The 57,671-nt window shown below is 59.1% G+C and carries 52 protein-coding genes and 1 pseudogene (2 of these 53 running past the window's edge); 37 read left to right on the top strand and 16 right to left on the bottom strand.

Going from position 1 to position 57,671, the window contains the following annotated elements; translation table 11 throughout:
- Together ACFVHU_RS04590 and rplQ are read left to right on the top strand one after the other, a co-directional pair.
- Positions 1–6, top strand: partial view of a DNA-directed RNA polymerase subunit alpha gene (locus ACFVHU_RS04590; protein ID WP_105657647.1) — the 3' portion only. 996 nt of this gene lie to the left of the window's left edge; only the last 6 of its 1,002 coding nucleotides appear in the window; the start codon falls outside the window, past its left edge; the stop codon is at positions 4–6.
- An 82-nt stretch (positions 7–88) separates the two neighbouring features.
- Positions 89–529: pseudogene (rplQ, locus tag ACFVHU_RS04585) on the top strand (50S ribosomal protein L17); the annotation flags it as partial.
- Positions 530–695: 166 nt separating this feature from the next.
- Here the strand turns inward: rplQ and ACFVHU_RS04580 are convergent.
- Together ACFVHU_RS04580 and ACFVHU_RS04575 are read right to left on the bottom strand one after the other, a co-directional pair.
- A complete protein-coding gene (locus ACFVHU_RS04580) occupies positions 696–1,136 on the bottom strand; it encodes a hypothetical protein (RefSeq protein ID WP_133833631.1) in 441 nt (146 codons plus the stop codon).
- Between the two features lie 127 nt (positions 1,137–1,263).
- Positions 1,264–1,716: a hypothetical protein gene (locus ACFVHU_RS04575; protein ID WP_388022714.1), complete on the bottom strand. Its 453-nt coding sequence runs from the start codon at positions 1,714–1,716 to the stop codon at positions 1,264–1,266.
- A gap of 168 nt (positions 1,717–1,884) precedes the next feature.
- Here ACFVHU_RS04575 and truA point away from each other — a divergent pair, with 168 nt between their 5' ends.
- The 6 genes from truA (at position 1,885) to ACFVHU_RS04545 (ending at position 7,932) form a co-directional block, all read left to right on the top strand.
- Positions 1,885–2,820 (top strand): tRNA pseudouridine(38-40) synthase TruA, encoded by a 936-nt coding sequence (gene truA / locus ACFVHU_RS04570; protein WP_286172137.1) that lies wholly within the window; start codon positions 1,885–1,887, stop codon positions 2,818–2,820.
- Between the two features lie 325 nt (positions 2,821–3,145).
- Positions 3,146–3,589, top strand: coding sequence for a 50S ribosomal protein L13 (gene rplM / locus ACFVHU_RS04565; protein ID WP_105657642.1), 444 nt, complete (start codon positions 3,146–3,148; stop codon positions 3,587–3,589).
- Positions 3,590–3,627: 38 nt separating this feature from the next.
- The gene (rpsI, locus tag ACFVHU_RS04560) at positions 3,628–4,128 is read left to right on the top strand and encodes a 30S ribosomal protein S9 (RefSeq protein ID WP_060702200.1); all 501 of its coding nucleotides are present in this window, start codon (positions 3,628–3,630) and stop codon (positions 4,126–4,128) included.
- Between the two features lie 169 nt (positions 4,129–4,297).
- A complete protein-coding gene (gene glmM / locus ACFVHU_RS04555) occupies positions 4,298–5,644 on the top strand; it encodes a phosphoglucosamine mutase (RefSeq protein ID WP_105657641.1) in 1,347 nt (448 codons plus the stop codon).
- 148 nt (positions 5,645–5,792) lie between these two features.
- A complete protein-coding gene (locus ACFVHU_RS04550; RefSeq protein ID WP_388022708.1) occupies positions 5,793–7,166 on the top strand; it encodes a UDP-glucose dehydrogenase family protein in 1,374 nt (457 codons plus the stop codon).
- A gap of 46 nt (positions 7,167–7,212) precedes the next feature.
- On the top strand, positions 7,213–7,932 hold the full coding sequence (locus tag ACFVHU_RS04545) for an SDR family NAD(P)-dependent oxidoreductase (RefSeq protein WP_133833634.1): 720 nt from the start codon (positions 7,213–7,215) through the stop codon (positions 7,930–7,932).
- Positions 7,933–7,945: 13 nt separating this feature from the next.
- Here ACFVHU_RS04545 and ACFVHU_RS04540 read toward each other — a convergent pair whose 3' ends face one another.
- From ACFVHU_RS04540 to glmS, 3 genes are all read right to left on the bottom strand, one after another.
- Entirely contained in the window at positions 7,946–9,394 is a 1,449-nt protein-coding gene (locus tag ACFVHU_RS04540; protein WP_166650718.1) for an NAD(P)H-hydrate dehydratase, read from the bottom strand.
- A 161-nt stretch (positions 9,395–9,555) separates the two neighbouring features.
- Complete coding sequence (locus tag ACFVHU_RS04535) at positions 9,556–9,906, bottom strand: holo-ACP synthase (RefSeq protein WP_105657637.1); 351 nt, start codon at positions 9,904–9,906, stop codon at positions 9,556–9,558.
- Between the two features lie 87 nt (positions 9,907–9,993).
- Positions 9,994–11,865, bottom strand: a complete 1,872-nt coding sequence (gene glmS / locus ACFVHU_RS04530) for a glutamine--fructose-6-phosphate transaminase (isomerizing) (RefSeq protein WP_388022703.1) — start codon at positions 11,863–11,865, stop codon at positions 9,994–9,996.
- A gap of 167 nt (positions 11,866–12,032) precedes the next feature.
- Here glmS and coaA point away from each other — a divergent pair, with 167 nt between their 5' ends.
- The 7 genes from coaA (at position 12,033) to tsaD (ending at position 17,651) form a co-directional block, all read left to right on the top strand.
- On the top strand, positions 12,033–12,992 hold the full coding sequence (gene coaA / locus ACFVHU_RS04525) for a type I pantothenate kinase (protein WP_105657688.1): 960 nt from the start codon (positions 12,033–12,035) through the stop codon (positions 12,990–12,992).
- 110 nt (positions 12,993–13,102) lie between these two features.
- A complete protein-coding gene (mscL, locus tag ACFVHU_RS04520; protein WP_105657635.1) occupies positions 13,103–13,501 on the top strand; it encodes a large conductance mechanosensitive channel protein MscL in 399 nt (132 codons plus the stop codon).
- 145 nt (positions 13,502–13,646) lie between these two features.
- Positions 13,647–14,846 (top strand): alanine racemase, encoded by a 1,200-nt coding sequence (gene alr / locus ACFVHU_RS04515; RefSeq protein WP_332503136.1) that lies wholly within the window; start codon positions 13,647–13,649, stop codon positions 14,844–14,846.
- Positions 14,839–15,417 (top strand): tRNA (adenosine(37)-N6)-threonylcarbamoyltransferase complex ATPase subunit type 1 TsaE, encoded by a 579-nt coding sequence (tsaE, locus tag ACFVHU_RS04510; RefSeq protein ID WP_133833637.1) that lies wholly within the window; start codon positions 14,839–14,841, stop codon positions 15,415–15,417. The genes alr and tsaE overlap by 8 nt, the downstream gene beginning before the upstream one ends.
- Positions 15,410–16,087 carry a tRNA (adenosine(37)-N6)-threonylcarbamoyltransferase complex dimerization subunit type 1 TsaB gene (gene tsaB, locus ACFVHU_RS04505; protein WP_133833638.1) on the top strand — a complete coding sequence of 226 codons (678 nt, stop codon included), beginning with the start codon at positions 15,410–15,412 and terminating at the stop codon, positions 16,085–16,087. Before tsaE ends, tsaB begins: the two co-directional genes overlap by 8 nt.
- Positions 16,084–16,575, top strand: coding sequence for a ribosomal protein S18-alanine N-acetyltransferase (gene rimI, locus ACFVHU_RS04500; protein WP_133833639.1), 492 nt, complete (start codon positions 16,084–16,086; stop codon positions 16,573–16,575). Before tsaB ends, rimI begins: the two co-directional genes overlap by 4 nt.
- Entirely contained in the window at positions 16,572–17,651 is a 1,080-nt protein-coding gene (gene tsaD, locus ACFVHU_RS04495; RefSeq protein ID WP_133833640.1) for a tRNA (adenosine(37)-N6)-threonylcarbamoyltransferase complex transferase subunit TsaD, read from the top strand. Before rimI ends, tsaD begins: the two co-directional genes overlap by 4 nt.
- 397 nt (positions 17,652–18,048) lie before the next feature.
- Here the strand turns inward: tsaD and ACFVHU_RS04490 are convergent, their stop codons facing one another.
- The 6 genes from ACFVHU_RS04490 to ACFVHU_RS04465 form a co-directional block, all read right to left on the bottom strand.
- Positions 18,049–18,243: a hypothetical protein gene (locus ACFVHU_RS04490; protein WP_133833641.1), complete on the bottom strand. Its 195-nt coding sequence runs from the start codon at positions 18,241–18,243 to the stop codon at positions 18,049–18,051.
- Between the two features lie 28 nt (positions 18,244–18,271).
- Positions 18,272–18,676, bottom strand: coding sequence for a hypothetical protein (locus tag ACFVHU_RS04485; protein ID WP_388022694.1), 405 nt, complete (start codon positions 18,674–18,676; stop codon positions 18,272–18,274).
- A gap of 200 nt (positions 18,677–18,876) precedes the next feature.
- Positions 18,877–20,049 (bottom strand): metallophosphoesterase family protein, encoded by a 1,173-nt coding sequence (locus ACFVHU_RS04480; RefSeq protein ID WP_133833643.1) that lies wholly within the window; start codon positions 20,047–20,049, stop codon positions 18,877–18,879.
- Positions 20,050–20,283: 234 nt separating this feature from the next.
- On the bottom strand, positions 20,284–21,582 hold the full coding sequence (locus ACFVHU_RS04475; protein ID WP_332487194.1) for an MFS transporter: 1,299 nt from the start codon (positions 21,580–21,582) through the stop codon (positions 20,284–20,286).
- A gap of 39 nt (positions 21,583–21,621) precedes the next feature.
- The gene (locus tag ACFVHU_RS04470) at positions 21,622–22,527 is read right to left on the bottom strand and encodes a carbohydrate kinase (protein WP_388022690.1); all 906 of its coding nucleotides are present in this window, start codon (positions 22,525–22,527) and stop codon (positions 21,622–21,624) included.
- A complete protein-coding gene (locus ACFVHU_RS04465; RefSeq protein WP_388022687.1) occupies positions 22,524–23,996 on the bottom strand; it encodes a GH32 C-terminal domain-containing protein in 1,473 nt (490 codons plus the stop codon). The genes ACFVHU_RS04470 and ACFVHU_RS04465 overlap by 4 nt, the downstream gene beginning before the upstream one ends.
- 122 nt (positions 23,997–24,118) lie before the next feature.
- Here ACFVHU_RS04465 and ACFVHU_RS04460 point away from each other — a divergent pair, with 122 nt between their 5' ends.
- The 10 genes from ACFVHU_RS04460 to ACFVHU_RS04415 all read left to right on the top strand — a co-directional run bounded on the left by ACFVHU_RS04460 (position 24,119) and on the right by ACFVHU_RS04415 (position 35,899).
- Positions 24,119–25,147: a LacI family DNA-binding transcriptional regulator gene (locus tag ACFVHU_RS04460; RefSeq protein WP_286134199.1), complete on the top strand. Its 1,029-nt coding sequence runs from the start codon at positions 24,119–24,121 to the stop codon at positions 25,145–25,147.
- A gap of 370 nt (positions 25,148–25,517) precedes the next feature.
- Positions 25,518–26,543 (top strand): LacI family DNA-binding transcriptional regulator, encoded by a 1,026-nt coding sequence (locus ACFVHU_RS04455; protein WP_105657624.1) that lies wholly within the window; start codon positions 25,518–25,520, stop codon positions 26,541–26,543.
- A gap of 44 nt (positions 26,544–26,587) precedes the next feature.
- On the top strand, positions 26,588–28,264 hold the full coding sequence (locus ACFVHU_RS04450; RefSeq protein WP_332487202.1) for an ABC transporter substrate-binding protein: 1,677 nt from the start codon (positions 26,588–26,590) through the stop codon (positions 28,262–28,264).
- Between the two features lie 73 nt (positions 28,265–28,337).
- Positions 28,338–29,315: an ABC transporter permease gene (locus ACFVHU_RS04445; protein ID WP_134779750.1), complete on the top strand. Its 978-nt coding sequence runs from the start codon at positions 28,338–28,340 to the stop codon at positions 29,313–29,315.
- A gap of 5 nt (positions 29,316–29,320) precedes the next feature.
- On the top strand, positions 29,321–30,295 hold the full coding sequence (locus tag ACFVHU_RS04440) for an ABC transporter permease (RefSeq protein WP_388022682.1): 975 nt from the start codon (positions 29,321–29,323) through the stop codon (positions 30,293–30,295).
- The gene (locus ACFVHU_RS04435; protein ID WP_105657620.1) at positions 30,292–31,209 is read left to right on the top strand and encodes an ABC transporter ATP-binding protein; all 918 of its coding nucleotides are present in this window, start codon (positions 30,292–30,294) and stop codon (positions 31,207–31,209) included. The genes ACFVHU_RS04440 and ACFVHU_RS04435 overlap by 4 nt, the downstream gene beginning before the upstream one ends.
- Positions 31,206–32,153 carry an ATP-binding cassette domain-containing protein gene (locus ACFVHU_RS04430; protein WP_332487209.1) on the top strand — a complete coding sequence of 316 codons (948 nt, stop codon included), beginning with the start codon at positions 31,206–31,208 and terminating at the stop codon, positions 32,151–32,153. Before ACFVHU_RS04435 ends, ACFVHU_RS04430 begins: the two co-directional genes overlap by 4 nt.
- Before the next feature lie 8 nt (positions 32,154–32,161).
- Positions 32,162–33,742: a glycoside hydrolase family 32 protein gene (locus tag ACFVHU_RS04425; protein ID WP_332487211.1), complete on the top strand. Its 1,581-nt coding sequence runs from the start codon at positions 32,162–32,164 to the stop codon at positions 33,740–33,742.
- Positions 33,743–33,956: 214 nt separating this feature from the next.
- Positions 33,957–35,228, top strand: coding sequence for a CynX/NimT family MFS transporter (locus ACFVHU_RS04420; RefSeq protein WP_105657618.1), 1,272 nt, complete (start codon positions 33,957–33,959; stop codon positions 35,226–35,228).
- On the top strand, positions 35,225–35,899 hold the full coding sequence (locus tag ACFVHU_RS04415) for a FadR/GntR family transcriptional regulator (protein WP_133833645.1): 675 nt from the start codon (positions 35,225–35,227) through the stop codon (positions 35,897–35,899). Before ACFVHU_RS04420 ends, ACFVHU_RS04415 begins: the two co-directional genes overlap by 4 nt.
- Positions 35,900–35,926: 27 nt before the next feature.
- Here ACFVHU_RS04415 and ACFVHU_RS04410 read toward each other — a convergent pair whose 3' ends face one another.
- Both ACFVHU_RS04410 and ACFVHU_RS04405 read right to left on the bottom strand, forming a co-directional pair.
- On the bottom strand, positions 35,927–37,069 hold the full coding sequence (locus ACFVHU_RS04410; RefSeq protein ID WP_388022677.1) for a glutamate--cysteine ligase: 1,143 nt from the start codon (positions 37,067–37,069) through the stop codon (positions 35,927–35,929).
- 155 nt (positions 37,070–37,224) lie between these two features.
- Complete coding sequence (locus ACFVHU_RS04405) at positions 37,225–38,466, bottom strand: class I SAM-dependent methyltransferase (protein WP_133833646.1); 1,242 nt, start codon at positions 38,464–38,466, stop codon at positions 37,225–37,227.
- Positions 38,467–38,921: 455 nt separating this feature from the next.
- Between ACFVHU_RS04405 and ACFVHU_RS04400 the strand changes: the two genes are divergently transcribed.
- From ACFVHU_RS04400 to ACFVHU_RS04385, 4 genes are all read left to right on the top strand, one after another.
- Positions 38,922–40,463, top strand: coding sequence for an amino acid permease (locus ACFVHU_RS04400; protein WP_388022673.1), 1,542 nt, complete (start codon positions 38,922–38,924; stop codon positions 40,461–40,463).
- A gap of 204 nt (positions 40,464–40,667) precedes the next feature.
- Positions 40,668–40,964 carry a co-chaperone GroES gene (gene groES / locus ACFVHU_RS04395; protein WP_133833647.1) on the top strand — a complete coding sequence of 99 codons (297 nt, stop codon included), beginning with the start codon at positions 40,668–40,670 and terminating at the stop codon, positions 40,962–40,964.
- A 33-nt stretch (positions 40,965–40,997) separates the two neighbouring features.
- A complete protein-coding gene (groL, locus tag ACFVHU_RS04390; RefSeq protein WP_105657612.1) occupies positions 40,998–42,599 on the top strand; it encodes a chaperonin GroEL in 1,602 nt (533 codons plus the stop codon).
- A gap of 207 nt (positions 42,600–42,806) precedes the next feature.
- The gene (locus ACFVHU_RS04385; RefSeq protein WP_388022670.1) at positions 42,807–43,808 is read left to right on the top strand and encodes an NADP-dependent oxidoreductase; all 1,002 of its coding nucleotides are present in this window, start codon (positions 42,807–42,809) and stop codon (positions 43,806–43,808) included.
- Positions 43,809–43,848: 40 nt separating this feature from the next.
- On the opposite strand, the gene ACFVHU_RS04380 is transcribed toward ACFVHU_RS04385, so the two are convergent.
- The gene (locus ACFVHU_RS04380; RefSeq protein ID WP_388022667.1) at positions 43,849–44,451 is read right to left on the bottom strand and encodes a TetR/AcrR family transcriptional regulator; all 603 of its coding nucleotides are present in this window, start codon (positions 44,449–44,451) and stop codon (positions 43,849–43,851) included.
- Positions 44,452–44,749: 298 nt separating this feature from the next.
- On the opposite strand from ACFVHU_RS04380, the gene ACFVHU_RS04375 reads away from it, so the two are divergent.
- Together ACFVHU_RS04375 and guaB are read left to right on the top strand one after the other, a co-directional pair.
- The gene (locus ACFVHU_RS04375) at positions 44,750–46,903 is read left to right on the top strand and encodes an acyltransferase family protein (RefSeq protein WP_332499449.1); all 2,154 of its coding nucleotides are present in this window, start codon (positions 44,750–44,752) and stop codon (positions 46,901–46,903) included.
- A 121-nt stretch (positions 46,904–47,024) separates the two neighbouring features.
- Positions 47,025–48,530: an IMP dehydrogenase gene (gene guaB / locus ACFVHU_RS04370; protein WP_105657608.1), complete on the top strand. Its 1,506-nt coding sequence runs from the start codon at positions 47,025–47,027 to the stop codon at positions 48,528–48,530.
- Between the two features lie 81 nt (positions 48,531–48,611).
- On the opposite strand, the gene ACFVHU_RS04365 is transcribed toward guaB, so the two are convergent.
- Complete coding sequence (locus ACFVHU_RS04365) at positions 48,612–49,379, bottom strand: SDR family NAD(P)-dependent oxidoreductase (protein WP_105657607.1); 768 nt, start codon at positions 49,377–49,379, stop codon at positions 48,612–48,614.
- A 24-nt stretch (positions 49,380–49,403) separates the two neighbouring features.
- Positions 49,404–50,738: a short-chain fatty acid transporter gene (locus tag ACFVHU_RS04360; RefSeq protein ID WP_388022969.1), complete on the bottom strand. Its 1,335-nt coding sequence runs from the start codon at positions 50,736–50,738 to the stop codon at positions 49,404–49,406.
- A 292-nt stretch (positions 50,739–51,030) separates the two neighbouring features.
- Here ACFVHU_RS04360 and ACFVHU_RS04355 point away from each other — a divergent pair, with 292 nt between their 5' ends.
- From ACFVHU_RS04355 to ACFVHU_RS04330, 6 genes are all read left to right on the top strand, one after another.
- On the top strand, positions 51,031–52,092 hold the full coding sequence (locus tag ACFVHU_RS04355) for a LacI family DNA-binding transcriptional regulator (protein ID WP_286134196.1): 1,062 nt from the start codon (positions 51,031–51,033) through the stop codon (positions 52,090–52,092).
- Positions 52,093–52,168: 76 nt separating this feature from the next.
- Complete coding sequence (locus ACFVHU_RS04350) at positions 52,169–53,491, top strand: MFS transporter (protein WP_332731638.1); 1,323 nt, start codon at positions 52,169–52,171, stop codon at positions 53,489–53,491.
- 28 nt (positions 53,492–53,519) lie between these two features.
- Complete coding sequence (locus ACFVHU_RS04345; RefSeq protein WP_286134194.1) at positions 53,520–54,305, top strand: SDR family oxidoreductase; 786 nt, start codon at positions 53,520–53,522, stop codon at positions 54,303–54,305.
- 11 nt (positions 54,306–54,316) lie between these two features.
- On the top strand, positions 54,317–55,249 hold the full coding sequence (locus ACFVHU_RS04340; RefSeq protein ID WP_332594894.1) for a 3-keto-5-aminohexanoate cleavage protein: 933 nt from the start codon (positions 54,317–54,319) through the stop codon (positions 55,247–55,249).
- A gap of 271 nt (positions 55,250–55,520) precedes the next feature.
- Entirely contained in the window at positions 55,521–56,837 is a 1,317-nt protein-coding gene (locus ACFVHU_RS04335) for a BtrH N-terminal domain-containing protein (RefSeq protein ID WP_388022661.1), read from the top strand.
- 174 nt (positions 56,838–57,011) lie between these two features.
- On the top strand, positions 57,012–57,671 hold the 5' portion of the coding sequence (locus ACFVHU_RS04330; RefSeq protein ID WP_105657602.1) for a GuaB3 family IMP dehydrogenase-related protein. 492 nt of this gene lie beyond the right edge of the window; the window shows 660 of its 1,152 coding nt (coding positions 1–660); the start codon lies at positions 57,012–57,014; its stop codon lies beyond the right edge, outside the window.

Genomic DNA, 57,671 nt, shown 5'->3' with positions numbered 1-57,671 from the left:
CTGTAAGACCCGCGTCTAGCGACACACTACTTCATCCGACTGAACGAAATATTCGTCCAGTACGGGTTATTCATCTAGGAGAACCACAATGCCTACCCCTACCAAGGGTCCGCGTCTCGGCGGCAGTGCAGCACATGAGCGATTGATTTTCGCTAACATGTCGGCACAGCTCTTCGAGAACAAGAAGATCACCACCACCCTGACCCGTGCCAAGCGTCTGCGTCCACACGCAGAGCGCCTGATCACCTTCGCTAAGCGCGGAGACCTGGCTTCGCGTCGCCGCGTCCAGGCCGTCATCGCTTCGCGTTCGCGCACCAACAAGTCGATCGTTCACGAACTGTTCGAGAACATCGCACCAGCAATGGCAAACCGCGAGGGTGGCTACACCCGCATCACCAAGATCGGTAACCGCAAGGGCGACAACGCTCCTATGGCTGTTATCGAGCTCGTGATGGAGCCAGTTTCGCCAAAGCAGGCTGTCGTCAAGGAAGCCACCAAGGCTACCGAGAAGGCTGCTGAGACCGAAGAGGCCTAAGCCCCTTCGAGCTAATGCTCTCTCGCCTGCAAAGGCGAAAAAGATTCCCGTTGGATCCGCAAGGAACCAACGGGAATCTTTTTTTATGCCTGTTTGCGTGAAGACGCGGGTGATCTTGCCCGTCAGTTGGAGGGCAGGGGCATCCGCATCTTGGAATTGCCTAGCTGAACGAATCCATGTCCGGGCAAGCCGTATTCAGGTATTCGGTAGCCTCGGAAGCCTCAGCCGTATCCAGTTCGGCGATCTTCTGCGAAATTTCCATCATGTTGCTGCTGTTGCCCTCAGCCATCAGGCCAGCCATTTTCTTGGTCTGCTCCGATGCCGCATTCAAGGACGTGGCAAGCTTGTTGTCCTTCGTGTTCTCAGCGGCTTCGCCCAGGATGGAATCAAACTCGTTCATGATCTCGGCATAAGCCGATGTATCGCCAGCCAAGAGCTCAGCGCTGGAGTCCTCCGCCTTCTTCTGCAGTCCGCGTTCAGCCACCTGGTCGTTGATGTAAACGCAGGTTTCCTCGGTGGACAGTTTGCCTGCACTGCAACCAGTGAGCATGACAGATGCAAGGGTGAGCGCAGCGGCAGATGCCGCGAACTTTTTCAACATGGAGATCCTTAGACGATGATGATCCGATGGCCCAGCACGTGAGGCACCGATAAGTACCTGTTTATTCTATAATCAGGAGTTATTGCAGGCAGTGTATGACATGAGCGGATCGGCAAGCAGCGGTTTCCTAAGAAGCGGACGGATCAGGTTCAGAAGCGGAAGCTGGGCACGTTTCACGCACATAGTCGGTGTATCGATCTTGCAGTCCGCCCTCGGCTGCCTCAACGTCTGACGCGAGCGTTGGATCGTCAAAGGAGCGATTGGCAATGAGGTCAATGAAGTCTTGGTAGTTTTCGATTTCGGACCGCAATGCAGTGCGCAAGTGCCTATTGCCAGTTTGCTCGGAGACTTCCCGGTAGATGCCGATGGCTGTTTCCAAAGCCTCAATCGCAGGTTGTGAATTCTGCGCAAGAATTCCCATATATGCCAGCGCCCACTTTTCCTCGATGAAATGCTCTACGGCCAGTTCATTAATGAGGGCGCATGATTGCTTTGTGCTCAGCTGTCCCGAACTGCAACCACTTAAGCAGAGCGGGACAGCAGCGGATATCGCGATAAAGCTAACTGCATTCCTGAACATGGCGAGACCTTAGAACGTTGCTAGTGAACCAGCCGCCTGCGCGGCAGGTCCGTGGAATGCACATAGGCTACTCCCGGCAGCAGCTCTCGTTTTGGCGCCTGTGGATAACGGCGTGAAGGCGGGCACTTGATTCGACGGTTGCACGTCTGCTTACGCATAATTGAATACATGAGTACTCAGCCAGAAAGCATCGATCCAATGGGCACCACCGCATTGGGGGCCACTGCAGCACCAGCATGGATCCGCATGCGCATGGTGCTCGGATACGACGGTGCCGCCTATAGCGGTTGGGCTCGCCAGCCCAATGTCTTGGGCGTGCAGCAGCTGGTTGAAGAGGCCCTGGAAATGATGATCCGGCGCCGCGTGCGCGTGGTTGTTGCCGGACGCACCGATGCAGGTGTGCATGCCCGCCACCAGGTGGTGCACTTCGATTTGACCGAGGAAGAATACGCGGGACTGCCACGCAAGGCGCCCTTGGCTCCCGGTCCTGCGCTCGTACGCCGCATCAACGGCATCCTTGGCCGTCAAGATGGTGCCGTTTGGGTGCATGAAGCCGAACGCGCACCAGAAGGCTTCGATGCCCGCTTCTCCGCGCTGGCCCGCCGCTACTCCTACCGGATTGCCGATGGGCAGCAGCGCTGGGATCCACTGACCCGGCACCTGACCACGTGGCACCGTGAAGAGCTGGATGTCGAGGCGATGAATCGCGAGGCGCAAAGCGTGCTGGGCCGCCACGACTTCTTGACCTACTGCAAGCCCCGTCCGCATGCCACGACCATTCGTACCCTGCAGGAATTCACCTTCACCCGTGGAGCCGACGGCTTGGTACTGGCCCATTTGAAGGCCGATGCCTTCTGCCACAACATGGTCCGTGCGCTAATCGGTGCCGCGATGATGGTGGGGGACGGGCGTGAGCAACCGGGGTTCCTGGCCCAGCGGCTGGAACAGATGGTCCGCGACTCCAAGACCAAGCTTTCGCACCCGCGGGCCCTGGTCCTCGAAGAGGTCTACTACCCAGAGGTTGAAGAACTGGCGGAACGAGCACTCCTGACCCGCGCACGGCGAACCGAAGCTGAGGTTGACGAAGCCTGCATGGAAAGCTGATTAGCCGATAATCCCCGGGATCTTAAGGGTGTTGTTGCTCACGACGTACATGCTTTTTTGGCCGGAAACACTTTAATCCGCTAAACTTTTATGAGTTGTGTATGTCCACGTTCGACACTACACGCCCAAGCGTGACGGCTTAGTTGCATAGTCGCTGGTCTGCTGGGTGTGCGAACAATATATGGACGGCCGGTTATCATCAGTCCTCACCTGGCGTACTGGTCTAAACACAAGAACAACACGACAGTGCCTGTCACTGGGGGATCTCACCGCCTTCAGCCAAGCGACTGTTTGACCAGAAACGAATCAACGTAAGGCAATTACTGTGCGTACGTACACCCCAAAGCCGGCTGACCAGACTCGTCAGTGGTTTGTCATTGACGCCACCGACGTAGTACTCGGCCGTCTCGCCGTCCAGGCCGCAACCCTGCTGCGCGGCAAGCACAAGCCAACCTATGCTGCACACATGGACATGGGCGACCATGTCATCATCATCAATGCAGACAAGGTTGCACTGACCGGTAAGAAGCTGCTGAACAAGCGCGCTTACCGCCACTCCGGTTTCCCAGGTGGCCTGAAGAGCATCAACTACGCAGACCTGCTGGAAAAGAACCCAGTACTGGCTGTTGAGAAGGCCATCAAGGGCATGCTGCCTAAGAACAAGCTTTCCGATGCCCAGCTGTCGAAGCTGAAGGTCTACCGCGGCGCCGAGCACCCACACGCTGCTCAGTCGCCAAAGGCACTGGAAATCACCCAGGTCGCTCAGTAGTCCTGGCCCCGAGAAGAAATACTTAATAGGAGATTATCGTGGCTCAGAACGCTGAAGAAACCACTGAATTCGAAGGCGAGACCCCTTCGACTTACACCACCGAGACCTCTGCTTCGGCTGTAGTTGCCGAAACCGAGCGCGCTCCGCTTACCGTTCCAGGTGCAGCAGTTGGCCGTCGCAAGCAGGCTATCGCCCGCGTTCGCCTGGTACCAGGCACCGGCAAGTGGACCGTTAACGGTCGCACCCTGGAGAACTTCTTCCCTAACAAGCTGCACCAGCAGGACGTCAACGAGCCTTTCAAGATCCTTGGTCTTGAGGGTGCTTACGACGTTATCGCTCGTATCAACGGTGGCGGCATTTCCGGCCAGGCCGGTGCACTGCGTTTGGGTATCGCTCGCTCGCTGAACGAGATCGATCGCGATGCAAACCGCGCCACCCTGAAGAAGGCTGGCTACTTGACTCGTGACGCACGCGTCATCGAGCGCAAGAAGGCTGGTCTGAAGAAGGCACGTAAGGCTTCGCAGTTCTCGAAGCGCTAAACCTTGCTTCAAGGTCTTTCCAAAGGCCCTGGCATCCTGCAAAGGACGCCGGGGCCTTTGGCCTTTTAACGCCGAAGACTGCAAGATCCCAGTAATCTTTTCTCATCTCACTGCCAATGCGGGACTTTAAGCCGTATAAATCAATGCAGAGGGCATATGATTGAAGGCGATGGCAAGGTTATTTGGGACCGATGGGGTCCGAGGAAAAGCAAACGAACTGTTAACTCCCGAGCTCGCGCTGGAACTGGCGCAGGCGGCATCGGTGGTGCTGGGCTTGAGCCAGCCAGAGGACGGCTACAAGCCGGTCGCTGTGGTTGCCAAGGACCCGCGCATCAGTGGTGACTTCCTGTCTGCCGCAATTGAGGCCGGCCTGGCCGCCTCCGGCGTAGACGTCATGGATGCCGGCACGCTGCCGACTCCTGCGGCGGCATTCCTGGTAGGGGACCTGAACGCCGATTTCGGTGTCATGATCTCCGCCTCGCACAACGCGGCTCCGGATAACGGTATTAAGTTCTTAGCCCGTGGCGGCAAGAAGCTGGACGATGCGCTGGAAGATGCCATCGAAGCCTGCTTGAAGATGCCAAAGCCACGCCCAACCGGCGGTGAGGTAGGTCGAGTCTCGCGTTTCGCCGACGCTGAGGACCGCTACATCATGCACCTGCTGCAGGCCCTGCCCAACCGGCTGGATGGCATGAAGGTAGTTCTGGACTGCGCCCACGGCGCTGCTTCGGGCTGCTCCCCAGAGGTGTTCAAGGCTGCCGGCGCCGAGATCGTCGTGATTGGCGCAGATCCAGACGGCATCAACATCAATGACGGCTACGGCTCCACCCACCTGGAGAAGCTGCAGGCCGCTGTGCTGGAGCACGGCGCGGACCTGGGCATCGCGCACGACGGCGACGCTGACCGCTGTCTTGCAGTAGACCATGAAGGCACCGTCGTCGACGGTGACCAGATCATGGCCGTCATGGCACTGGACATGAAGGACCGCGGCGAACTCAAGGACAACACCCTGGTTGCCACCGTGATGAGCAACCTCGGCCTGACCCTGGCCATGGAAGCAGCAGGCATCACTGTTAAGCAGACCGGCGTGGGTGACCGCTACGTGCTCGAAGGCATGCGCGAAGGCGATTACTCCCTGGGTGGCGAGCAATCCGGCCACGTGATCTTCTCCAAGCACGCCACCACCGGCGACGGCGTGCTGACCGGCCTGATGATTGCGGCCCGCGTGAAGGCTACCGGCAAGACCCTGAAGGAACTTGCTGCCGTGCTGACCGTCCTGCCACAGGTCCTGATCAACGTACGCGGCGTAGACAAGGCCAGCGTTCCAGAATGCGAACCGCTGCAGCGGGCAATTGCCGCTGCTGAGGCACGCTTGGGCACCACCGGCCGTGTGCTGCTGCGTCCATCGGGGACCGAGCCAGTAGTTCGCGTCATGGTCGAGGCAGCTACCCACGAGCAGGCCCAGGCCGAAGCCGAAGCCCTGGCAGGATCGGTCAAGGAGCATCTGGCCCTCTAGGCCCAGTGGCTTCCCAGCAACCAACACGTAAATATCAAGAAAAATCACACCCCCGCAGCGCGTTCCACGCCGGAACACGCTGCGGGGGTGTGGCATGCTAACTAATAGAAACTGATATCGGTTCGCGTTCTCGGAGAGAAGGACTTTCGTGACTTTACGCATCAGCGTGATCGGCACCGGCTACCTCGGTGCAACCCATGCCGCCTGCATGGCTGAACTGGGCTATGAAGTCATTGGACTGGACGTAGACAAAGCCAAGCTGGAAGCACTGGCCGCTGGCGTTCTGCCCTTCCACGAGCCAGGCCTGCCAGAACTGCTGCGCAAGCATGTGGCCTCCGGACGCCTGCGCTTCACCGACAGCTACGCAGAAGTCGCTGCCGGCGCGGATATCCACTTCATCACCGTGGGCACCCCGCAGCGCGCCGACTCGCAATCCGCAGACATGTCCTACGTAGACGGTGCCGTGGATTCGCTGCTGGAGCACATCACCGGCGAAGCGCTGATTGTCGGCAAGTCCACCGTGCCGGTAGGCACCGCACGCCGGCTGAGCGAGACAATTGCCCAAGACGCCAAGAACGGAAGCAGCATCGCGCTGGCATGGAATCCGGAGTTCCTTCGAGAAGGCTTCGCCGTCCAGGATACCCTGCGCCCCGATCGCCTGGTCTACGGCCTGGAGCATGAACGCGGACTGGAACTGCTGCGCAAAGTCTATGCACCGATCCTTGCCTTGGATACTCCGGAGATCGCCACGGACCTGGAGACTGCAGAACTGGTCAAGGTTGCAGCCAACGCCTTCCTGGCTACCAAGATTTCTTTCATCAACGCCTTTGCCGAGGTGACTGAAACCGTAGGCGGCGACATCAAGGTCCTTGCCGACGCCATTGGCCACGATAAGCGCATTGGACGCCGCTTCCTGAACGCTGGAGTGGGCTTCGGCGGCGGTTGCCTGCCCAAGGACATTCGAGCCCTCCAAGCACGCGTCAGCGAACTTGGCCTGAGCCAGACCATGGGCTTCTTGGCTGAAGTCGACCAGATCAATTTGCGCCGCCGTGACCGCGTGGTCTCGCTGGCCTCGCACATGCTGGGCAATGAGCTGGCAGGCAAGCATGTTTGCGTACTTGGCGTGACCTTCAAGCCGAACAGCGATGATGTGCGGGACTCGCCAGCACTGGATATCGCCGTCCGCCTGTACAACGAGGGCGCTGAAGTCTCGGTCTACGACCCAGAAGGCAACGCCAACGCTGCCGGCCGCTTCCCGCGCTTGAACTACGTTGATTCCTTCAAGGAAGCGGCGAAGGATGCGGACCTGACCTTGGTGCTGACCGAATGGAATGAATTCCGCGAACTGAATCCGTCGGATCTGGAAGACGTAGTGGCCAACAAGCAGCTGATTGACGGGCGCAACGTCCTGGACCGCCCTGAATGGCGGAATCAGGGCTGGACTGTTACCGGTCCGGGTGAATACTTCGAGCTGGGCAACATGGCTCCGGCAACTACCTCGATTCCGGTACAGGCTTCCTGAAGCTAGCTGCGGTACGCGACCGCAACTGCAAGAGAGGGGGAGCCGCATGGCATACACTGTGGTCACCGGCGGTGGTCGTGGCTTAGGAGCCGCGATTGCGGTGCGTCTAGCCACCGACCGCAACTTGATCATCGGCTACAGGCAGGATGAGAAATCGGCGCAGGCAGTGGCAGATAAAGTCCGTGAGCTCGGCGCTATTTGCCATGTCCTGCAGATCGACTGCGCCAATGAAGAATCAGTGGCAAGGTTCTTCGCCCGAGTGAAGGACATTGGTGAACTTGAAGGACTGGTAAACAACGCGGGATCAGCGACGGCCATCGGAAATCTGGCAGACAACGAGTTGACCGATATCGCCGCGGATCTGAACGTGAATCTTCTGGGCCCAATTACCTGCATTAAATATGCGCTGCCCCTGCTCCAGTCACATGGCGGTGGTGCAATCGTGAACATTTCATCGGTGGCGGCTGAATCCGGAAGCCCCTTCACGTACGTGCATTACGCTGCAGCCAAGGCCGGAGTAGAAGCCTTGACAGTGGGACTGTCCAAGGAACTGGCTAAGGACGGCATCCGAGTGAATGCGGTTAGCCCGGGAACGCTTTGGACTGAATTCCATAAGGATCCACAGCGCCCTGCGCAAATCGCCGAGACGATCCCGATGGGACGCGCAGGCAAGCCGACAGAAGTAGCCGGTGCGGTGGCTTGGCTATTGTCTAGCGAAGCCGCCTACACCACCGGCAGCGTTCTCAAAGTTTCTGGCGGCCTCTAGAGGGACCCAGAGCCTAGAAGCCGAACTGCTTCATGACCTTAGGCAGGTTCTCGATCAGGCGCGAAGCATTGACAGTTCCCTCTGAAGCGGTCACCCGGCCCAGGTGGCCATGAATGTAAGCGGCACACGCGGTCAGTTCCATCATGCGGCGGTTAGGCACGGTTCGCAGGCCTTCGGTGCCCGTGAGCGAGCTGTCGGAGAGCATGTAGCCCAGGATGCCGGTCAGGACATCGCCGCTGCCTGCAGTGGCCAATTCTGGTGCCGAGTGGCTCACCATCAGGCTGTCGCCATTGGGGGCCACAATGTAGCTGGTTGGTCCCTTGAGCAGGACCACGGCGTTGTATGCCAGGGCGGCCCACCGGGTCCAGCGAATCGGGTCTTGGGAAATCTCATCGGGAGTGATCTTCACTCCAGCGCGGCTGAGCAGCATGCGCAGTTCCTTGGCATGAGGCGTCAGCACGCGAGGCTGCTCGCTTGGGCCGGCAGGAACGACTTCCAATCCGGACGCGTCAATTACGGCCGGCTGCGGGCTGGCAAAGACATCAGCGATGGCGCCAGTCGGGGGAGTGCGTCCATCCAAGCCCGGGCCAATGGCCCAAGCCTTGATCTTGGCGCCCTTGCCGTGAATCTGACGGCGGGAGGAAGACAGCGCTTCCTTGATCTGCTCATCATCCAGTGGCACGGACTCCGGCACGGCGACGGCCATGAGCGGCTGAATGGATTCTGGCACGTGGGTGCGAAGCAATCCGACGCCGCAGGCTACAGCGGCCTTGGCGGTCAGCTGAGCAGCTCCGGGATAAAGGCCGGAACCGGCGATGAGTCCCAGGACTCCACGCTGGTACTTGTGCCGTCCGGCATCCCGCCAAGAGCGGTGCTGGTCCAGCAGCTCGCGAGTGGCCACCTCGTCCACAAGCTGCGTTCCAGCTTGGACGGAAGAAAAGTCGAATTCGAGATCTGCCACGGTAATGTCACCGGTAACCAGCGGTCCGTCTACAGACAGAAGACCGGATTTCATGGCACCGAAAGTTACCGTGCGTTCTGCGCGAAGAACAGAGTCCTGCGCAACGCCCGTTTCAGGATCCAGGCCTGAAGGAATATCGCATGCCAGCACCCGTGCGCCAGCAGGAAGCTTCGGCAAATCAGAGCCGGCACGGTATCCAAGGCCGTAGATGGCGTCAATAATGAGCGAGGCATTAGCTAATTCGCCTTGACCGTCGGAGAGGTCCAGCACGGTACCGCCGGCAGCTTGATATGCTGCAGCACCTTCGGCATGGATCTGTTCGTGGCACTGCAGAGCCAGAGTGGAAATCTTCTGCAGTTGGAGCTCTGCCAGTGCATACAAGCCATCTCCACCGTTGTTGCCCGGGCCGATAAGCGCCACCACGAAAGCCGGATCGGCGCTGGAATTCTCGGTCAGCATGGCGACTGCCGTTGAAGCCAAATGGGCGGCTGCTTGCTTCATTAAGCTGGTCTCGCCCCGCTTGGAGTTCTCCTGGGCTTCAACCGCACGAATTTGCGCAACACTGTAGACAGGAATCATAAGACAAACAATACTCAAGGCACCTGTGCGATGCCCTATTTAATGAGATGCGTGTCGTTATTCTTTCGTCGTGGCGTTGGTGCCTAGCGTTCTGCAACCACCATTGCGATAGCCATATCTCCATCGTGGGACATGGTCAGATGCCATGATTTGATGCCACGCAGCTCGCTGGCAGCGGCCACTGAACCAGTGTTGTGAACCTGGGGATCACCGGCTTCATCTTTGCGGATAGTGCAGTCCTGCCAGTTCATGCCCGCAGGAGCTCCCAGTGCCTTGGCGATGGCTTCCTTGGCCGCGAAGCGGGCCGCCAGGGATCGCAGGGGCAGGCCCCGCTCTTCTTCGGTGAAGAGCCGTTCACGCAAGCGTGGAGTCTTCTCGAGCTGGCGGCCAAAACGCGGCACATCAACGATGTCCACTCCAATTCCTGCAATCATGCCTATCAGTTTATCCAGTGCTTGCAGGGCATAAAAATTGCGGGCATTCTCGGAAAGGGAATGCCCGCAATTCTGGTGCTCGGTGGATTACTCCACGGTCACCGACTTGGCCAAGTTGCGTGGCTGGTCGACATCGAAGCCCTTGGCGGATGCCAGTTCGCAAGCGAAGATTTGCAGTGGCACGGTGGCCAGCAGAGGCATCAGCAGGGTTGGGGTTTCTGGCACGTAGAAGACCCACTCGGAGAAGTCCTTGACCGCAGCATCGCCATCTTCGGCAATAACCAGGGTCTTAGCGCCACGGGCGCGCACTTCCTGGATATTGGAGACAACCTTGGAGTGCAGCGAGTCGCGACCACGAGGGGAAGGAACTACGACGAACACTGGCTGGCCATCGTCGATCAGGGCGATAGGGCCGTGCTTCAGCTCGCCAGCGGCGAAGCCTTCAGCATGGATGTAGGCGATTTCCTTGAGCTTCAAGGCGCCTTCCATTGCTACCGGGTAGCCTACGTGGCGGCCCAGGAACAGCACGGAGTTGGCATCTGACATGTTGCGTGCCAGATCCTTGATCTCTTCCGCGCGGTCCAGGACGTCCTGGATCTTGGAAGGGATCTTGCCCAGGTCGGCAAGGATGTCCTTGATCTGGCCCTGGAACAGGTTGCCGCGCAGCTGCGCCAGGTACAGGCCCAGCAGGTAGGTTGCGGTGATCTGTGCCAGGAATGCCTTGGTGGAAGCCACAGCAATTTCCGGACCAGCGTGGGTGTACAGCACCGCATCCGATTCGCGTGGGATGGTCGATCCGTTGGTGTTGCAGATCGACATGGTCTTGGCGCCCTGCTCCTTGGCGTAACGCACAGCCATCAAGGTGTCCATGGTTTCGCCGGACTGGGAGATCGAAACGATCAGGGTCTTTTCGTCCACGATTGGCTCGCGGTAGCGGAACTCGTGGGAGAGCTCAACTTCTACCGGGATACGGCACCACGACTCGATAGCGTACTTGGCCACGGAGCCGGCATATGCCGAGGTGCCGCAAGCAAGAACAACAATCTTGGAGATTTCGGCCAGTTCCTCTGGAGCGATACGCAGTTCGTCCAGGGTCAGTCGGCCATCAGCGTCCGAGCGGCCCAGCAGGGTGTCGGCAACAGCTGCAGGCTGGTCGAAGATTTCCTTCTCCATGAAGGATGGGAAGCCGCCCTTTTCAGCGCTGGCTGCATCCCAGTCAACGGTGAATTCCTTGCCTTCGGCCGGGTTGCCGTCGAAGTCGGTGATGGAATGGTTATCCGGGGTGATGGTTACGATCTGGTCCTGGCCCAGTTCTACGGCGCGACGGGTGAAGTCGATGAAGCCGGAGACATCCGAACCCAGGAATTTTTCGCCATCGCCCAGACCGAGAACCAGAGGGGAGTTGCGGCGAGCCGCAACGACAACACCTGGGTGGTCCTGGTGAACTGCCAAGAGGGTGAAAGCACCTTCGAGCTGCTGAACAGCAAGCTGCATGGCGCGGGTCAAATCGCCTTCGGCCTCGGAGCTGTAGAGCTTGCCCAGCAGAGCTGCGGCAACCTCGGTATCGGTATCCGAAAGGAATTCAACGCCCTCGGCTGCCAAGCCGGCCTTGATGCCGGCGAAGTTTTCAATAATTCCGTTGTGGATCATGGCAAGTTTGCCACCATCGGCCAGGTGTGGGTGAGCGTTCTGATCGCTCGGACCACCGTGGGTTGCCCAACGAGTATGCCCAATGCCGGTCATCGACTTAGGCAATGGGGACTCGGCAATTTCATTTTCCAGATTGACCAGCTTGCCGGCCTTCTTACGAGAATGAATGGCGCCATCGGCAACAACAGCGACACCAGCCGAGTCGTAGCCGCGGTATTCCAACCGACGCAAACCTTCAATTAGAACGTCGAGGGCGCCATGATCGGCGACCTGGCTCGAGGTTCCTGCATATCCAACAATTCCGCACATGGGAAAAATCCTACCGGTTCAATGCCCATCGATGGGAATAATCGTGTCGGAGCACTCAAAATTACCTATGTCTTAGATCACCAGTCGGCCGTTTTTTGACTAATCCAAATGCCTTGTTGATGTTGTTAATTGGGATGTGGAGCATATTCTTGGCAGAATTTACCCTCGTGGAACCACACGGAACACTTGAAACGCCTATCTCGCCTTTCGTTGAACTGGAGCGCGAGACATGGGCGCGCCTGTCCAATCAAATGGAACAGCCGCTGAATTATTCGGACATTGAGCGGCTACGCGGCCTCGGCGACCAGCTGGACTTGCAAGAGGTCCGGGACGTCTACCTGCCACTGAGCCGCCTGCTGTCGCTTTATGTCGAGGGTGCCGGCGCGACGCATCAGGCAACCACTACCTTCTTGGGCGAGCAGACCAGCCGCACGCCTTTTGTCATCGGCGTCGCCGGCTCGGTTGCCGTGGGAAAGTCCACAACTGCCCGTGTTCTGCAGGAAATGCTGCGCCGCTGGCCGCATACGCCTGATGTCCAGCTCATAACCACTGATGGCTTCTTGTACCCGAATGCCGAGCTTGAGCGCCGCGGGATCATGCACCGCAAAGGGTTCCCCGAATCCTATGACCGGCGGGCGCTGCTGCGCTTTGTCTCGGCGGTAAAGTCTGGTGCCCCAGAAGTAAGTGCTCCGGTCTACTCGCACCTGACCTACGACATCATCCCGGGGGAGCGCAACGTAATCCGCTCACCGCAGGTATTGATTGTCGAGGGACTGAACGTATTGCAGCCTGCTCGAACCCGTTCCGATGGGACCGTGGGCCTGGCCCTGAGCGACTTCTTCGACTTCTCCGTCTACGTGGATGCGCGTACCGCGGATATCGAAGAGTGGTACATCAAGCGGTTCATGCGTCTGCGCTCCGGTGCCTTCTCCGACCCTGCCAGCTATTTCCACCGCTATGCCCAGCTCACTGATGTCGAGGCACGGGAAACTGCTCACGGTATCTGGAAGCGCATTAACGAGCCGAACCTCAGGGAAAACGTCTTGCCTACGCGTGGGCGGGCGCAATTAGTACTGCGCAAGGCGGCGGATCACTCGGTGCGCAGGATGCTATTGAGGAAAATCTAGGCTTCTTCAGCTGATATTTAAGCAAACGATTTCTGTGAGTTTGCCGAACTATTGCAGATCGGAGCCCAAATTCGTAGTCGTGCTGTGATTTTCCTGTGTATGCTCTAACCATGCTAAAAGGTTTCCGCGATTTTATTATGAAGGGCAACGTTGTCGATCTGGCCGTTGCTGTTGTTATCGGCGCTGCCTTCGGCGCCGTAGTCACCGCCTTGGTCGATAATGTGCTGATGCCATTGATCGCCGCCCTGGTTGGATCTCCAAACTTCGACAGCTTCTTGTTGCTAACCATTGACGGCGTTGACATCAAGTTCGGTGTCTTCCTGACTGCACTGGTCAACTTCCTGTTGATTGCTGCAGCTGTCTACTTCGCGCTGGTTCTGCCAATGACCAAGCTCAACGAGCGACTGGCTGCACGCCGCGCTGCCGGTGCAGAAGAGCCAGAGGAAGAAGTAGATCCACAGCTGGAGCTGCTCGCCCAGATCCGCGACGAGCTGAAGACTCTGCGCTAAGCCCTGACAAATATCCGTCTCCAAGGGGCGGACCCAAGCAACACAGTTGCTTGGGTCCGCCCCTTCCGACTTTAACTCGCGCTATGTGCCGAACTGCGCACGGGTGGACAAGGCAAGCGGAACCGAAAAGTGCGAAGATGATTAGGTGAACTCTGAAGCGCTTGAAGAAAGCAACCTGACAAACAGCACCAGCGGTGCACAGGCTATCGGATTTGAACGTCGTGCAGTCATTGACTTGTCGGCCATCCGCAACAACGTCAAGCAGATTTCTGATGTTGTAGCCCCAGCTGCAGTTATGGCCGTCGTCAAAGCAGACGCCTACGGCCATGGAGCTATCCCCGTAGCCAAGGCCGCCTTGGAGGGCGGCGCCCGCTGGATCGGGTGCGCCCATGCCACGGAAGCTCTCGCCCTGCGTGAAGCGGGCATCGATGCTCCCATGATGGCCTGGCTGCACACCGAGGACACCCCATTCGAGGCCGCCATTGATGCCGGTCTTGATCTGGGAGTCTCAGGCTGGGAACTTGAATACGTTGCCGCCGCAGCACGTGCCGTGCAGACACCGGCACGTATCCACATCAAGGTGGACACAGGACTTGGCCGCAATGGCTCCACTATGGATGCCCTGCCTGATCTGTTGAACCGCGCCAGCGACTTCCAAGAAGAAGGACTGCTGCGCGTAGTTGGCATCTTCTCCCACCTCGCGGTCGCAGATGAGCCAGAGCGGCCCGAAACGGACGAGCAGCTGGAAATCTTCAACAAGGCCATAGAACTGGTAGAAGCATCCGGCTTCGATCTTGAAGTGCGCCATATCGCCAATACGCCGGGTATCCTTTCGCGACCTGATTCGCACCACGACATGGTGCGCTTGGGGTTGGGCCTGTATGGCCTGAGCCCCTTTGAAACCGACTCGCCAGAAAGTTTCGGCCTGCGTCCAGCCATGACAGTGAAGACCCGCGTGGCTAACGTCAAGAAGGTCCATCCGGGGCAGGGCGTGTCCTACGGCCTGAATTACAAGACTGAAGCGGAGACCTACCTCGGGCTGATCCCCATGGGCTATGCAGACGGTTTGCCGCGCATCGCAACAGGTGCGCCGGTAACAGTTAACGGACGCACCTACCCGGTACGCGGACGCATCGCCATGGACCAGTGCGTCATTGATCTGGGCGCGGACATCAAGCCTGAGGACTTCCTCGGCGCCGAGGCGATTATCTTCGGTAAAGGCGGGCAGTCGGTGAACACTTGGGCCTATGCGGCGAACACCATCAACTACGAAGTGGTAACCCGCATTTCTCCGCGCGTGCCCCGCTACTACATCGAAGGCAGCTGGGGTGAAGCCGGTGAGTAACCCGGTGCGGGAATTCTCCTGCCAACTAGATGACCTCACTGTTACCGAAGCGCTGGGGGAAGCTCTTGGTACCCAGCTCAAAGCCGGAGACTTGGTGATTCTTACAGGGGCCTTGGGCGCTGGTAAGACGACTCTGACTCAGTCGCTGGGCGTGGGACTGAATGTACGCGAGGGAATCATCTCGCCTACATTCGTTTTGGCCCGCCAGCACCCGGCGCTAGGCGATGGCCCCGGACTGATCCACGTGGATGCCTACCGCTTGAAGGGCCACGACGACGTGGACACCCTGGATCTCGAATCAACGCTGGCTGATTCAGTCACCGTTGTGGAGTGGGGGCTGGGCAAGGTGGAACATCTCACGGACTCGCGTCTGGAAATCCAGCTGGACCGCGAAGCCCTGGCCGCACCGAGTGCCAACCCGTGGGAAGAATCGGAGGAAGAGCTGGACGAGCCGCGGTTGTTCAGCCTGAAGGGGATCGGCCCGCGCTGGGACGAGGACACCTTTGCCCAGTTGAAAGACACTTTGCTGTCTGCAGTAACTGCGCAGCACACGGAAGAGAAGCATGCCTAACTACTTAGCTATCGACACCTCCGCCAACGCATCGGTGGCACTGGTTGACAAAGCCACCTGTTCAGTTGTCGACCAGCGGGTTTCATCCAAGGGGAACGACCAGACCGAAACCCTGTCGGCATACGTCAAGGAACTCTTGGACGCTCATGGACAGAAAGGCCAAGACCTCGCCGGCATTATTGTCGGCGTAGGCCCAGGCCCATTCACTGGCCTGCGCGTGGGACTGGTTGCCGCACGAACCTTCGGCTTCGTATGGCAAATCCCCGTGTACGGTGTGATGTCATTGCACGCGCTCGCCGAACAGGCGCTTGACTCAAGTCAGGTTCCGGCTGAATTCGTTGTGGCTTCCGATGCACGTCGCAAGGAAGTGTACTGGGCTCGATATGACCAAGACGGCACCATGGTGGATGGCCCGCACGTTTCCGCAGCTTCAGCGCTTCCGGCATTGCCGGTCTACGGCGTTGGTGCCGGGATCTACGCTGAACAACTTGAAGAGGCAGGCTCCCAGCCAATGCCTGAGTCCTTTGAATGGATTGCAAACGCCGGCCATCTTGCCCGCCGTGGCATGAATGAACTGGCAGCGGGCAAGGATCTTTCTGATACTTCGCCACAGTACCTGCGTGAATCCGACGCGCAGGTTCCGGCATTCATGAAGCAGACCAAATCATGAGTGAAGCAAATCAGATCACTTTGCGCCGCATGGCCGCAGAAGATCTGCCGGCTGTCCACGAGCTGGAACAGCAGCTGTTTCCAGAAGACGCGTGGCCGCTGGCAGGTTTTGAATCCGAGCTAGCTCAGAGTGATACCCGCACCTACTGGGTCTATGCGGACGCTGGTCGAGTTGTCGGCTATGCCGGCCTCTGCGTGGTCTTGCCGATTGCCGATGTGCAAACTATTGCCATGCACCCGGACTACCAAGGGCGAGGCTTGGGACGCAAGCTTTTGGCATTGCTCATCCAGACCGCAGGCGAGAAGAATGCATTGGATGTGATGCTCGAAGTTCGCTTTGATAACCCCGGTGCCATTGGTCTGTATGAATCCATGGGATTCACTACCATTCACCGTCGCAAGGGCTACTACAAGGGCGGGGTAGACGCGCTTATTATGAGACTGCCGCTGGATGTCCAGCAAGGACAAGAGGAAGAACGCAACGCATGAGCAACACAGAACCCGTAGTACTGGGCATCGAGTCTTCCTGCGATGAAACCGGCGTGGGCATCGTGCGCGGCAATAGGCTGCTTGCTAACGCTGTCTCCAGTTCCATGGATGAGCACGTACGCTTTGGAGGAGTGATTCCAGAGATCGCAGCGCGTGCACACCTGGAAGCCTTTGTGCCCACCCTGCAGTCAGCTCTGGACACCGCGGAACTGACTCTTGATGACATTGACGCCATTGCCGTGACCAGCGGTCCAGGCCTGGCCGGTGCTCTGATGGTTGGAGTTTCGGCAGCCAAGGCTCTGGCGTTGGCTACAGGGAAGCCGTTGTACGGGATCAACCACTTGGTTGCTCACGTAGGTGTTGGCGTTCTCGAAGGAACCGTATTGCCGCCAACTTTCGGGGCACTGCTGGTCTCAGGGGGGCACACCGAAATCTTGAAGGTCACTTCGCTGACTAACGACGTGCAGCTGTTGGGCTCCACGATTGATGATGCAGCCGGTGAAGCCTATGACAAGACTGCTCGTTTGCTGGGTCTCGGGTATCCAGGTGGTCCGGCTATCGACAAGGCGGCTAAGGATGGAGACCGAAAGGCATTCCGATTCCCTCGCGGCTTGTCGCTGCCGAAGTTCGTGGGCAGTGCCGAGAATCCTGGCAAGCACCGCAACAACTTCTCGTTCTCAGGACTGAAGACTGCTGTAGCCCGCTGCGTCGAGCACTTCGAGGCCAACGGAGAAGAAATTCCTGTCGCTGATATTGCTGCGTCATTCCAGGAAGCAGTCGTTGACGTGATCACGTCGAAGGCAGTCCGGGCGATGCAGGAACAGGGACTGAAGACTCTGCTTCTGGGCGGGGGAGTGGCGGCGAATACTCGACTGCGTGAACTTCTGGCGGCCCGATGTGCTTCTGCGGGCATAGCCTTGGTGGTTCCTCCGTTTAGCTTGTGCACGGACAACGGCGGAATGGTTGCAGCTCTCGGCGCGCAGCTGGTTGCTGATGGCGTTTCTCCGTCTGGGCTGGAATTCGCAACCGACTCTTCGCAGCCGGTAACGAACATCGTTTTGAATTCTCGAAGCTAGACACCTGGGCAACCTCAGTTTGGGGCCACCACGTACAGGCGGTGGACCCCAAACTAATTTCTAGGGTTGTCCATCCTAATCGGCATTCGTAGTCAAGATCTGTCGGTCCAAGACTAAACAAAACTCCTAACGGGGTCATGAGCCACTGAGTGGAAAAGCGAACAGCAAGACCTCTTGCACCTATGTACGTCTATGTGTCTCAGGGTAATGATTCGTCATAGCATCACGTTGCGAAGGCTTCCTAGCCCGATCTTGCAAACCAGTCGCAAGAAGAAAACGAACTATCTCGTCCGGGGCATCCACCTCTAGCTAGGCATTGATTGCCTTTTGCGTCCTTCTCCCGAGGTGTAGGTGATCTTGTCAATAGTCTCGGGAAGACTTGGCGATGAACTGAAATCTATCGGTCCATTTGCAATCGCTTCACGTTGTAACTGCTCGTGTGGTTCGGCGTGCACATGATCGATTCGACGGCATTGATTTGGTCGTCGTCGCTGATTCCGGTGTCTTCGAATAGCTCGTTGATCTGCTTAATCTGTCCGTCGAAAGTGCGTAGGGTCGTCTCCCGCACAACGCCCGAATCGGCTGCAGTCACCTCTCGATTCCCTTGCCTTGCCCACCCACTAGCTCCAGGTCCTGTGCTTCTTGCACCTCAGGGCATAGTGGGTGAGCGCCGCATCGGAAAGGTCCAAGCTGTTGCCGGTGGCTGTGGTCTGCAGTGCCTTGGCCAGTAGCTTCAGGTAGATCGCGAATTTCTCGATTCGGGTGCTGCCGTAGTCGATGACCTGCGAGAAGAAGTCGTAGGACTTGTTGAAGGCGCCCGCGGTTTTGCGGAATTCGACTGGTTGTTCCGGTTCCAGAGTGTTGTTATCCTGCGTGGCATTCCTGCGGCGGTCGTGGAATACGTCGATGGGAGGTTGCAGGTGTGAGTCCGAGCCCTTGTGGTTGTGTTGGGCTACCCACTTCATGGCGACCTGGTCCACGTCCTTGTCGCTGTAGCTCCCTATCGAGTCCGGTTTCATGATCATGTCGAAGATGATGCCGGGTTGGATTCCTCGTGGATGGAGGCGTCTTCGTAGAAGGTCTGGAACGCTTTACAAATACGCCAGCCATGGTTTCCAGCTGTTCGATAATTTGCCGTTACCAGTTTCGCTGCGGTAAAAAAGTCTGGGCAAGACGAAATCGCTCATTCGTCGGTCGGTTTCGTCTTGCTCAGAACTTGTCTTGGCTATGGAAGCGGCAGTGGCCCTTCGATCGGTTGTCCCTGAGTACCCATGTCGATACCCAGATCCTTGGCGAACACGGTGCGGGTTCCGGCGTAAACGCTGTTCTTGTTCTCGTCGAGTTCGAAGACCCGGGCGCCGCGTAGGTGATGGTTCTCGGTCCCACCGAGGCCGTAGGTGCCGAAACCGGTACCTGGACCGTAGCCGAGCTCGATGCCGTAGTAGTCACCCATGTAGGTGTTGATGTGGTCGTGGCCGCAGTACACGCCCCGGACATCTCCGCGTTCCTGCAGCGCGGCGAACATGCCGGAATTGAATGCGCCGGTGTAGACGCCCTCGTTCTTCACTCCGACGATAGAGTGCTTCTTGATGGCCTTCTCGTGGTCAGCGTCGTTCGAGGTGAACTGGGCGCCGTACCACATGTGGTTGTGCTCCCACAGTGGTATGTGGAAGAACATTAGCGACTGAACCTTGCCGTAGCGGTTTTCGGTGGCTATGGAAGCCTCGCGATACCAAGCGATCTGCTCGGGACGGATCCAGTCGTAGGACATGAGGCCCTCGAAGTCCTGGCCGCCAACAGTCTTTGGAGCGTAGCGGTTCGAATCAAGCAGCCAGATGCCAAAGACAGGTTTGGCGCTCTTCGAGGAAGCGATCAGCAACTGGGAATTCGATTCGCCAACAATCTTGTCATTCTTCGAGTTGGCATTGAACTCATAGCCTCGGATGAAGTTCAGGATCTTTGCCTCGTCCATGCCTGTGCCATTGGGCATTGAATCTTCATCGTGATTGCCGAAGGTAAGTGCCCAAGGGATACCGCGGGACTCCATCGGCTGCACGACGTTGTTGATAGCCTGCTTGACTTCGGTAACTGTTTGAGAGGAGCCATTGATTACATCGCCGTTGATCAGGGCGAAGCCGGGCTTCTCGGCATCCAGAACCTTCTCCATCAGCTCAATGGTGCGACGATCGGTGCGCGGTCCATCCTGGGTGTCATTGAACTGAACGATCTTGAACTTGCCATCTGCCGCGAATTTCAGTTTTGGCCTGGGAGCCGTTCCCGGATTCTCAGCCGGTGCTGGGGATGCAGTGGCGCTGTTGGCGGCGAAGAGTCCGGTGATAGCGGCTGCGGTGCCGGCAACCAATATCCCGCGACGTGGAACAGAAGACGATGTTTTCATGGAGACCTTTCAAAATGATTCTGTGATTCGCCGTGTAATTATCGTGGCGACAATGTTTAGATCGTAGGAATCCAGAGTGACGAAATGATGAAATTAAGTCATCGACAATAGGTGTGCAACATAAATAAACCCAATGCAGAAGTTGCGCATTTTTGACATTCCTTACTCAAACGAGAGCGGGGTGGGATGTCGTCGAATTCGACAACATCCCACCCCGCTTCGCCTAATAGTCAGCTATGAGTTCATGGCAGCTTTTGAATGACGCATGAACGGGTCACCATCTACCTGCTGATCATCTTTTTTGAGAGCGAAGAATCCGTAGATCCCAGCTAATAGCACAACTAGAGAAATCACGATGAAGGTCTGCTGGTAGCCCATACGGTCATGGAGCGCACCGAGGGGAGTGGACAGAATGACGTTGCCAATCTGTGCCGATACTTGGAACCCAACCATGTATAGGGTTGCCGACAGTGCCGGATTGAAGTGCAGCGTGAAGTAACGGAAGATCGGCAAGATGAATAGCGGTGTCTCAATGGCATGCAACATCTTGATTGCCGAGACCAGCACCGGATCGTCAACCAGAGCGCAGCCGATGATGCGGACAAACATGATGGCCACTCCCAGTAGCAATGCTGAACGAATGCCTATCCGGCGCATGACCAGGGGGATGATGCCAAGCATGGCCGCTTCAACGAACACCTGAACTGAGTTCAAGATTCCGTATACCCGCTGTCCGGTCTCGGGTGATTCAAATAGGCCGGTGTAGAACTCGGGGAACATCTGCTGGTCGAAGACGGTATAGAACGTCCAAGAGAGCATGACGAACAAGATGATCAGCCAGAGACTCGGCAGACGGAATAGCCTGAACATCTCACGAATTGTCGGTGTAGTTGCGGGGGAAAGAATTTTCCTGCCGGAACCGGCGGCGATCACTGGCTGACTATTGGTACGGCCCAGCACCAGCAGCAGGAGATGGGCCAGGCCCAGAACGGACCCGATCCAGAAGTTCAGCATGGGGTTGATAGTGAACAGGAAGCCGGCCGCCAATGCGACCAGAGCGTAGCCAAAGGACCCCCACATGCGGGCCTGCCCGTATTCAAAGTTGAAACGGCGGCTGTAGCGTTCGGTCAAGGCTTCAAATAGCCCAACTCCGGCTAGGAAACCAGTTGACAAGACAATGGCGCCAATGAGCACGCCGGCCATGAACTGGGACTGCAATAGTGGCTGGTAGACCCACGTGCAGAATGGCCCGATCAGGGCGGTCACCGAGGCAAGAATGGTGGCCAGATGCTTTCTGTCGCCAAGCCGATCCTGAATGGCCCCGTAGGCAAACATCAGGATCAGCGTTGCCAGGGAGTTTACCGAGTAGAGCGTGCCGACCTGTGCCCCGGTGAGTCCTAGACCTGCTGATTCGCTGGTGAGCCAGATCTGGAAGAAGGACCACCAGATGCCCCACGATGCGAAGAACAGGAGCATCGAGAAGGAACTCTGGAGGTAAATAGGATTTTTGTAAGTAGTCGTAATGCCAGCCATCTTTGTCCTGGATTCTTTCGTGAACGCTGCGAAGCGTAGTTACTGAGCGATTGCGAGGGAGAAGTCTTTAATCCACGGGGGATTGGCTCCGGCTTGTGCCACTGTCAGTGCAGCTGACGTTAAGGCCTGACGAAGTGCCTCTTCAACATCTTGAGACTTAGCCGTTGCGCCGTGACGAAGAGCTTGAGCGAATTCTGGATTAGCCAGCACTCCAAAGAGCAGCCCGGACATGAAGGCGTCCCCGGCACCTATGGTGTCCACAAGATTGGTGGGAGAGGCAGCGACATCAAATTGCCGTCCCGAGGAAAGCGCCACGCAACCATCGCCGCCCTGAGTCATCACTGCCAAGGCTGGGCCGAGGCTGGCTACGTGCTTCAGAACCTCCCATGGCTCTAGGCCTGGGTATAGCCACTGACCATCAACGTCGCTGAGCTTCACGATGTGGCTCAGGCCCATCAGCAGCTCAATGCGTTGCAAAGCCGAGTCCCTGTCCTTGACAAGATCCGGACGGAGGTTAGGGTCATAGCTTCGAAGTGAATCGTCTGATGCATTCTTGAAAGCATCGACAATGATTTGACCCGAGGGTTCAATCCAAGCAGCGATGGAACCGGTGTGCAGTAATTCGCTGGAATCATCAGCGGGGACAGCAGGAATCTGCTGGTGGATGTCGAAGGTGTAACGAGCATTGAAGTGCTCATCCATCACTACCTGGGCTACGGACGTGGGATGCCCAGTTACTGAGCCGGCGGCAACATGCACTCCCGCCTGATCCAGGTGCTCCGCAATTTGAATGCCGTAGGAATCCTGACCGAATTCCGTATAGAACTGAACATCATGTCCCAGCCGGGCAAGCCCGACGGCGACATTCAGCGGTGATCCGCCAGGATGCGCAGTTTCTTCAACAACGTCGACGAGGGATTCGCCCATTACGCTAATGCGGCTCATGCCTTGGGCTCCAGTGCGTTATCAGAGAGTTCTTGAACTTTGAAAGACGCATTCGCACCAGTTGCGACGCGCAAGGTCGCGTAGGCCAGCGCTGCCTCACCGGTGAGCTGATCCGTAAGGGAACGTCGACCACCAGCAGCTAGGATTTCGATAGATCCGTGATCCACGAGAACTTTCACATCTAGTTCATCCGAACCAGCGGGCAGAGGCATGCGCTGGTTGGAGGCGTAGAGCTCGTGGTCTACCTTGCCTGCTTCGCGGCGGTGCTGAATCAATTCGGATTCAACGGTGAGTTCGCTGATAAGAGTGTCATCGGCGCGGAATAAGGAAAGGACTGCTGGTTCGGTTGGGCTGGTAGCAAACGTCAGTTCAACCAGAGCGGGGGAGCCCAGCTCAATACGATTTTCGCCAGCGTTGGCCTTGCTTGATGCAACGTCGGCTTTTGGCAATCCGAGAATGCGCTGGCGAATGTCAAACTTGCCGTTGGAGTCTTTCACCAAATCCAGCCGGCGTGCGGCGCTCATGGATCCGCGCCATCCGTCGTGGGGGAGCTCGCGGGCGTAGTCCCAGTTGCTCATCCAGGCAATGAGAGTTTGCTCGTCTAGTGGCAAGCCGTGGAAGCTGACACCTGCATAGAAGTCGCGTCCCCAGTCAAGCCAGTCGCCCTGCTTCAAGGATTCGTATCCGAAGCTATCCCAAGTTTCCTGAGTCTCATCAGGAGTGAAGGTGGTGCCGTTGAATTCACCAATGAAGTACTGGGTACCTGAGCCGCCGGCCACGCCGCCTGGGTTCAGCGAAACAATTAGAACCCACTTCAGCTGGTCTGTGCCGGCAACTGGTAGCTGGAATAGATCTGGGCATTCCCAGATTCCGGCAACAGCAGCCTGGGGTCCGAAGCTGGAGAGCTCGGTCCAGTCCTTGAGGTTCTCAGAACGGTAGATCATCACTCGGCGATCAATGGCTTCAACAGCAACCATGACCCAGAAGGAACCCTGCTCGGATTCGTATCGGATGACCTTTGGGTCGCGGAAGTCCTTGGACCCTCGATCCAGAACTGGATTCTGCCCGTATTTGGTGAAAGTGATTCCACCATCCAGCGAGTAGGCGATGGCTTGGGACTGGTTGGTCTCATCCTTGGCTGCCGCGGTGTAGATGGCAACGACCGGCGCAACCGTGCCGTCGCCGAAGCCGCTGGTATTTTCGTGGTCCACCACGATGGAGCCGGAGAAGATATCAGCCATGTCGCCGTGCAGAATCGCGATAGGAAGTTCTTCCCAGTTCACCAGATCGGTGCTGACCGCGTGGCCCCAAGACATAAATCCGTGGCCTACGCCGTGAGGATTGTGCTGGAAGTACAGGTGGTATTGCTTTCCGTCAAAGAACAATCCATTGGGGTCATTGATCCAGTTTTTCTTCGCAGTGAAATGTAGCTGTGGTCGCTTCACCGCGACCTGTTGAGTTTCGGGCAACGCTGCCATCCTTCGATATGAGTTGGCTAAATGGATTTAGCACAAGACTCTAACAGCGTGGCCGAATCACTGCAATAGGCTAGGGTCGAATAATTGCATTCGAACTGTCTCAAGAGGGAAATGTGGAATCGCCTAAAGCCAAGCGGATAACAATTGCTGACGTTTCAGAAGCTTCGGGGATGTCCAAGGCTGCCGTCAGCATGATCCTGAACAATAAGCCGGGCACGCGACTGTCCGCCGAAGCCACGGAACGAGTGCGCGCGGCCGCCAAGAAACTGGGTTACCGGCCAAATGCGGCAGCCCAATCCTTGCGAAGCGGGAAGACGCGCACCCTGGGGTTCATCTCTGATCAAGTTACCGTGACTCGTTTTGCTTCCGAAATGATCACCGGCATCCTGCGCGCAGCGGAAGAGCGAGACCATACGGTGCTCATTGCTGAGACCTTCGGCAAGCCAGAGCAAATGGCTGAAGCAATAACGCAGATGACCCACCGGGACGTTGACGGGCTGATTCTTGGGTTCATGGATTCTCGCCAACGTGATTTGAAGATCCCGAAAACTGGATTGCCCACCGTGCTGGTCAACGGCATTGACGACAGCCCTTGCGTCGCAGTGCTTCCCAATGAGATGGATTCGGGGGCTAAAGCCGTGCAGAGGGTTATCGAATCCGGGGCGAAGAGTGTTGCGGTCATCGGTGAACTTGAAAACGCCGAAAAGGATCCGCGAACCTATCCAAGTATCTCTCGCCGCTTCGGCTCCCTGCGCAGAGCCTTGGCGGAATCAAACCTCGAAGTACTGGGCCACTGGGTGCTCGACGACTGGAACCCCACCGACGGATATGAAGCAACAATCCGGATGCTAGCCGACGGGTACAACCCTGACGCCATCATTTGCGCCAATGACCGCGTGGCCATGGGTGTCTTCCAAGCGCTCGCCGAAAATGGCCTGAAGCCAGGAACGGACCTGTCCGTGCTGTCTTTCGATGACGAGATCATTGCCAGCTACCTTCGCCCGCAATTGACCTCTATTCGACTTCCATATGAGGGGATGGGTGCTCTGGCCGTTGAGCTTCTGCTCGATGGAAAGCTGGAGCCCGGGGAGCATCAGATCGACATGCCGCTCATCGAGCGCGAGTCCATGAAATCCCGCTGACTCGCGGGCACAACCGAGCTGGCCGGTTCCGCGAACCTGATTTCCACGATTTCCTTTGTGTCCACCAGTGCCATTTCGGGGAATGGCTGCCATGCTTCGGGGTGCTGATTACGCCTCTGCCCTGTGGCATCGTGTCCCATTTGCCCTACTCAGCTGAATGAAGCAAGGGATTCCCATGTCTTGGATCCATGGCCTTGACGGTCAGGAGTCGATCCTGTCAATGATTTTCACTGCCGCAAAACTTCTTCCTTGACAGCCGTAAGTGATGTAGGTTACCTTATTTCACAGCGTAGTAACGCGCGTTACTGAATCGTGTTAGCAAACCCTTGGCACGACGCGAAACGCACTGATCTCGAAGGGGAGGAGGGGCATGTCTCAGCAGTCAGTGACCATGGCCGACGTTGCCAAAGCAGCCGGGGTGAGCCGAACAACCGTCTCATTCGTACTCAACGGCCGGATGGAATCAAGCATCCCCGAAACCACAAGAGAACGAATCAACCAAACGGCGCGCGAACTGGGCTACCGCCCCAACGCAGCCGCACGAACCTTGGCCAGCAAACGCAGCTCCTGGTTCGGGCTGGTGACCGAAATTGCCACCTCGCCCTTTGCCACTGACGTGATCAAGGGAGCGCAGCAGGCAGCATGGAAAGACGGCAACTTCCTCCTTATCGCACCCAGCGACGATGATCCAGGCATGGATAACCTCGCCGTTGAGAAGTTGCTTGAACAGCAGGTTGGCGGATTGATCATCGCGACTTCCTGGCACCGCCAAATCACGGTGCCGGAAAATGCAAAATCAGTTCCCTGCGTACTGGTCAACTGCTTCGATGCCGGCGGCCAATTGCCATCAATTGTTCCGGATGAATTCGGAGGCGGATACGCTGCCGCTGAAATCCTGGCCAAGGCCGGGCACACCAGCATCGGGCACATCACTCTCAAAACAGGAATTCCTGCGCAAATCGGACGCCAAGCCGGTATGAAGCAGGCCCTGCGCGATCACGGAATTGAATTCGATGATTCCCGGATCGTGCCTGGTGATGGAACTGCCGACAGCGGGTACCACGGTACGCAAACGCTGCTAAGCCAACTGGATCCGCCTACCGCAATTTTTTGCGGAAATGACCGGATCGCCATGGGCGCCTATGACGCAATCAAGGAACGCGGATTGCAGGTGGGAAAAGACATTTCAATCGTCGGATTCGATGATCAGGAAATTCTGGCACCGCATATGCGGCCAAAGCTGACAACCATTGCCTTGCCCTTCGAAGAACTGGGCATGGCGGGGGTGTCCCTATTGAATCAAATGGTAGAGGGCTCGCCGATCGAGAATCGCCAAATTACCATCGGCTGCCCCCCACGCATTCGTTCGTCTGTGGCCATGCACGGCCGCAGATGAACTTCCCCTCCGCTACACATCACATGAATGGATGAGGAACTTCAATGATAATCAAATACTTACGTCGCGCGCACCTCGCCGTGGCCGCGACCGCTGTGGCCGGCACCCTCGCCTTGAGCGGATGCGTCGCATCGAATCCAGGCGGAACTGAAGGGGGCGACGGATCAGCCAACGCCGCGTTCCTGACCATTCCGCGCGAGGACATGGGAACCTTCTCAAAAAACTTCAACCCCTTCTCGCCCAATGCTGCGCCAATGACCGGGCAGTCCATTTACGAATCCATGCTGGTCTACAACCCGGCAGGCGGCGACACCGTGCCTTGGCTGGCCACGGAGTGGAGTGCAGGCAAAGACGGAAAGTCGCTGGCCTTCAATCTGCGTCCGGGCGTTAAATTCTCCGATGGCACCCCGCTGACGTCCAAGGACGTCAAGCTCTCAGTTGAACTGCAAAAGGAACTGCTCGGCGGCTATGACTACCTGAAGTCCATCAAGACTCTCGATGACTCGACCATCGAGTTCCACTTCAAGCAGGCATTCACCCCGGCCCTCTACGAACTGGGCCAGCAGGTGATTGTTCCGGCCCACATCTGGTCCAAGTTCGACAAGCCCGGAAATGAAGAGAACCCGAAACCGGTAGGCACCGGACCATACACCGAAGTAGCCAATTTCCAGGCGCAGTCCTTCGAATTGGGCAAGAACCCATACTATTGGCAACCCGAGAAGCAGAATATCGGCGGCATCCGCATGCTCGCTTTCGCCGGCAACGACGGAGCCAACCTCGCCGCCATCTCCGGCGATGTTGACTGGACGCAAACCTACATGCCGGATATCCAATCGACCTACGTGGACAAGGATCCGGAGCACCGTCATTTCTGGTTCCCGACCACTGGCGCCGAAATCAACTGGCAGCTGAACACTACCAAGAAAGAATTCTCGGATGTTCGCGTACGCAAGGCGTTGAGCATGGCCGTAGACCGCGAACAGGTTGTCAAGGTCGGCATGTCCGACTACGCCAAACCAGCGGACTGCACCGGACTGTCCGGCAACTATGACAAGTGGCGCGACGCTGCGGTCGTCGAACAGTGCGACTGGACCACGCGGGATGTGGAAGGCGCAAAGAAGCTTCTTGATGAAGCAGGCTTCAAGGAGAATGCACAGGGGCAGCGCACCACCGCCGCTGGCAAGCCATTCACCTTCGATATCTCCGTGGGTTCAACCTCCTCGGATTGGCTTTCGGTAGCGAATATCATCGCCCAAAACCTCCAGGACGTGGGCATCAAGGCCACTGTTGATTCGCCGGATTGGGCCGCGGTGACCGCAAGCTACGAAACCGGTGAATTCGACACCGGAATCGTTTGGACCGCTAACGCTCCGACTCCTTACCAGTACTACCTCAACCTCATGGGCAGCCAGAACGTCAAGCCCGTGGGCAAGCAGACCTTTGACAACTACCACCGGTTCAGCGATAAAAAAGCAGATGAGCTGTTGAACAAGTTCGTGGCTGCCGGCGATGAGGGAGAACAGAAGCAGATCGTTAACGACCTGCAGGCTCGCTACAGCGAACTGGCACCGGTAGTACCGCTATTCGCCGGCCCGGAATGGGGTGCCTACACCACTGAGAACTTCGTGGGTTGGCCAACCGAAGATAACCCGTATGCCACGTTGAGCAACCGGGCCCCGACCACCGTTCTGGTGCTCACCAGCCTGGAACCAGCGAACTAGCAACATTTTCCCTTCGCAGCGGGCGGATACCGTCCGCCCGCTGCGTTGCGATCCTTAGCCAAGGACACACAACATGAGTTTCCTCCTACGGCGCTTGGGCTTTTATCTCCTAGCCTTCTGGGCGTCAATCACCCTGAATTTCCTTCTACCGCGGCTGATGCCAGGCGATCCCGTCACCCGCATGCTGTCCCGCTCGCAGCAACGGCTTGAGCCACAACAAGTCGAAGCACTTCGAACCCTGATGGGAGTGGACGGCGGCCCCATCATCCCCGAATACTTTGGCTATCTTGGCCGTGTCTTGACCGGCGACTTTGGGATGTCGATTTCCCGTTTCCCCACTCCAGTCTCCGAGGTCATCGCCTCGCAGCTGCCGTGGACCTTGCTGCTGGGACTGACTTCATTGATTTTCGCCGTGATCCTCGGAAACCTCCTGGGCATCCTTGCCGCCTGGCGCCGTGGCGGCTTCTTGGACTCGGTTGCTCCACCGCTGCTGGTGTTCATCGGTTCTTTCCCGTATTTCTGGCTAGCCATGGGGGCCTTGTACATCTTCGGCATCAACATGGGCGTCGCCCCGATGCGCCATGCCTTCTCCGTAGGCCTGGTTCCCGGATTCAATCTCGAATTCATCCTGGACGTTGCAGCGCACCTGGTCCTGCCCGCGCTGACCATCGTGCTGGTTTCCCTGGGCGGCTGGATGCTGGGCATGCGCAACACCATGATTGCCACCAACTCCGAAGACTACATTTTGATGGCCGAGGCCAAGGGGCTGCGACCGCACCGCATCATGCTGAACTACGCGGCACGCAACGCGATGCTGCCATCGGTCACCAGCATGGGCATGAGCATCGGCTTCATCGTCGGCGGCGCACTGCTGACCGAAGTGGTATTCGCCTACCCAGGCGTCGGCTACCAGCTGCTCGGCGCTGTCCAAGGCCTTGACTACCCGCTGATGCAGGGCATGTTCCTGACCATTACTGCCGCGGTGCTGATAGCCAACTTCCTCGTAGACCTTGTCTACGTCCGACTCGACCCTCGCGTGCGGAAAGGCTGATCGCCATGACCCAGAATGCTACAGATCCACAGACTCTGGCTGCCTCGCAACCAGCGGAGGAAAGCGGCTCCGCTCGTGCCAGAGTCAGTGCTACCCGGTTGCTGCGGACTTTGCTCCGCAACGGCAAGGCCGTGGCTGGGCTCAGCATCCTGCTTGCCTTTATCATCCTGGCCTTGCTTGCCCCGGCGCTCTTCCCCGGGGATCCGTCGCGGATTACCTCGGCCGGTGCCAGCGCACCAAGCATGGAGCATTGGCTGGGTACCACCAGCAAGGGCCAAGACGTTTTGGGGCTGACCCTGTGGGGTGCCCGCTCGTCGCTCTTCGTCGGCTTCGCCGCCGGCATCCTCTCCACCATTGTCGGCGTGCTGGTCGGGTTGAGCGGGGCCTACTTCGGCCGCGGCCTGGACGAGGTGCTCTCCCTGGTTACCAACGTCTTCCTGCTGGTGCCCGGCCTGCCGTTGCTGGTGATCCTGGCGGCATTCATGCCGCCTGGTCTTGGCACGGTGATCGTGGTGCTGATGATTACCGGATGGGCAGGCAGCGCACGCGTCATGCGTTCCCAGGCCATGTCCATCCGCGGAAAAGACTATGTTGCCGCGGCTTTGGTATCGGGCGAGCGCCCGCTGCGCATCATGGTCCGCGAAATGCTCCCCAATATGGCCTCGGTCGTCATGACCACGCTGCTTGGCTGCATCATCGGCTCCATCGGCGCACAGGCTGGGCTTGAATTCCTGGGCTTGGGCGACGTGAACACCATCTCCTGGGGTACCAACCTGTTCTGGGCGACCAGCGACGGATCGCTGATGCTGGGCCAATGGTGGATTTTCGTGCCATCGGGCCTGGCCATCGCCTTGGTCGCCTTCGCCTTGGCCCTGTGCAACTACGCGGTGGATGAAATCACCAATCCGCGCCTGCGCCGCCCGAAGCATGCAACGAGAAGCACCGCGGCGACTACCGTGGTGCGAAAGGAAGAAAAATGAGCGTCCCGGTATTGGAAGTCCAGGACCTGACCGTCGAGTACGTCAGCGACGAGAGAGCTGTGCGCGGCGCTGACCGGGTCAGCTTCGCCATCCACTCCGGTGAAATCTTCGGTTTGGCGGGGGAGTCCGGCTGCGGCAAGTCCACCATTGCCAACTCGATCATGCGCTTGCTGAAAGATCCTGCGCGGATCACCCACGGCAAGATCCTCTTTGAAGGCCAAGATGTGCTGGGCATGGACGAAGCGGAACTGCGCGCCTGGCGCTGGAACAACGTCGCCATGGTATTCCAGTCGGCGATGAACTCATTGAACCCGGTCACTCGAATTGGCGAGCAGTTTGTCGACGTGATCCGCACGCACCGTGGCGGCACCCGTGCTGCCGCGGTGCAGCGCGCCGAAGAGCTGCTCACCATGGTGCGCATCGATCCGGCGCGATTGCGGGCCTATCCGCACCAGCTTTCAGGCGGACAGCGCCAGCGCATTGTCATTGCCATGGCCTGTGCGCTGAACCCGCGGTTGCTGATCCTGGATGAGCCCACCACGGCGCTGGACGTAGTGGTTCAGCAAGAAATCCTGGAGCAGATCAGGGAACTGCAAAGCGAACTCGGATTCGCCATCCTGTTCATCACCCATGACATGTCGCTGATGCTTGAGCTCTCCGATCGCATTGGCATCATGTACGGCGGGCGCATCGTGGAGCTGGCACCGGCGCCGTCGTTGCGCCATGGTTCGAAGCACCCCTATACGCAGGCGCTGCTCGGAGCGTTCCCGCCCCTGCACGGACCGAAAGTCAAGCTCACCGGCTTGGCCGAAGGCACCAGATTCACCAACATCAAGGACCTTAGGCAGGTAGGCGAAGGCCATTGGGTCGCCCCGACCCAAGCCCCGGTCCTCACTCAAGGAGAACTGCCATGACCTCGACAGCTGCCAAGCACGCCTCTATGGTGCCAGTGGTGCGTATCCGTTCGCTGAGCAAATCTTTCACCAGCACCGCACTGTTCCGTCGCACGAAGGTTCCGGCCCTGAGGGGTATCGACCTGGAGCTGCACCGCGGTGAAATCGTGGCGCTGGTGGGCGAATCAGGTTCCGGTAAATCGACGTTGGCCCGCTGCTTGGCATTGCTTGAGGTACCGGATTCCGGGGAAATGCTGGTCAATGGAAAGGACATATCCGGGCTCAAGGGATCAGCGGCCCGGAACTACCGCAGCGAAGTGCAAATGGTGTTCCAAGACCCTTTCGGTTCGTTGAACCCGGCCTTCCGAGTGGAGCACATCCTGGAACGCGCCTTGGCGCTGCACCAGCCAAGCATCAAGTCCAAGCGCGCAGAAATGGCCAAGCTGGTGTCCACCGTCGGGCTGAGCCCGGATGTGTTGTCCTCATTCCCGCACGAGCTCTCCGGCGGACAGCGCCAGCGCATTGCAATCGCCCGCGTGCTGGCAGCCAAGCCGAAAGTCATCCTGGCCGATGAGCCGACCTCCATGCTGGATGTCTCGGTGCGGATCGGCGTGCTGAATCTGTTGCACAAGCTGCGCGATGAGCATGGGATCTGCATCCTCTATGTCACCCACGACTTGGCATCCGCCCGCTATCTCTCGGACCGGATCGCGGTACTTAACGAGGGGCGAATAGTCGAGTCGGGCGAGTCCGTGCAGCTGCTGGACAATCCCCGGCATCCATACACCCGGCTGCTGGTGGGCGCGGTACCCGACCCGGACCGCGACAGCAGCCAGGATGCGTCGAAGCGCGCGGCCCTGCGTGAACAGATCCACCGCTGGTCGGCCAGCACCACCCTGAAAAAGCACATGATCGATGAATCACGCCAGCACTGGGTGCTGGCCGGCGAAAGCGAAATGAATTGAATCTGGATATGAATGCCGCCTACGGCAGCGCCTCCCGGAGAAATGTTGTCAAAACCCTGGCTGCAGCCACCGCTTTGGGGCTGGCCGGGGTTGGCCCAGATGCAGCCCATGCCGCTCCCGCAGGCAGCTCCAAGACCAAGAGGGGCGTTTCCCCGGCCATGAGCTACCGTCCCACCTACCACTTCAGCGTCCCCGACAATTGGAAGAACGACCCGCAGCGTCCGGTGTATCTTGATGGCGAATACCTGTACTACTACCTCTACAACGAGGACTACATTCTCGGCGGCAATGGGACCAGCTGGCGCATGGCGAGCACCACTGACCACGTCAATTTCACTGACCGCGGCGTAGCTATCAGCAAGCATGAGAGCCCCAACGGGGACTGCTGGTCCGGATCAATTGTCATCGACCAGCAAAACACCGCAGGATACGGGAAGGGCACGCTGATTGCTTTGGTCACCCAAGCCCCCAATGGCGTGCAGGCCCAGTACCTCTGGTACTCCACCGACAAGGGACGCAGCTTCAAACCCGGAGGGACCGAACCGGTTCTGGCCAACCCGGGCACCGATGCCTTCCGAGACCCGAAGGTGATCTGGCATGAGCAGAGCTCTCAGTGGGTCCTGCTCAATGCCGAGGGAGACCGCATCGGAATCTATGCTTCGGCGGATCTGAAGCAGTGGACGAGAACCAGCGAATTCGTGCGCACCACTCTGGGCATTCTTGAATGCCCAGATCTCTTCCAGATCCAGGCTTCGGATGGTTCCAGGCATTGGGTGCTGGGAACCAGCGCTAACGGCAAGCCCCGCGATTTGCCCGCTACCTACGCCTACTGGATTGGCGACTTCGACGGAAAGGCCTTCACTGCTTCTCAGGCCGAGCCGCAATGGCTGGATTGGGGCTTCGACTTCTACGGCGCGGTGACCTATCCGGACCACCACGCCGATGGCAGCGAAAATCCCGGAATGCGCCGCGCCATTGGCTGGAACAACTTCTGGGATTATCCGCATAATGCTCCGAGCATGGCCACCGATGGCTACAACGGAGACGACATGATTGTGCGCGAGGTGCGGATGGTTGCCGGACCGAATGGCAATTACCTCGCTTCTGTTCCGGTGGCGCAGCTGGACAGGCTAGCCCGTGCAACCACCAAGTTCGGCAGCCCTGTGGTTTCGGGGGAGAAGATTCTCCCGTTCTCCAGCAGTGCTTATGTGCTGCAGTGCGAATTGCAGTGGGACCCGGCCAACCCGCCGGAAAACATCGGTTTCGAGCTGTGCCGGGCCGTATCCGGAACGCGCCATGTGGCAACCGGGCTCTATTTGGCCGGCGGGTTCGCCTATGTGAATCGCAAGCCGGGCTTCCATCCGGGGGATAAGGGCGAATCCAAGAGCCCATTGGAGGTACCGAGCGGGAAACTCGACGTGCGCATCCTGGTGGATCGCTCTAGCGTCGAGGTGTTCTTCGGCGACGGGCGGCTCGTCCACTCTCATCGCGTGTTCCCGCTGTCCACTGATGCCGGGATCAAGCTCTTTGTCTCCGGCGGGAAAGCGTCATACAAGAATCTCACGGCGCGCGAGCTGGGCTTCGCATAGGAGGCTGGCTGCTGCCAGGATCCAGGAAGCCCGAGGGTGGCTTGGGGTAAATCGGGTCGCGGGCCATCCTGCGGTGCTTGCCAAGTGCACGACGTAGCCGGAGTTCGGCCCCGAGCAGCAGTACTTGGCGGACAGAAGCGGGCACGCCGCGAGGTTCTGGTGCGCTGGATCACAGGATTCGCCGCGTGAAACATCAAACGTCTAATGTTTAAACGTGATCGACAACGCATCAGAATCCGCGGCCCCGCCTCCTGCCAGCAAAGCCGCCAAGCATCCCTGGCGGGCAAGCGCACTGGCAGTTGCGGCGGTGATCCTCGTCGGGCTGAACCTGCGCATGGGTATTGCCTCGGCATCTCCGCTCTTCCATGACCTGCAGGAGATGATGGGGTACGGCACGTTCATCGCTTCGCTGCTGCCGACGATCCCAGTTTTGTGCTTTGCCGTGGCTGGCGCGGCAACGAGCTTGGTGATCGGCAGGACCGGACTGGAACTGGGCATCGCCCTGTCCTTGCTGCTGCTCACCGCTGGGCTGGCCTTGCGCATTGTCGATTCAACTTGGGCCTTGCTGGCCGGCACCGTGGTAGGCATGTGCGGCTTGGCCATCTGCAATGTGGCCATGCCCTCATTTATTCGAGAGCACCACGGGAACCGCGCCGCGTCGATGACCGCGGCCTACACGACCACCATGTCCATCGGCGCGACGCTGGCCTCCGCAATCAGCGTCCCGCTGGCGGTGAAGGCGGGTTCGCCGACGACGGCATTGGCTTTGTGGGCGATTCCCGCCGGCCTGGCTTTGCTGGTCTTTGTGCCGCTGTCCATCTCCGGGAAGCGTTCCGCTGTTCAGAAGGGCACGCATGTTTCTCCATGGCCGCTACTGGCCACGCGCAAGGGCTTGCTGTTCACCACTGTTTTCGGCATCCAGTCGCTGCTGGTCTATACCGTGGTCAGCTGGTTGCCGCATATCCTCATTTCGCGCGGGCTGGAGCCAGTTGATGCCGGCTTGATGCTGGGCATCGTGCAGGGAGTCAGCATCCCGGCAGTCATGATCATGCTCTGGATGGCTTCGAAGCCGGCGCTGCTGCGCAGTGCCTTCGTGCTGACTACCAGCTGCTCGGTACTCGGTTTTATCGCTCTGCTGCTCTTGCCGGTAGAACTGTCCTTGATCAGCTCGGTCTTCATTGGCCTGGGCTTCGGGGTGTTCCCGCTGGTGATGCTCATGCTCAGCCGCAGTGGCGGCAGCGCAGAAGAAACGACAGCAATGTCCACGGTGGCCCAATCTGTCGGCTACCTGATTGCAGCCATTGGACCCTTCGCCCTGGGGCTCATGCAGGGCGCATTGGGATCTTGGACGGTTGGCTTGGTGATCATCCTCGCCTTCGCTGTGGTGCAGCTTCTGTTCTGCTACAAGCTGGGCGGCCTGCGTACCGAAGCCGATTCGCATCCGTTGATCGAAGTGGACGGCTCGGCTGAAGCGGAGCGGCCATGAGCAAGACCCCATTGCGTCCGCCCTTGTCCGAAGAGGTTGTGGCGAAGCTGCAGAGCGCCGTAGCGAAGGGCCGCTGGAAGGTGGGGGACCGCGTTCCGGCTGAACCCGAGCTGATGGCGGAAATGGGCGTCTCCCGCGGGACCTTGCGCGAAGCCATCAAGGCGCTGGCCAGCACGGGGATCTTCGAGGTCCGCCGTGGAGATGGCACCTACGTGCGCGCGACCAGCGAGATCAGCGGCACCGCCCAACGGGTGTACCGAGACCACTCCGACCAGGACGTGCTCCAGGTGCGATTCGCCCTGGATACCCAGTCGGCCCGGCTCGCTGCCAAAGCCGCTGATGCAAAAGTAGTCGAACAGTTGCGCGCGTTGCTGGGCCAGCGAAGCGAAGCATGGGGAAACCGGGATTATCCTGCGTGGGCGAAAGCCGACTGGAAATTCCATCTGGAAGTGGCGCGGGCTTCCCGTGTTCCGCTGATGCATGAGATCTATGAGAGCTTCGGGGATGTTTTCCACGGAACCAAGATGGTCCAGAGGCTTTCCGACGGATTCGATGGCTGCCTGCACGAGGGCCACGAATCACTGGTAGACGCAATCGAAGCAGGCGATCCCGAAGCAGCAGCTCGAACTGTTATCAAGAATCTTGATTACTGCATGAGCTGGATGCCTTAATTCCTGACTTCGAGGGCGCTGCCCGGACTAAACAGCCTTCATGCGCCGGACGTTTTCCTGCACCACTGCCTTGAAGTCCCCGCCCGAAGCCGCAAAGGTATTGCGCTGCAACTGGTATTCCGCCCCGCGTTCGATCAAACGGATTATGCCCTGCAGTTCCTCGGCGCATCCCAGCTGCTCGGCAATCGGTGCCAGGCGCTTGACCTCTGAGCGCAGGTGGTCGGTCACCAGCATCTCGTCGCCTTGGGCGTTGAGGATGATGATGGCATCCAGCCCGTAGCGGGCGGCGCGCCACTTGTTCTCCACTCGGAACCAGGCCGGCATAACAGGAATCTTGTAGCCGGCTTCGATGGATAGCGACATGTCGTGCACCAGGCACTGGGTCAGTGCGGTAAAAGCGGCAATGTCATCCAGAGAGCTCACGCCATCGCAGATGCGCATTTCCACGGTGCCCAAACGAGGTACCGGACGCACATCCCAGCGGATCTCGGAGACATCATCAATAACCCCGGTATGCAGCATGTCTGCAACGTGGGATTCGTATTCGGACCATGAATCGAAGTGGAAGGGGATCCCGGCAGCTGGCAGCTGCTGGAACATCAGCGAACGCTGCGAAGCGTAGCCGGTGTCTTCCCCGCCCCAGTACGGGGAGGAGGCGCTGAGTGCTTGGAAATGCGGCTGGTAGTTGATCAAACCGTCAGTGATTGGAAGCGCTTTTTCGCGATCGTCCAAGCCCACGTGCACGTGCACGCCGTAGATCACCATCTGGCGGCCCCACCACTGGGTGCGGTCAATCAGCTTGGCATAGCGGTCCTTGTCCGTCACCGGCTGCAAGGTCGGCGCGGCAAAAGGATGGGAGCCCGCGGAATACAGGTCCACGCCGTGGTTTCCGGCGACCTCGTTGAGCATGCGCACGTTGGTGCGCAGTTCCTCAGCCGCGTCTGCCACGTTGGTATGGACACCGGTGACCACCTCCACGGTATTCATCAACAATTCCGGCTTCACTGTCGGATGCTCATCTTCGTGGTCAAGACCGGCCTCATCCTTGAGCTGGTCAAGGATACTCTCGGCAACCGAGCACAAGTCCGCACTTTCGCGATTGACCAAGGCGATTTCCCATTCGACACCGATAGTGGATTGGGAAGAGTGGGCGAACTCGATTTTCTGCACGGCGCTCCTATTGATGACGTCTCGGACGGAATGCTCCGGAGCCGAACAAAGTGGATGGAGCGTCCACCGATTCCTCGATGTTTCTCCATACTCATTGTATGTATTGCGCCGCTCCTGCCGGGACAATGCTCCGGTGGGACCTGCGTCACCCCAGACTAGTGCGGGATGACCTCGAAAGCTACGCGTTTGTCGCCGAGGCGAGCCAGGATCAGCGTTGCCTTGTTCTTGGCGCTCTTGGGGGAGCCTGCCAGCAAAATGCGGCGCAATTCTTCGGGCGTGACGTCGACTCCGCGCTTCTTGATATCCAATGTGCCGATGCCGTTGGATTTCACCCAGCTGCGCAGCTTCTTCACGTTGTAGTCATGCACTGCCATGACTTTGTATCCGCGGGCAAACGGCGTGGAAATCTGCTGGTTATGGGTGAAGTAGGCGATGTGCTCATCGAGCAGGTGGCCGCCAGTGCGCTCCAGCAAGGTCGAGATCAGGTGGGAACGGATCACTGCGCCATCGGGTTCGTAGATGTGCGCTTCCAATTCGCCTACCGGGGCTGGCTGATCATTTGCCGCGGCAGCTGCACTGGCCAACTCGTGGGCGCCGTCCTTGTCGATGACCAGCGCGGCACGGGCGATGTCCTTGCGCTTGAGCTTGCCGAACCAGAGGCAGGCCTCGATGACCGAGCCGTGGTCCGAAATCCAGACAGCCTCGGCGTTCGCCGGAATCGCTTCATGGGGCAGGCCCGGACCGAGTTTCACTCCGACGTCCAGCCCGGAGTCCACCAGCTTCTCCACGAAAGACAGGGGCGGGGAAAACGCCTCGGGGTCGAAGAGTCGGCGGGTGCTTCCCTTCACGTCGGTACGCCGGGCTGGATCCAGCCAGACGCCGTCAATCCCGGTCAGATCGGTGTCCTCGGCGCTGCCGTGGATCACGGTGGCATTGTCGAAGGGCATCAGGTTCAAGGTTGTGGCTGCCGCGGTGGTTTCATCCAGCTCTACTGCGGTGACCTGCAGGCCAGCGCTGGCCAGCGCAATGGAGTCGGTGCCGATGCCGCATCCGAGGTCTGCGACGTGGGTGGAACCGGCATTGGTGTAGCGGCGGGCATGCAGCCCGGCGATGGTCAGGCGCGTGGCCTGCTCCAGTCCGGCCGGGGTCAAGATCAACGAGTCTGCAAAGGGGCCGAATTTCACCCTCGCCCGGAAACGCAGCTCGGCCTGCGCCATGACGGCGCGAACCACCTGGGCGTCGTGGCCTTCCTTGCGCAGCTTCTCATTCAGCGACCAAGCAGCATCCTTGGTGGCCACCATGGACGGGTCGATGGTGGAAAGCAGCTTCCAGCCGTCTTCCGAAAGCAGGGCGGCGAATTGTTCATTGAGCGTAGAGTCATTTGAAGCCTGGGCCATGATCCAAGACTATCGTTGATGCGTCTTGGAACAGACTGGCCCTCTCGGTGTGCCCAGCCCGCAGGGCCAGTGATCTATGTGACAAAAACGCGTCACATTCAGAATTCACAGAATCGCCAAGCGGGCTTCGCCAAGCTCCGGGATCCGGCCGCCCAGCAGTTGCGCCAAGAGCAGTTCGAAGCCGGGAGATGTGAAGCCCTGAAACGAAAAGACTAAGTATCGCTATCTCATAGGCATTGATTTCGTTAGAGAGAGTAATGCTTGTTGCTAATTGGATCATCTGGCTAACGAGTAGCCCTATCGCTGTTTTACAGTTCTCCGCCACTAGGAAGCGGTTCGCTGGACCAAGTCGCCCCGCTTGCTGCGAGCGGCTGCATGTCCTCCGCAAGACCTGAAGTGATCCACGTCGCATTCCCCTGTGGAACTGGTGTTGTATGGCACCTGTGATGAAACCTATGCAGCGAACGACAGTGACGTCGACAACCGGTCCAAAGGCCGTGGATCCCGCACCCCTGGTGCAGAACCAGCTCAAGCGCGGCATGAGCAGCCGCCACCTGCAGATGATCGCCATTGGCGGTTCCATCGGCACCGGGCTGTTCGTGGCCTCCGGCGGCACTATTGCCCAGGCGGGTCCCGGCGGCGCGCTGCTGGCCTACGCCGCGGTGGGTCTCATGGTGTACCTGCTCATGCAGTCCCTGGGCGAGATGACCGCGAAGATCCCGGTGGCCGGATCCTTCCAGACCTTCGCTACCCGCTTCGTTTCCCCCTCCTTCGGCTTCGCCATCGGCTGGAACTACTGGTTCAACTGGGCCATCACTGTTGCAGCGGAACTGGTGGCCGCTGGCATCGTGATGAGCTTCTGGTTGCCTGATGTCCCCGGTTGGGTCTGGGCCGGCTCTTTCCTGGTGGCCTTGACCGCCTTGAATGCTTTGTCCGCCAAGGCCTTCGGCGAAGGCGAGTTCTGGCTGGCCATGATCAAGGTGGTCACCGTCATCGCCTTCCTGGCCGCCGGCGTTCTGATGATCTTCGGGGTGCTCGGCGCGCACACCGATCCGCTGGCCAACTGGCGCGAAGGCAAGGATGTCTTCCATGGCGGCTGGCTGTCCATCGTCTCGGTCTTCATGATTGCCGGATTCTCCTTCCAGGGCACCGAGCTGGTGGGTGTCGCCGCAGGCGAAGCCAAGGATCCGCGCCGCGAAGTGCCCAAGGCCATCCGCCGGGTGTTCTGGCGCATCATGCTCTTCTACATCGGTGCCATCTTCATCATCGGCTGCCTGATTCCGTTCACCGACCCGAGCCTGCTGGCCAGCGGCGAAGCCGACGTGGCTTCCTCGCCCTTCACCCTGGTCTTCGAGCGGGCCGGCATCGCTTTTGCCGCTGCTGCCATGAACGCGGTCATTCTCACCGCCATCCTCTCGGCTGGCAACTCGGGGCTCTACGCCTCAACCCGCATGCTCTACTCCATGGCCCACGATGGCAAGGCTCCGAAGATCTTCGGGCGCACCAACTCCAGCGGCGTGCCGATCATGGCTCTGCTGGCCACCGCTGCGGTAGGCCTCTTCGGGTTCCTCACCGCCCTGGTGGGCCAGGGTGCGGCCTATACCTGGCTGCTGAATGTCTCGGGGCTGTGCGGGTTCATCGTCTGGGTGGGTATTGCCGTATCCCACTACCGCTTCCGCCGCGGTTATCTCGCCCAGGGCTACAGCGTGAAGGACCTGCCCTACTTGGCCCCGCTCTTCCCGCTAGGACCCATCGTGGCCTTCCTGATGCTGATTGCCGTGATCGTCGGTCAGAACTACCAAGCGGTGCTGGCCGGCCACGGGCTGGAAGTGCTCTCGGCCTATATCGGGCTGCCGCTGTTCCTCGGACTGTGGCTGGTGCACCGCATGGTGACCAAGTCCAAGATGGTCAAGCTCACCGAGATGGATCTGGACGCTCCGGAGGATATCGAAGAGTCCGCGGCTGTGCGCTCTGCGCGAACCGGTGTGAAGAAGTAGGGCAATGATTAGCACTCGCCTTGACCGAGTGCTAAAGCTCGTCCTAAAGTCATGTGTGGGTGTCACGATGGAAGTTGCATCTGCAGCTTGCAGCGTTACACACCGCCTGACTGGATACCACCAACTGGCACCGCGACGACGGTTGGTCCAATGCCATAGGGCGCACCCCTACAACCATTGGTTCATACACGAAAAGGAGAGACCATGTCTGTCTCCATCAAGCCGCTCGAAGACCGCATTGTCATCAAGCAGGTCGAAGCCGTAACCACCACCGCTTCGGGCCTGGTCATCCCAGACTCCGCTAAGGAAAAACCACAGGAAGGCGCCGTAGTCGCCGTAGGCCCAGGCCGCATCGATGACAACGGCAACCGCATTCCCCTGGACGTTGCAGAAGGCGACGTAGTCCTGTACTCGAAGTACGGCGGAACCGAGGTCAAGGTCGGCAACGAAGAGTACCTGGTGCTCTCGGCTCGCGACGTACTGGCAGTCGTCGTAAAGTAACGCCAACCTCTCTAAAGTTTCAGGAGAAAATGCATGGCTAAGCAGCTAGCATTCAACGAGGAAGCGCGACGCGCCCTCGAAGCGGGCATTGATAAGCTCGCAAACACGGTGAAGGTCACCCTCGGCCCACTCGGCCGCAATGTGGTGCTTGCCAAGACCTGGGGCGCCCCGACCATCACCAATGACGGTGTCACCATTGCGCGTGAGATCGATCTGGAAGATCCATACGAGAACCTTGGCGCGCAGCTGGCCAAGGAAGTAGCCACCAAGACCAATGACGTAGCAGGCGACGGCACCACCACCGCCACCGTGCTCGCTCAGGCCCTGGTCAAGGAAGGCCTGAAGAACGTCGCCGCAGGCGCCGCTCCGGGCGATGTCCGCAAGGGCATTGAACTGGCTGTGGAGATCGTTTCGGACGCATTGGCCGCTAACGCCGTTGCCGTAGAGGACAAGGTTGCTAACGTAGCCGCGATCTCCGCGCAGTCGGATGAAATCGGCGAATTGCTGGCCAAGGCCTTCAAGACCGTGGGCACCGATGGCGTGATCACCATCGAGGAGTCCTCGACTACCGCTACCGAGCTGGTCCTGACCGAAGGCATGCAGTTCGACAAGGGCTACCTCTCGCCACAGTTCATCACCGACCAGGAGCGCCAGGAAGTTGTCCTGGAAGACGCACTGATCCTGATCAACCCAGCCAAGATCTCCACCGTGGCAGAATTCCTGCCACTGCTGGAAAAGGTCCTGGAAGCGAAGAAGCCGCTGCTGATCATCGCCGAGGATGTCGAGGGCGAAGCCCTTTCCACCCTGGTGGTCAACAAGCTGCGCGGCCTGCTGAACGTGGTAGCCGTCAAGGCTCCAGGCTTCGGCGACCGCCGCAAGGCAATGATGCAGGATCTGGCTATCCTCACCGGTGCCCAGGTTGTCTCCCCGGAACTGGGCCTGTCCCTGGACCAGGTTGGCACCGAGGTACTCGGCTCGGCACGCCGCGTGACCATCACCAAGGATTCCACCACCATCGTTGATGGCGCTGGCACCGAGGAAGATGTCGCAGAGCGCGTAGCCCAGCTGAAGGCTGAGCTGAACCGCACCGATTCGGAGTGGGACCGCGAGAAGCTGTCCGAGCGCCTGGCCAAGCTGTCCGGCGGCATCGGCGTGATCAAGGTGGGCGCTTCCACCGAGGTCGAGCTGAAGGAACGCAAGCACCGCATCGAGGATGCTGTGTCCTCCACCCGTGCTGCCCTGGAAGAGGGCATCGTTGCCGGCGGCGGTACCGCCCTGGTCGACGCGCTGGCTTCGCTGGATACCGATGCCCGCATCGCAGCCACCGAAGGCGACGTAGCAGCAGGCGTTGCGATTGTCCGCCGCGCGCTGGTGCAGCCGCTCTTCTGGATCGCTACCAACGCCGGCTTCGACGGTGCGGTAGTTGCTTCCAAGGTGGCAGAGTCCCCAGCCAACGAAGGCTTCAACGCCAAGACCGGTGTCTACGAGAACTTGCTGCACGCAGGCGTCATCGACCCAGTCAAGGTAACCCGCTCGGCACTGCGCAACGCAGCATCGATCGCGGCCTTGGTTCTGACCACCGAGACCTTGGTGGCAGAGAAGGCTGAAGAAGCTGAAGAGGCGCACGGCCACTAGGGTTTAGCCCGTCACCGAAGCATTGCTTCGTGAGCGAAAGCCGCCGTTGGATCCAGGATTTATCTCCTGGATCCAGCGGCGGCTTTTTGTTCTCAGAAAACGATCCACCCGGGGTGACCCAGCTCATTGACACGATAAATGAGTGCGCTCATAATTGAACTCAGTCAAAGATTGATGCCCATTTCATATCCGTACAGGAGATCTTCCATGCACGCGTTCGTTCTCGAAAACTACAAGGGTGCCCTGGTGCAGGCCGAGGTCGCTGAACCTGAGTTGGGGGAGCGGGAGGTGCTTATCGAGATTGCGGCCGCTGGCGTCAACCAGCTTGACGAGAAGATCCGCGCAGGCGAATTCAAGGCAATCCTGCCCTACAAGATGCCGCTGGTTCTCGGCCACGACGTCGCAGGGACCGTGATCGGGCTCGGCTCAGGAGTCCGCGGCTTTACGGTAGGGGACCAGATTTTTGCCCGCCCTCGAGATCATCGGATCGGAGCTTTCGCCCAGCGCATTGCCGTGAATGAAATGGATATTGCGAAGGCGCCTGTCTCCATCGACCTGGTGCAAGCGGCCTCGCTGCCCCTGGTTGCACTGACTGCGTGGCAGGCACTAGTTGAGCGGGGAAATCTGCAGCCGGGGCAGCGAGTACTCATCCACGCTGGCGCTGGCGGCGTCGGAACCATCGCCATCCAGCTGGCCAAGCACCTGGGCGCTTACGTCGCGACAACAGCCTCGGCGACGAACGCCGAATTCTTGCAGGAGCTCGGAGCCGATGAAGTCATCGACTACAAGACCGAGGATTTCCAGGTAAGTATCTCGGGCTATGACCTGGTGCTTGACAGCCTGGGCGGCGAAACGCTTGCCAAGTCGCTGGGAGTCCTGCGCCCTGGAGGGAAGGTCATCGGCATCTCGGGTCCGCCGACTCCGGCATTCGCCAAGGAAGCAGGGCTGAATCCGGTGATGGGCTTGGCGGTCCGCGCGCTAAGCCGGTCAGTTCTCAAGAAGGCCAAGAAGCTGGGTGTCGGGTACGAGTTCCTCTTCATGAAGCCCAGCGGCCAGCAGCTGCGAGGCATTGCCGAACTGGTGGACTCTGGGGTCCTGACGCCCGTGGTGGGCCAGGTCCTCGGTTTTGCGCAAACTGCAGAGGCCCTTGAATCGATGGAGGCTGGTGGCCGGCGCGGCAAGACCGTCATCTCCATGCAGCAGAAGTAAAGCGAGCGCGTTCGCCTGGGCGGTGGGCGCGCTTTGCTCGTCAGTGGGGGAGGATTGCAGCAATCTGAGCGCGGATGCCCCGGGCGACTTCAGCTGTGGCCAGTGCCGGGTCCGCAGCAGTAGCCATCGCCAGGAACTGGATGGAAGTGATGGCCCGCGCAATCCTGGCTGCCTCCGGCGCCTCCAGATTCCTATGCGTGCCCAGGAGCTCGGCAATCGCCTGTTCGGTCAACGCCGCTATGCGCAGGGCTTCGGCATGATGCGGTTCCGCCGAATCGCCAAAAACCATTTCGCGCAGATAAAAGCGCCCGTTGTCGACATGCTTCCGATTGCAGTCGATGATCGGTACCAAAAGGGCCATGGTTGCCTCCAGCGCGGTCTTTGCTGATTTGGAGGCCTCGATGCCTTGCTCCAAGGAGCGTTCGTAGCGGTGGTTCTGCACCATGAGCAGCAGCTCGGATTTGGACTTGGCGTAGAGGAAAAGGGTTCCGGTTCCGATATCCGCCGCGTCGGCGATCTGCTGCGTGGTGACCTCATCGACACCGTGTGCCGCGAAGAGTTCGCTGGCCGCGGAGATGATCCGTTCAAGCTTCGCCTGCTTGTTGCGTTCGCGTCGTCCTGGCATAGGAGTTGAAGACGTCACCCGGGAGCCCCTCGGCTAGAACTGATCAGAGTTATTCATGAGTCTAATCAAGAAAGCTGTTGTTTCAGAATGCGCGGATTGACTTCGCTCACCTGGCCAAGCAACAATTTGCCGCCGTGCCGACGATGGCTGGGCGGCAAACCGCCGTGGAACTTTGCGCCAGTTCTCGAATTTCGACAGCTAATCCTGAGCAGGTCAGGCCAATACGGTCAATCTATATACGCTGCTTTACAGCGGCAGCAGCGTCAACTCGCACGGTGTGGCCATGGCGAATTGATAAGATGGTTGGTTGTCTGACGTGAATCAAGTAGAAAACGCCGAGGACAATTACCTGTCCCCGAAGAAAGCGCAGCCAGTGAGCCATACCTTGGATCAGTCTCGGACAAGCACCCAGCGTGCCGGTTTCCGAGTTGATTTGCAGGGACTTCGCGCCCTCGCAGTCCTGCTGGTGATGTGCTATCACATCTGGTTCTCCCGGGTCTCCGGCGGTGTGGACATCTTCTTGATGCTCTCCGCCTTCTTCCTCACTTCTTCCACCGCACGGCGCATCGCCCGCGGGCAGCGCCCGCCTCTGCTCGACGGCTGGCTGCATCGATTCTCGCGCCTGATACCGCAAGCGGCGGTAGTCATCATTGGCGTGGTCATCGCGGCATGGATCATCCTGCCTAGTACGCGCTGGCTGGAGCTGATCGACCAGTCCAATGCCGCGCTGTTCTACTGGCAGAACTGGTACCTCTCGGATCACCAGGTGGACTACTACGCCTTCAACACTGCCGCCGCCTCGCCGCTGCAGCACTTCTGGTCCCTGTCTGTCCAGGGACAGATCTTCATCATCTGGCCGCTGGTTCTTGCCGGCAGCGCACTGCTCTGGAAGAAGTTCTTCTCCCGGCACAGCTTCGCCGCCGTAGCAGGCGGCGCCTTCGGAGCCATCTTCCTCGGCTCGCTCGCGTATTCCATTCACATCACCGCCACCAACCAGCAGGTGGCCTACTTCCACACGGGCGCGCGCCTATGGGAATTCGCCCTCGGCTCGCTGCTCGCCTTGGCATTGCCGTGGCTCTCCAGCCTGCCCGAGAAGATCCGCCGCATCGGAGGCTGGGCCGGCCTGGCCACCGTCATAGGCAGTGGCGCCGTACTGGATGTGCAGGGGCAGTTCCCGGGCTTCATGGCTTTGGTGCCCACGGTCGCCGCCGCCTTGGTGATCTCGGCTCCGGCACCGCGCAGCTGGGCCAACCCGTCGGGCCTGCTTTCCTTGCCCCCGCTGGTAAAGCTGGGCGACCTGTCCTACGGCATGTACCTGTGGCACTGGCCGTTGCTGGTCTTCTACCTTGAGGTCTCCGGGAACGAGAAGGCTTCCTTCGCTGCCGGCAGTGTCTTGATTCTTGCCTCGATCCTCGCTTCGTGGGCCACCACCAAGTTCGTCGAGAAACCGGCCATCGCCTGGCAAGCCAGTGCCAGCTTCTCGCGCCTGATTCCGCAAACCGGGTTCAAGCTCATTGCCCAGTTTGCCGTGGTCGCTGTGGGGCTTGGCGTAGCCAGCCTTCCGGTGATGGCCTGGGAGAACAACGTCGAGCACCGCAGGGCCATGGCCGCGGCGCAGACCGCCACCGACAACCCCGGGGCCAACGCCGAAGATGACTGGGATCCGTCACCTGCGGCTTTGACCCTGCCGCTGGCGACCGAACTGGATAGCGAATGGCAGACTCCCGGCGATGTCTGCGAAGGGGCGAACGCTCCAGATGACGAGCGCATCCACTTCTGCGAGCAGGGCGGCACTTTCGACGGGGGAGCGCCGGACCTGGTACTGCTGGGCGATTCGCACATGCAGCACTGGTCCGCGGCGGCTTCGGCAATGATCGAGGAAGCTGGCGGCAGCTGGATCCTGGTGTACGAACCGGGTTGCCGCTACGGCTCCGATGCTGACCGCGTGGAAGAAGCCTGCTCCGGTTTCCAGGACGCGGCGCAGGAATACGTAGCGGATCTGGCTCCGCAGATGGTGCTGACCACGGCCAGCAAGACCGTAGCGGACCCTGATGACATGCTTCGCAGCCCGGGGGAGCAGGAGATCCTGGTGGACAACTACGCCGAGATGATCCAGCCGCTGCTCGATGCCGGAAGCCGGGTCATCGCGATGCGCGATACCCCGCGCTATACCTACTCCATTCCGGAATGCGTGGATTCGAACAAGGGACTTCCTGCCAACTGCGATGGTTCGGCCGGCTACGCCTTGAACAGCGTGAATCCAGTGGAGCAATTCCTGGATTCCAATGATTATGACGACCAGGTTGTTTCCCTGGACATGACGGGGTTGCTCTGCCCCGAGGGGGTCTGCAAAGCTGTCATTGGCAACGTCTTGACGTACCTGGATGATTCGCACCTGTCCAAGACCTTCGTGCTCAGTGCCAAGCGCCAGTTCGCTTCTTCTTTCAAGGAAGCAACAAACTGGGAATAAATCACCCCTGATGCGGGATGGGGCATGAGGTTGAACACAGTGCGCCACGAAGGAATAACCGGAACGCCAAAAGAGCTCTACCATTTAATCAACCTCCGCTGTCGCCCCGAAAGGTTCCCCCGTGACTGAGTTCAACCCCTTTGCCTTTGAAGGACTCACCTACGACGACGTTCTGCTGTTGCCTGGCCCGACGGATGTGATTCCTTCGGAGGCGGACACCACCACCCGCTTCACCAAGCGCATCAACATCCAGGTGCCCATCAGCTCCGCTGCAATGGACACGGTGACCGAAGCACCCATGGCAATCGCGCTGGCACGCCAGGGCGGTATCGGCGTGATCCACCGCAACCTTTCCATTGAGTCCCAGGCCAAGCAGGTTGACCAGGTTAAGCGCAGCGAGTCGGGCATGATCACCGACCCAGTCACTGTGCACCCGGGTGCCACCTTGGCTGAATGGGATGAGCTGTGCGCTCAGTACCGCGTCTCCGGTCTGCCAGTGGTAGATGAGAACCGCAAGCTGTTGGGCATCATCACCAACCGCGACACCCGCTTTGTTCCTCGCGAACGCTACATGACCACCAAGGTCTACGAAGTGATGACCGGCATGCCGCTGGTGACCGCTCATGACGGTGTAGCTCCAGAGAAGGTAATCGAGCTCCTGTCCAAGAACCGCATCGAGAAGCTTCCACTCATCGATAACGACGGCAAGCTCACCGGCTTGATCACCGTCAAGGACTTCGACAAGGCCGAGCAGTACCCTCTGGCGACCAAGGACGACGAAGGCCGTCTGCGTGTTGCAGCTGCTGTTGGATTCTTCGGCGAAGGCTACGAGCGTGCCATGACCCTGATCGACGCCGGCGTTGACGCACTGGTTGTCGACACCGCCAATGGCCACTCGCAGGGCGTGCTGGAGATGATTGCACGCCTGAAGAAGGATCCAGCGGCTGCGCACGTGGACATCATCGGCGGCCAGGCAGCCACCTATGACGGTGCCAAGGCACTGATCGATGCTGGCGCTGACGCCATCAAGGTCGGCGTTGGCCCGGGCTCCATCTGCACCACCCGCATCGTTGCCGGCGTGGGCGTTCCCCAGGTTACCGCTATCTACGAAGCAGCCAAGGCCGCCATTCCAGCTGGCGTTCCATTGATCGCTGACGGCGGCCTGCAGCACTCGGGCGATATCGGCAAGGCCCTGGTGGCTGGCGCCGACTCGGTCATGCTCGGCTCCCTGCTGGCAGGTACCGCTGAGTCCCCAGGCGATCTGGTCTTCATGGGCGGCAAGCAGTTCAAGGCCTACCGCGGCATGGGCTCGCTGGGCGCAATGGAAACCCGTGGCAAGAACACCTCGTACTCCAAGGACCGCTACTTCCAGGCTGACGCGCCATCGAACGAGAAGCTGATCCCTGAAGGCATCGAAGGCCAGGTCCCTTACCGCGGCCCGCTGTCGGCTGTCACCCACCAGCTCGTGGGCGGCCTGCGCCAGACCATGTTCTACGTTGGCGGACGCACCGTTCCCGAGCTGAAGGCACGCGGCAAGTTCGTCCGCATCACCGCAGCAGGCCTGAAGGAATCGCACCCGCACGACATCATGATGACCGTTGAGGCACCGAACTACCGTTCGCGCTAAGGCTCATCTGATGCGGAAAACCCCATCACCACTGGCGCATTGCCAGAGGCGATGGGGTTTTTCGCATCTCTGCTAGCTGATTCAGGAGGCCAGCCAGCCACCGTCGACGTTGAGCATCTGTCCAGTGATGTACCGGGATGCTTCCGAAAGCAAGAAAACCACCGGTCCGGCAAAGTCATCAGTGTGCCCCAGCCTATTCATCGGGATCCGTGAGAGGATTCGTTCTCTGTCTGCCGGTTTGGCCAGGAGATCTGAAGTGAGCTGCGTTTGGACGTATCCGGGAGCAATGCCGTTCACGCGGATGCCTTGTTGCGACCATTCCCGGGACAGCGCGCGGACAGCTCCGAGTACGGCTGACTTCGACATGACGTATGGTGCGACATTGGGCAGCCCAATGGTGCTTGCCAGGGAGCAGAGGAAGACGTGGCTTCCGACCGCGCTGCCGCGGGAGATCTCCCGCCGCGCGATCTCGGTGCTGAGGAACAGAGGGGCTTCGGCATTGACCTTCTGTACCCATCGCCATTCCTCAGGATCCAAATCGATGGCCTGCTTGCGCAGCTGCACACCCGCAGCATGGATCACGGAATCAACCGGACCGTTGCCTTCGGCAAGGTCTACAAGTTCATTGGCTTTGCCGGTTTGCGCTACATCCCAGGTATAGGTGTGCAGGCGTTGCCCATCGAGTCCGGCAAGCTGCCGTGTTTGCTCCAGTTGGGACTCCGTGCGGGACACTGCGCTGACACGTGCGCCAGCTTTGACGGCTGCCAGTGCCATAGCCTGCCCGATGCCGCGGCCAGCTCCGGTCACTAAAACGTGACGGTTGGCCAGTGAAAACTGTTCAAGACTCATGGGAATTCCTTGTTTGCGTGCTCGTTAGAAAATATAGGTGGGCAACAGCAAGATGAAGAGGAATACCGCACCGCTGATGACCAATGAAACAAAGGTGTACTTCAAGATGGATCTCACTCCGAGCCCCGCGATCGCCAAGATCGGCAATGCGAAGAACGGCTGGATCATGTTGGTCCAGGTGTCGCCGTAACCGATTGCCATGATGATCAAGGCGGGATCCGTGCCCAAGGCGTTGGCCGCTTCGATGAAAATCGGTCCCTGAATGGCGAATTGGCCGCCACCACTGGGCACGAAGATGTTTACCAAGCCGGCGGCGAGGAAGGCGACAATCGGCAATGAGTTCGCGTTGGACATCGAGATGAACGCATCGCTGAGCACGGTGATCAGTCCCGTCGTTGTCACGATCCCCAGGATGCCGGCGTACAGCGGATACTGCAGCAGCACTTCGCCGGTGACTGTCGAAGCGTTCTTGATCAGCCCGGCCAACGCTACAGGGGAGTCAACCAGCAAGAGGATGATCGCGAGCATCGACCAGTTCACGATGTCGAAGGTCAAAACGAAGCCCAGGCGCATGAAGTGCCCGACGATAAAGACGCTGAGCAGTAGTCCCAGTCCGGTCGTGACGTAGCGCTTGGATTCAATCCAATCTGCCGGGCTTTCCGGTTTCCCAGCTTGACGGGCCTCCGTCTGGGAATCCGGGTTGCTGAGCGGGATCTCCAGGATCTCCTCGTCGGTCTTAGGTCGGGACATCACCATGCCGATGACCAGCGCGGGAATCATGATGAGCAGGCCAGTCATATTCCACCAGCTGAAGACCGTTTCCGTGACCGGGACCGGAGCACCCAGGAATTCCTCGATGAAGCTGCCAGGAGTGGCCGAAGTCAGCGGGGCTGCCCCTGAATATCCCATATGGTAGGGAATAAAGCCGGTGTAGGCGGCAGCGACCAACAAAGGGAAGTGGACTTTGATGCCGCGTTCGCGGCAGCTGGTGGCGATACCCTTGGCCAGAATCGCTCCGACGATTAGTCCCAGGCTCCACTGGGCCCAGGACACCAAGCAGGTCAGCAGGGTGACCCAGGCGTAGGCCTGCACCGCGTTCTTTGGAATGCTTGATACTTTCGACAGCACCCCCTGGACCTGGCGGGTATGGGCCAGTGCATGCCCGAAGAGCAGGGCCAGGCACATCTGCGTGATGAAGGCCAGTAGCCCTGTCAATCCTTCGCCCCAAGCATTCACCACGGCGACCGGAGACGAGTCGGTCATCGTCAAGGCCATGAGCATCACGATCAACGTCAGCAGGACGGCGAATACCATTGCTGAGGGCATCCATCGTTCGACAAGACGAGTCACAGGCTTCATTGCGGTTGTGAGCATCGTGCACCTCCAAGAGTAGGCCGATCAATTTGCTGGAGAGGAATATGACTGCCGTCACATCCTTTCGAGGACGCTACTAGTGCGGTTCGGCATTAAGCAATCGTAAGTGGCTAGGCGTCCTATCTCCGGTTGCACCCGGTGCTTCAGGTGCATGAATAAGGTGATTCAGAAGATTTAGCTTTTGAAGCTTAATGTTGCTTAACGTATTTCCATGCCATGTAATGGTGATCACAAGCATTCGCAGGTTCTTATCCGATTTCACCAATGGAGGTGCGCGTTGACCACCCAGTCGCATTTATCGCTTCGACCAGCGCGTGTCTCTGCTGCTGCTGTTGCCCGAGCTGCAGGGGTCTCTTCTGCAACGGTCAGCTACATCATGAACGGTCGACCCGGTGCCTCGCCTGAGACCCGGCGCCATGTGCTGAAGGTGGCGAACGAACTTGGCTACCGTCCCGCCAACCATGGGCAGCAGCAGGACCCGCTTCTGACCCGCGTGGTCGGCCTAGTGCTGCCGAACATCGTGAACCAGATGTATACGATCTGGGCACAGCACATCATCAATGCCACCGCCGCGGCCGGGTTCGATGTCTTTGTCGCAACAACGGGGGACGACCCCGAGGCGCTGGATCAAGTTGCTCGTACCCTGGCTGCCCGGAATGTTGATGGCGTCATTATCGCCGCTGCAATCAAGGAAGATTCGCGTTCTCTGAGGACCTTTCGCCAGAAACGAATTCCCTATGTCTGCCTGTCGCGCAATTCCGAGCATCTGCCTGGTGATTTCGTCGGGATCGATGACGACGCGGCTGCGGGGGAACTCATGTCCCACGTTCTGGATCACGGCTATTCGGAGGTGGCCACTGTCATCGGGCCGCGTTCCTCTACTGCGTCTTTGTTGCGCGAACAGGCTTTTGTCCGGGTTGCCCAACAAAGGGGTGTCCGGGTTGCGGGAGAACGCCTGATCAGTACCAAGCTCAGTTCGGAAGGCGGGCAGCTGGCCGCCAAAAGATTGTTCAGCTCGGCGCATCCGCCACGGGCTGTGGTCTGCGGATCGGATGAAATTGCCATTGGTGTCATGGAGCATGCGCTGTCGCTGGGCCTGCGCATTCCACAGGATGTCGCGATCGTCGGCTGTGACGGACTCAGGCACAGCCGCTCGAAAATCATCGGGCTGACAACAATTGTCCAGCCGGTGAAAGACATGGCGGAAAGGTCCTTCGAGCTACTCCTGGAACAGATCGTCGAGCCGCGGAACACCTACAAGCACACGATCTGCGAGCACAGCCTCCATATCGGTAGGACTTGCGGGTGCCCTGCTACAGGGCGAATGCCTGCCCTCTAGCTCACCACTAGACATTCTCAAAGCCAAGGGCCTGGTGCCCTCTACTCGTCATGCCTGCATGCGGAAGGAACTGACCGTGCAAACTACCAACGCGACACGTCGGATGCGCTCACCGGAAATGCTCAACAAGCTGATTTTCCGGCGCATCATGCCGCTGCTGATCGCAGCCTATGTCATGGCTTTCATTGATCGCACGAATATCGGCATGGCCAAAGACCGGTTGGAAATCGATCTGGGTATCTCGGCTACAGCGTACGGCGTGGGTGCCGGGCTGTTCTTCTTGACCTACGCGCTTTCGGAGATTCCCTCAAACCTGATCATGCACAAGGTCGGCGCACGGTTCTGGATCATGAGGATCATGATCACTTGGGGAATCCTGTCTGCCTGCATGGCACTGGTCCAGGGGGAGTGGTCCTTCTATATCCTGCGCATGCTGCTGGGCATCGCTGAGGCGGGCCTATTCCCGGGAGTCATCTACTTCATCACCCAGTGGTTTGTCGTCAAAGACCGCGCCCGGGCCAACGGACTCTTCTTGCTCGGCGTAGCCCTGGCGAACGTCATCGGGGCGCCGCTGAGCGGCCTGCTGCTGACTATGGACGGCGTTGGCGGGTTGCACGGATGGCAGTGGATGTTCATCATCGAGGGGTTGCCAGCGTGCTTCTTGGCTATCGCAGTTTGGAAACTCCTGCCCAACAAGCCCACCGAAGCTAAATTCCTCACCCAGGCCGAGGCCGAGGACTTGGAAGCGCGAATCGCGGCTGAGGAAATCGCCGGCGCGCAGGCTGCTGGAAATTCCAAGCTTCTCCATGTTCTCAAGGACAAGCAGATCCTGTTGGTCGTTGCGATCTACTTCTCCCACCAGATCGCAGTCTACGCATTGAGCTTCTTCTTGCCTTCGATCATCGGTACATACGGAGAGCTATCCACCATCCAGATCGGCTTGCTCACCTCGATACCGTGGGTCTTCTCTGCCGCAGGCGCCTTGCTGATCCCCAAGCTTGCCACCAATGGCTCGCGATCGCGGATCGTTGCCAGCGCAACCATGACCGGCATCGTTGCCGGGTTCACCCTCGGTGCGCTTGGCGGACCGGTGCTCGGACTGATCGGCTTCTCGCTAGCCGCGTTCAACTTCTTCGCGTTGCAGCCGATCCTGTTCACCTACCCGGCAACCCGCCTTTCCGGTGCGACTCTGGCTGGCGGCATTGCTTTCGTGAACACCGTCGGGCTGTTCGGCGGATTCCTTGGTCCCTACATCATGGGGCTGATGGAAGAAGCTACTGGAAGCAAGATGTCGGGCCTCTGGTTCATTGTCGCGATCTGCGCCGTTGGCGCACTGCTCACTCTCAAGCTCAAGCAAGGCACCGAGGATCCCGCTAAAGCCGCTGTGTCCGGCCACTAGGCATCTAACTAAGGAGCAACGAACTCTAATGAATACCCATAACATGAAAATGGACTTTGACGGACTCCGGGTTCTCGTCACGGCTGGAGCTGCGGGCATCGGCCTGGCGATCGCTCAAGAGTTCAGGAACCATGGCGCACAAGTCTTCGTTACGGATATCAATCCTGAAGCAGTGCGTGCCGCCGCGTCGGCGGGTTTTGCCGCCTCCGTGAGCGACGTGTCGGATGAAGATCAGGTACGTGGATTGCCCGATCAGATCCAGCAGTCTCTAGGGGGACTGGACGTCCTGGTGAACAATGCCGGAATCGCCGGTCCTACCGGGCCTATCGAGACTCTTGAATCCGAAGATTGGATGACGACTTTCGATATTAATGTCCACGGACAATTCTTCTGCATCAAGCACTTGCTCCCGTTGCTGCGCCAGTCCACCCGCGGATCCATCATCAACTTGTCCTCGGCCGCTGGCCGTCTGGGCATGGCAGGTCGCAGTCCGTACTCGGCATCGAAATGGGCAGTGATCGGGCTGACCAAGACGCTTGCCATCGAGCTCGGCGGTGAAGGAATCAGGGTCAATGCCATCTGCCCGGGGGCAGTCAATGGCCCGCGCATCCAATCCGTCATCGAGGCGAAGGCGCGAATGCTCCAGCGTCCGGTGGACGAAGTCTCCGATCTGTACCACGCGCAGTCATCGCTCAACAAGCTGGTCGAGGCCGAGGACATCGCCAATATGGCGGTGTTCCTGGCCAGCCCGATGGCACTTCGGATCAACGGCCAGGCCATGGCAGTCGATGGCAACACCGAGAAACTGTACTAGGAAGGCGTATTGTGAAAAACAAGCGAAAAGTCATCATTACCAGCGCTGTCACCGGCGCTATCCATACCCCCAGCATGTCGCCGCACCTGCCGGTGAGCGCCGATGAGATTGCCGAAGCTGCGCTTGGCGCCGCCAAGGCTGGCGCGGCCATAGTCCACATGCACGCGCGTGATCCCAAGGACGGCCGCCCATCTCAGGATCCCAAGCATTTCGAACCGATCTTGGAGAAGCTCAAGAACGGCACCGACGCCATCGTCAACATCACCACCGGTGGCTCCCCGCATATGACCGTCGAAGAACGCATGCTTCCGGTGGCAACCTTCGAACCTGAACTCGCTTCGCTCAATATGGGATCAATGAACTTCGGACTGTATCCCATGCTGGACCGGTTCACGGAGTTCGAACACGATTGGGAACGAGAAGGCCTGGAAAATTCACGGGATCTGGTCTTCAAGAACACCTTTGCCGATATCCAGAGGATCCTGGAAATCGGTAACGCCAATGACACCCGGTTCGAATTCGAATGCTACGACATTTCCCACCTAAATAACCTGAGTCACTTCCACCAGCGCGGGCTGGCCCGTGGCCCGCTTTTCGTGCAGTCGGTTTTCGGTCTGCTCGGCGGCATCGGGGCGCATCCGGAAGACTTGATGCATATGCGCCGCACGGCTGACCGCCTGCTGGGAGAGAACTACGAATGGTCCATCCTCGGTGCAGGCAAGAACCAGATGCCGTTAGCTACCATTGGAGCGGCCATGGGATCGCATGTACGTGTTGGGCTGGAAGATTCCTTGTGGATCGGACCGGGGCAGCTCGCCGCTTCCAATGCCGAGCAAGTGACCCGTATCCGGACCATACTGGAAGCACTGAATTTCGAGGTCGCGACTCCCGAGGAAGCCCGGGAGATGCTGGAGCTCAAGGGGCGCGACAAAGTCGGTTTCTAGGCGCCAAATGCCTTCGGCCTGAATAGCAGCACAAAATCAAACAGACTCGAGGCTCCATCTGTCCTGCCCCATGCAGGCATAGATGGAGCCTTGTTTTGTCCTAGTCCCAGTTTGACGCCGCGCATTGGCGCGCGCCGTGGCGTATCCAATCCCACTAGAACATCGCGGGACTCGCTCGCCGCGGACACGTAGACTTGTTCGATGGCGGCGCTTCCCTGCGCGTGCGGGAAACCTCGCGCCAATGCGCCGGTGACGGAAGGACAATCAGTACATGGGCCAGCCAGCCAACCTGAAGAAGCAAACCCGACAGCGTATGGAACGCACGGGGGAGAGCTACACCACCGCGCGCAAGAACATCTTGGCCGGCAAGCCTGAAAGCCCTCGGGCCGCTCGCGCTGCCGCCGCACGCGACTACGCCAAGGAAGCACGCGAAAAGGCCAAGGCGCAGGAGCAGAAAGGCAAGAACGCTCCGGCTGCTTCGCCAGCTGACGAACTGCCTGAGTACCCAGCGCCAAAAGATGTCATCCAGTACGATGCTGCGCTCTGGCACCGAGTCCTAGTCCAAGCTGGCGTCACCAACAAGCACACCGGCGAACCGCTGAGCCAGGCATTGCTCGCTGGCCTTGCCGGCGGTATCGGCTTCATGGCTTTTACCCATGAAGGCGGCGAAGAGACTGCAGTAACCTTGGTGACCCGCCACAACCCGGAACCCTATACACAGAACCTGCTGGCTCGTTGCGGTGCTCCGGTGACCGAACGTACCACCAGCTCAGCCGAACGCGCTGTCGAATACATGGACGCTGCCCTGGACGCAGGCCGCACCGTGGTGGTTCGCGTGGCAATCAGCGCGCTGCCATGGATTGACGGCAACACGGTTGATGAGGCCGAGACCCTGGATCTCGTCGTCGTTGGCGAGCACAAGAAAGACCTGATGGTAGATGACGGTTCAGGTGCGCTGAACCTTATTAGCCCCAAGGAACTGGCCATCGCCCGTGCGATGCGCAAGAAGGAAAAGCACTGGCAGGCATGGATCCCGTCCTCGCGCTCGCCGAAGGCCGAGACCCTGGCCGCCAATGCCGTCGAGGCGATTGGGGAAACCACCGCTCGCCTGCTGGGCACCAGCGAGCTTTCCGGGGTTCCAGTGCACTTTGCCAAGAACTTCGGCATTACCGGCATGCGCACCTTGGCCACGCGACTGCGCGATAACGAGTCCAAGACCGGTTGGTCCCAGATCTTCGCAAGCCAGCAAGCGCTGGCCAACGGCTTGGACCAGCTCGCAGGTTTCTTCTCCGACACGCGTTTCAGCGGCGAGGGCGCGTTGCGCGGCCTGTACGCGGAGTTCCTTTCGGAAGCGGCGGAACTTCCAGGCTTGGCGGCGCTGGCAGCTCACGTAGATGCTTACCAGCAGCTCACCACCCAGTGGGATGCGTTCGCGGACCTGATTGATCCAGAGACCGAGTTCGCCAAGCGTGCTGAGCACTTCGCCGTATTGGCTGACGCGATTGAGCGCATTGCCGATTATGAAGAGCAAGCCGCCACCTCCTTGGCCGTGACCGCCAAGAAGCTTGCATCCAAGGCAGCCAGGTAAACCTAGCTCAACATAGGCCCTGCCATCCGGTGATCTTACTCACCGGATGGCAGGGCATTGTTGTCCCGGTGTGCCACTTGCGGCCCCATGCACCAGAGCCAGCGCAGAAACATCGCCTAAAGCCAATGCGCTATCAAAAGCGGGATTATCCGGGAATCTTGATAACCTAGTTAGGTGAGTAACGAGATTGAGATCGGCCGCGGCAAGCGGGCAACTAAGGCATATTCCCTGGACGACGTAGCGATCGTACCGAATCGCCGTACCCGTGATCCGAAGGACGTATCGGTGTCCTGGCAGATCGACGCCTTCCAGTTCGACACCCCTATCCTGGGCGCACCAATGGATTCGGTGACCTCCCCGTCTACTGCAATCGCCTTGGGCAAGCTCGGCGGCCTGGGCGTGCTGAACCTCGAAGGCCTGTGGACCCGCTACGAGGACCCGGAAGCAGTGCTGGCTGAAATTGCCAGCCTGAAGTCCGAGGCGGCAACCCGCAACGACCCGAAGATCACCGCAAAGCTGCAGGAACTGTACTCGGCTCCCATCCAGCCTGAGCTGATCACCTCGCGCATCTCCGAGATCCGCGACTCCGGCGTTGTCGTTGCAGGCTCGTTGACCCCGCAGCGCACCCAGGAGCACTACAAGACCGTTGTCGCTGCCGGCGTGGACATCTTCGTCATCCGCGGCACCACCGTTTCGGCTGAGCACGTCTCGAAGACCACCGAACCGCTGAACCTCAAGCAGTTCATCTACGAACTCGATGTCCCAGTGATCGTGGGCGGCGCAGCAGGATACACCCCGGCCATGCACCTGATGCGCACCGGTGCAGCCGGCGTG

Origin of the sequence: Glutamicibacter sp. NPDC127525 (genome assembly GCF_042672105.1) — a bacterium.
Lineage (GTDB): Bacteria > Actinomycetota > Actinomycetes > Actinomycetales > Micrococcaceae > Glutamicibacter.
Note: the sequence above shows the minus strand (reverse complement) of the source record. Positions and strands in the feature narration are given on the sequence as shown.

What these genes read in the sequence shown, in the direction of transcription:
- ACFVHU_RS04450 (WP_332487202.1), top strand. Translation starts at nt 26,588, where the DNA reads ATGATAATCAAATACTTACGTCGCGCGCACCTCGCCGTGGCCGCGACC.
- ACFVHU_RS04455 (WP_105657624.1), top strand. Translation starts at nt 25,518, where the DNA reads ATGTCTCAGCAGTCAGTGACCATGGCCGACGTTGCCAAAGCAGCCGGG.
- ACFVHU_RS04415 (WP_133833645.1), top strand. Translation starts at nt 35,225, where the DNA reads ATGAGCAAGACCCCATTGCGTCCGCCCTTGTCCGAAGAGGTTGTGGCG.
- ACFVHU_RS04435 (WP_105657620.1), top strand. Translation starts at nt 30,292, where the DNA reads ATGAGCGTCCCGGTATTGGAAGTCCAGGACCTGACCGTCGAGTACGTC.
- tsaB (WP_133833638.1), top strand. Translation starts at nt 15,410, where the DNA reads ATGCCTAACTACTTAGCTATCGACACCTCCGCCAACGCATCGGTGGCA.
- ACFVHU_RS04575 (WP_388022714.1), bottom strand. Translation starts at nt 1,716, where the DNA reads ATGTTCAGGAATGCAGTTAGCTTTATCGCGATATCCGCTGCTGTCCCG.
- ACFVHU_RS04545 (WP_133833634.1), top strand. Translation starts at nt 7,213, where the DNA reads ATGGCATACACTGTGGTCACCGGCGGTGGTCGTGGCTTAGGAGCCGCG.
- glmM (WP_105657641.1), top strand. Translation starts at nt 4,298, where the DNA reads ATGGCAAGGTTATTTGGGACCGATGGGGTCCGAGGAAAAGCAAACGAA.
- ACFVHU_RS04430 (WP_332487209.1), top strand. Translation starts at nt 31,206, where the DNA reads ATGACCTCGACAGCTGCCAAGCACGCCTCTATGGTGCCAGTGGTGCGT.
- mscL (WP_105657635.1), top strand. Translation starts at nt 13,103, where the DNA reads ATGCTAAAAGGTTTCCGCGATTTTATTATGAAGGGCAACGTTGTCGAT.
- ACFVHU_RS04440 (WP_388022682.1), top strand. Translation starts at nt 29,321, where the DNA reads ATGACCCAGAATGCTACAGATCCACAGACTCTGGCTGCCTCGCAACCA.
- ACFVHU_RS04475 (WP_332487194.1), bottom strand. Translation starts at nt 21,582, where the DNA reads ATGGCTGGCATTACGACTACTTACAAAAATCCTATTTACCTCCAGAGT.
- rimI (WP_133833639.1), top strand. Translation starts at nt 16,084, where the DNA reads ATGAGTGAAGCAAATCAGATCACTTTGCGCCGCATGGCCGCAGAAGAT.
- ACFVHU_RS04400 (WP_388022673.1), top strand. Translation starts at nt 38,922, where the DNA reads ATGCAGCGAACGACAGTGACGTCGACAACCGGTCCAAAGGCCGTGGAT.
- ACFVHU_RS04360 (WP_388022969.1), bottom strand. Translation starts at nt 50,738, where the DNA reads ATGAAGCCTGTGACTCGTCTTGTCGAACGATGGATGCCCTCAGCAATG.
- ACFVHU_RS04345 (WP_286134194.1), top strand. Translation starts at nt 53,520, where the DNA reads ATGAATACCCATAACATGAAAATGGACTTTGACGGACTCCGGGTTCTC.
- truA (WP_286172137.1), top strand. Translation starts at nt 1,885, where the DNA reads ATGAGTACTCAGCCAGAAAGCATCGATCCAATGGGCACCACCGCATTG.
- tsaD (WP_133833640.1), top strand. Translation starts at nt 16,572, where the DNA reads ATGAGCAACACAGAACCCGTAGTACTGGGCATCGAGTCTTCCTGCGAT.
- ACFVHU_RS04485 (WP_388022694.1), bottom strand. Translation starts at nt 18,676, where the DNA reads ATGATCATGAAACCGGACTCGATAGGGAGCTACAGCGACAAGGACGTG.
- ACFVHU_RS04335 (WP_388022661.1), top strand. Translation starts at nt 55,521, where the DNA reads ATGGGCCAGCCAGCCAACCTGAAGAAGCAAACCCGACAGCGTATGGAA.
- groES (WP_133833647.1), top strand. Translation starts at nt 40,668, where the DNA reads ATGTCTGTCTCCATCAAGCCGCTCGAAGACCGCATTGTCATCAAGCAG.
- glmS (WP_388022703.1), bottom strand. Translation starts at nt 11,865, where the DNA reads ATGTGCGGAATTGTTGGATATGCAGGAACCTCGAGCCAGGTCGCCGAT.
- groL (WP_105657612.1), top strand. Translation starts at nt 40,998, where the DNA reads ATGGCTAAGCAGCTAGCATTCAACGAGGAAGCGCGACGCGCCCTCGAA.
- ACFVHU_RS04405 (WP_133833646.1), bottom strand. Translation starts at nt 38,466, where the DNA reads ATGGCCCAGGCTTCAAATGACTCTACGCTCAATGAACAATTCGCCGCC.
- ACFVHU_RS04425 (WP_332487211.1), top strand. Translation starts at nt 32,162, where the DNA reads ATGAATGCCGCCTACGGCAGCGCCTCCCGGAGAAATGTTGTCAAAACC.
- ACFVHU_RS04480 (WP_133833643.1), bottom strand. Translation starts at nt 20,049, where the DNA reads ATGAAAACATCGTCTTCTGTTCCACGTCGCGGGATATTGGTTGCCGGC.
- ACFVHU_RS04470 (WP_388022690.1), bottom strand. Translation starts at nt 22,527, where the DNA reads ATGAGCCGCATTAGCGTAATGGGCGAATCCCTCGTCGACGTTGTTGAA.
- ACFVHU_RS04365 (WP_105657607.1), bottom strand. Translation starts at nt 49,379, where the DNA reads ATGAGTCTTGAACAGTTTTCACTGGCCAACCGTCACGTTTTAGTGACC.
- ACFVHU_RS04540 (WP_166650718.1), bottom strand. Translation starts at nt 9,394, where the DNA reads ATGAAGCAAGCAGCCGCCCATTTGGCTTCAACGGCAGTCGCCATGCTG.
- ACFVHU_RS04445 (WP_134779750.1), top strand. Translation starts at nt 28,338, where the DNA reads ATGAGTTTCCTCCTACGGCGCTTGGGCTTTTATCTCCTAGCCTTCTGG.
- ACFVHU_RS04385 (WP_388022670.1), top strand. Translation starts at nt 42,807, where the DNA reads ATGCACGCGTTCGTTCTCGAAAACTACAAGGGTGCCCTGGTGCAGGCC.
- ACFVHU_RS04535 (WP_105657637.1), bottom strand. Translation starts at nt 9,906, where the DNA reads ATGATTGCAGGAATTGGAGTGGACATCGTTGATGTGCCGCGTTTTGGC.
- ACFVHU_RS04580 (WP_133833631.1), bottom strand. Translation starts at nt 1,136, where the DNA reads ATGTTGAAAAAGTTCGCGGCATCTGCCGCTGCGCTCACCCTTGCATCT.